Annotated in this window: 54 protein-coding genes (2 of these 54 cut by a window edge); 23 read left to right on the top strand and 31 right to left on the bottom strand. The window is 41.7% G+C overall.

Annotated elements, in window-relative coordinates:
* The 9 genes from H6G14_RS08865 to H6G14_RS08825 form a co-directional block, all read left to right on the top strand.
* On the top strand, positions 1-1,877 hold the 3' portion of the coding sequence (locus H6G14_RS08865) for a phosphodiester glycosidase family protein (protein ID WP_190566936.1). Its footprint begins 124 nt before the window's first position; 1,877 of the gene's 2,001 nt are visible here — the last part of the coding sequence; the start codon falls outside the window, past its left edge; it ends in the stop codon at positions 1,875-1,877.
* 278 nt (positions 1,878-2,155) lie between these two features.
* Complete coding sequence (locus H6G14_RS08860) at positions 2,156-2,578, top strand: phosphomannose isomerase type II C-terminal cupin domain (protein WP_190566934.1); 423 nt, start codon at positions 2,156-2,158, stop codon at positions 2,576-2,578.
* 325 nt (positions 2,579-2,903) lie between these two features.
* A complete protein-coding gene (locus tag H6G14_RS08855) occupies positions 2,904-3,242 on the top strand; it encodes a HesB/IscA family protein (protein ID WP_190566932.1) in 339 nt (112 codons plus the stop codon).
* Between the two features lie 97 nt (positions 3,243-3,339).
* Entirely contained in the window at positions 3,340-3,723 is a 384-nt protein-coding gene (gene rpsL / locus H6G14_RS08850) for a 30S ribosomal protein S12 (RefSeq protein ID WP_006196398.1), read from the top strand.
* Between the two features lie 500 nt (positions 3,724-4,223).
* On the top strand, positions 4,224-4,694 hold the full coding sequence (gene rpsG, locus H6G14_RS08845) for a 30S ribosomal protein S7 (protein ID WP_010998477.1): 471 nt from the start codon (positions 4,224-4,226) through the stop codon (positions 4,692-4,694).
* A 140-nt stretch (positions 4,695-4,834) separates the two neighbouring features.
* On the top strand, positions 4,835-6,913 hold the full coding sequence (gene fusA, locus H6G14_RS08840; RefSeq protein ID WP_190566930.1) for an elongation factor G: 2,079 nt from the start codon (positions 4,835-4,837) through the stop codon (positions 6,911-6,913).
* A 22-nt stretch (positions 6,914-6,935) separates the two neighbouring features.
* Positions 6,936-8,165 carry an elongation factor Tu gene (gene tuf / locus H6G14_RS08835; RefSeq protein ID WP_190566929.1) on the top strand — a complete coding sequence of 410 codons (1,230 nt, stop codon included), beginning with the start codon at positions 6,936-6,938 and terminating at the stop codon, positions 8,163-8,165.
* 255 nt (positions 8,166-8,420) lie between these two features.
* Complete coding sequence (gene rpsJ, locus H6G14_RS08830) at positions 8,421-8,738, top strand: 30S ribosomal protein S10 (RefSeq protein WP_010998474.1); 318 nt, start codon at positions 8,421-8,423, stop codon at positions 8,736-8,738.
* 201 nt (positions 8,739-8,939) lie between these two features.
* Positions 8,940-9,590 (top strand): LON peptidase substrate-binding domain-containing protein, encoded by a 651-nt coding sequence (locus tag H6G14_RS08825; RefSeq protein WP_190566927.1) that lies wholly within the window; start codon positions 8,940-8,942, stop codon positions 9,588-9,590.
* Between the two features lie 40 nt (positions 9,591-9,630).
* Here the strand turns inward: H6G14_RS08825 and pheA are convergent, their stop codons facing one another.
* Positions 9,631-10,503: a prephenate dehydratase gene (gene pheA / locus H6G14_RS08820; RefSeq protein WP_190566924.1), complete on the bottom strand. Its 873-nt coding sequence runs from the start codon at positions 10,501-10,503 to the stop codon at positions 9,631-9,633.
* A gap of 520 nt (positions 10,504-11,023) precedes the next feature.
* Here pheA and H6G14_RS08815 point away from each other — a divergent pair.
* Positions 11,024-11,608 carry a DUF1997 domain-containing protein gene (locus tag H6G14_RS08815; protein ID WP_190566922.1) on the top strand — a complete coding sequence of 195 codons (585 nt, stop codon included), beginning with the start codon at positions 11,024-11,026 and terminating at the stop codon, positions 11,606-11,608.
* Positions 11,609-11,686: 78 nt separating this feature from the next.
* On the opposite strand, the gene H6G14_RS08810 is transcribed toward H6G14_RS08815, so the two are convergent.
* The 4 genes from H6G14_RS08810 to H6G14_RS08795 form a co-directional block, all read right to left on the bottom strand.
* The gene (locus tag H6G14_RS08810; protein WP_190566920.1) at positions 11,687-12,364 is read right to left on the bottom strand and encodes a ribonuclease HII; all 678 of its coding nucleotides are present in this window, start codon (positions 12,362-12,364) and stop codon (positions 11,687-11,689) included.
* A 264-nt stretch (positions 12,365-12,628) separates the two neighbouring features.
* The gene (rne, locus tag H6G14_RS08805; RefSeq protein WP_190566918.1) at positions 12,629-14,692 is read right to left on the bottom strand and encodes a ribonuclease E; all 2,064 of its coding nucleotides are present in this window, start codon (positions 14,690-14,692) and stop codon (positions 12,629-12,631) included.
* Positions 14,693-15,247: 555 nt separating this feature from the next.
* Positions 15,248-17,887, bottom strand: coding sequence for a TIGR03960 family B12-binding radical SAM protein (locus H6G14_RS08800; RefSeq protein ID WP_190566916.1), 2,640 nt, complete (start codon positions 17,885-17,887; stop codon positions 15,248-15,250).
* Positions 17,888-18,037: 150 nt separating this feature from the next.
* Entirely contained in the window at positions 18,038-18,376 is a 339-nt protein-coding gene (locus tag H6G14_RS08795) for an STAS domain-containing protein (protein ID WP_190566914.1), read from the bottom strand.
* Between the two features lie 473 nt (positions 18,377-18,849).
* Here H6G14_RS08795 and H6G14_RS08790 point away from each other — a divergent pair, with 473 nt between their 5' ends.
* Together H6G14_RS08790 and H6G14_RS08785 are read left to right on the top strand one after the other, a co-directional pair.
* A complete protein-coding gene (locus H6G14_RS08790) occupies positions 18,850-19,056 on the top strand; it encodes a hypothetical protein (RefSeq protein WP_190566912.1) in 207 nt (68 codons plus the stop codon).
* A 216-nt stretch (positions 19,057-19,272) separates the two neighbouring features.
* Positions 19,273-20,445: a pyridoxal phosphate-dependent aminotransferase gene (locus H6G14_RS08785; protein WP_190566910.1), complete on the top strand. Its 1,173-nt coding sequence runs from the start codon at positions 19,273-19,275 to the stop codon at positions 20,443-20,445.
* 30 nt (positions 20,446-20,475) lie between these two features.
* Here the strand turns inward: H6G14_RS08785 and H6G14_RS08780 are convergent, their stop codons facing one another.
* On the bottom strand, positions 20,476-20,838 hold the full coding sequence (locus H6G14_RS08780; RefSeq protein WP_190566908.1) for a hypothetical protein: 363 nt from the start codon (positions 20,836-20,838) through the stop codon (positions 20,476-20,478).
* A gap of 266 nt (positions 20,839-21,104) precedes the next feature.
* On the opposite strand from H6G14_RS08780, the gene clpS reads away from it, so the two are divergent.
* Together clpS and H6G14_RS08770 are read left to right on the top strand one after the other, a co-directional pair.
* A complete protein-coding gene (clpS, locus tag H6G14_RS08775; protein WP_190566906.1) occupies positions 21,105-21,386 on the top strand; it encodes an ATP-dependent Clp protease adapter ClpS in 282 nt (93 codons plus the stop codon).
* A gap of 181 nt (positions 21,387-21,567) precedes the next feature.
* The gene (locus H6G14_RS08770; RefSeq protein ID WP_190566904.1) at positions 21,568-22,398 is read left to right on the top strand and encodes a CPBP family intramembrane glutamic endopeptidase; all 831 of its coding nucleotides are present in this window, start codon (positions 21,568-21,570) and stop codon (positions 22,396-22,398) included.
* Positions 22,399-22,411: 13 nt separating this feature from the next.
* Here the strand turns inward: H6G14_RS08770 and H6G14_RS08765 are convergent, their stop codons facing one another.
* From H6G14_RS08765 to H6G14_RS08740, 6 genes are all read right to left on the bottom strand, one after another.
* Positions 22,412-23,308 (bottom strand): beta-1,6-N-acetylglucosaminyltransferase, encoded by an 897-nt coding sequence (locus tag H6G14_RS08765; RefSeq protein WP_190566902.1) that lies wholly within the window; start codon positions 23,306-23,308, stop codon positions 22,412-22,414.
* A gap of 244 nt (positions 23,309-23,552) precedes the next feature.
* Positions 23,553-24,527 carry a malate dehydrogenase gene (gene mdh / locus H6G14_RS08760; protein WP_190566900.1) on the bottom strand — a complete coding sequence of 325 codons (975 nt, stop codon included), beginning with the start codon at positions 24,525-24,527 and terminating at the stop codon, positions 23,553-23,555.
* A gap of 157 nt (positions 24,528-24,684) precedes the next feature.
* Positions 24,685-24,897 (bottom strand): NAD(P)H-quinone oxidoreductase subunit O, encoded by a 213-nt coding sequence (ndhO, locus tag H6G14_RS08755; protein WP_190566898.1) that lies wholly within the window; start codon positions 24,895-24,897, stop codon positions 24,685-24,687.
* 135 nt (positions 24,898-25,032) lie between these two features.
* On the bottom strand, positions 25,033-25,866 hold the full coding sequence (locus H6G14_RS08750) for a DNA-formamidopyrimidine glycosylase (protein WP_190566895.1): 834 nt from the start codon (positions 25,864-25,866) through the stop codon (positions 25,033-25,035).
* Between the two features lie 237 nt (positions 25,867-26,103).
* A complete protein-coding gene (locus H6G14_RS08745) occupies positions 26,104-26,322 on the bottom strand; it encodes a photosystem I reaction center subunit IV (RefSeq protein WP_190566894.1) in 219 nt (72 codons plus the stop codon).
* A gap of 307 nt (positions 26,323-26,629) precedes the next feature.
* On the bottom strand, positions 26,630-27,214 hold the full coding sequence (locus H6G14_RS08740) for a PAP/fibrillin family protein (protein WP_190566892.1): 585 nt from the start codon (positions 27,212-27,214) through the stop codon (positions 26,630-26,632).
* A 244-nt stretch (positions 27,215-27,458) separates the two neighbouring features.
* Here H6G14_RS08740 and H6G14_RS08735 point away from each other — a divergent pair, with 244 nt between their 5' ends.
* The 3 genes from H6G14_RS08735 to H6G14_RS08725 all read left to right on the top strand — a co-directional run bounded on the left by H6G14_RS08735 (position 27,459) and on the right by H6G14_RS08725 (position 29,746).
* Positions 27,459-27,695, top strand: coding sequence for a DUF3134 domain-containing protein (locus tag H6G14_RS08735; protein ID WP_010998455.1), 237 nt, complete (start codon positions 27,459-27,461; stop codon positions 27,693-27,695).
* 78 nt (positions 27,696-27,773) lie between these two features.
* A complete protein-coding gene (gene mraY / locus H6G14_RS08730; protein ID WP_190566890.1) occupies positions 27,774-28,883 on the top strand; it encodes a phospho-N-acetylmuramoyl-pentapeptide-transferase in 1,110 nt (369 codons plus the stop codon).
* A gap of 419 nt (positions 28,884-29,302) precedes the next feature.
* The gene (locus H6G14_RS08725) at positions 29,303-29,746 is read left to right on the top strand and encodes a COG3650 family protein (RefSeq protein WP_190566888.1); all 444 of its coding nucleotides are present in this window, start codon (positions 29,303-29,305) and stop codon (positions 29,744-29,746) included.
* 390 nt (positions 29,747-30,136) lie between these two features.
* Here H6G14_RS08725 and H6G14_RS08720 read toward each other — a convergent pair whose 3' ends face one another.
* A complete protein-coding gene (locus H6G14_RS08720; protein WP_010998451.1) occupies positions 30,137-30,379 on the bottom strand; it encodes a DUF6761 family protein in 243 nt (80 codons plus the stop codon).
* 536 nt (positions 30,380-30,915) lie between these two features.
* Between H6G14_RS08720 and H6G14_RS08715 the strand changes: the two genes are divergently transcribed.
* Positions 30,916-31,686, top strand: a complete 771-nt coding sequence (locus tag H6G14_RS08715) for a response regulator transcription factor (protein WP_010998450.1) — start codon at positions 30,916-30,918, stop codon at positions 31,684-31,686.
* 81 nt (positions 31,687-31,767) lie between these two features.
* Here H6G14_RS08715 and H6G14_RS08710 read toward each other — a convergent pair whose 3' ends face one another.
* The 4 genes from H6G14_RS08710 to H6G14_RS08695 form a co-directional block, all read right to left on the bottom strand.
* The gene (locus tag H6G14_RS08710; protein ID WP_190566886.1) at positions 31,768-32,523 is read right to left on the bottom strand and encodes an ABC transporter ATP-binding protein; all 756 of its coding nucleotides are present in this window, start codon (positions 32,521-32,523) and stop codon (positions 31,768-31,770) included.
* A 77-nt stretch (positions 32,524-32,600) separates the two neighbouring features.
* Positions 32,601-33,155 carry a hypothetical protein gene (locus H6G14_RS08705; RefSeq protein ID WP_190566884.1) on the bottom strand — a complete coding sequence of 185 codons (555 nt, stop codon included), beginning with the start codon at positions 33,153-33,155 and terminating at the stop codon, positions 32,601-32,603.
* A gap of 83 nt (positions 33,156-33,238) precedes the next feature.
* Positions 33,239-33,700, bottom strand: coding sequence for a DUF4079 domain-containing protein (locus H6G14_RS08700; RefSeq protein WP_190566882.1), 462 nt, complete (start codon positions 33,698-33,700; stop codon positions 33,239-33,241).
* 182 nt (positions 33,701-33,882) lie between these two features.
* Positions 33,883-34,257 carry a DUF1830 domain-containing protein gene (locus H6G14_RS08695; protein ID WP_190566880.1) on the bottom strand — a complete coding sequence of 125 codons (375 nt, stop codon included), beginning with the start codon at positions 34,255-34,257 and terminating at the stop codon, positions 33,883-33,885.
* Between the two features lie 519 nt (positions 34,258-34,776).
* On the opposite strand from H6G14_RS08695, the gene H6G14_RS08690 reads away from it, so the two are divergent.
* Complete coding sequence (locus tag H6G14_RS08690) at positions 34,777-36,366, top strand: photosystem II high light acclimation radical SAM protein (protein ID WP_190566878.1); 1,590 nt, start codon at positions 34,777-34,779, stop codon at positions 36,364-36,366.
* 187 nt (positions 36,367-36,553) lie between these two features.
* Here the strand turns inward: H6G14_RS08690 and H6G14_RS34000 are convergent, their stop codons facing one another.
* The 3 genes from H6G14_RS34000 to H6G14_RS08680 form a co-directional block, all read right to left on the bottom strand.
* Positions 36,554-36,679: a hypothetical protein gene (locus H6G14_RS34000; protein WP_277884308.1), complete on the bottom strand. Its 126-nt coding sequence runs from the start codon at positions 36,677-36,679 to the stop codon at positions 36,554-36,556.
* Between the two features lie 226 nt (positions 36,680-36,905).
* Positions 36,906-37,490: a Uma2 family endonuclease gene (locus H6G14_RS08685; RefSeq protein ID WP_190567007.1), complete on the bottom strand. Its 585-nt coding sequence runs from the start codon at positions 37,488-37,490 to the stop codon at positions 36,906-36,908.
* 139 nt (positions 37,491-37,629) lie between these two features.
* On the bottom strand, positions 37,630-38,268 hold the full coding sequence (locus H6G14_RS08680; RefSeq protein ID WP_103136130.1) for a peroxiredoxin: 639 nt from the start codon (positions 38,266-38,268) through the stop codon (positions 37,630-37,632).
* A 369-nt stretch (positions 38,269-38,637) separates the two neighbouring features.
* Between H6G14_RS08680 and H6G14_RS08675 the strand changes: the two genes are divergently transcribed.
* Genes H6G14_RS08675 through H6G14_RS08665 form a run of 3 tightly spaced genes read left to right on the top strand, consistent with a single transcriptional unit; the run spans position 38,638 to position 42,279 of the window.
* Complete coding sequence (locus tag H6G14_RS08675; RefSeq protein WP_190566876.1) at positions 38,638-40,350, top strand: VWA domain-containing protein; 1,713 nt, start codon at positions 38,638-38,640, stop codon at positions 40,348-40,350.
* Positions 40,351-40,409: 59 nt separating this feature from the next.
* A complete protein-coding gene (locus H6G14_RS08670) occupies positions 40,410-41,135 on the top strand; it encodes a hypothetical protein (RefSeq protein WP_190566874.1) in 726 nt (241 codons plus the stop codon).
* Between the two features lie 31 nt (positions 41,136-41,166).
* On the top strand, positions 41,167-42,279 hold the full coding sequence (locus H6G14_RS08665; RefSeq protein ID WP_190566872.1) for a substrate-binding domain-containing protein: 1,113 nt from the start codon (positions 41,167-41,169) through the stop codon (positions 42,277-42,279).
* Between the two features lie 124 nt (positions 42,280-42,403).
* Here the strand turns inward: H6G14_RS08665 and hpsP are convergent, their stop codons facing one another.
* From hpsP to H6G14_RS08625, 8 genes are all read right to left on the bottom strand, one after another.
* A complete protein-coding gene (gene hpsP, locus H6G14_RS08660; RefSeq protein ID WP_190566870.1) occupies positions 42,404-43,576 on the bottom strand; it encodes a hormogonium polysaccharide biosynthesis glycosyltransferase HpsP in 1,173 nt (390 codons plus the stop codon).
* Between the two features lie 69 nt (positions 43,577-43,645).
* Entirely contained in the window at positions 43,646-44,824 is a 1,179-nt protein-coding gene (hpsO, locus tag H6G14_RS08655) for a hormogonium polysaccharide biosynthesis glycosyltransferase HpsO (RefSeq protein WP_190566868.1), read from the bottom strand.
* Positions 44,825-44,882: 58 nt separating this feature from the next.
* Positions 44,883-45,878 carry a hormogonium polysaccharide biosynthesis glycosyltransferase HpsN gene (hpsN, locus tag H6G14_RS08650; RefSeq protein ID WP_190566866.1) on the bottom strand — a complete coding sequence of 332 codons (996 nt, stop codon included), beginning with the start codon at positions 45,876-45,878 and terminating at the stop codon, positions 44,883-44,885.
* Between the two features lie 95 nt (positions 45,879-45,973).
* The gene (hpsL, locus tag H6G14_RS08645; protein ID WP_190566864.1) at positions 45,974-47,635 is read right to left on the bottom strand and encodes a hormogonium polysaccharide biosynthesis protein HpsL; all 1,662 of its coding nucleotides are present in this window, start codon (positions 47,633-47,635) and stop codon (positions 45,974-45,976) included.
* A 165-nt stretch (positions 47,636-47,800) separates the two neighbouring features.
* A complete protein-coding gene (locus H6G14_RS08640; protein ID WP_190566862.1) occupies positions 47,801-49,141 on the bottom strand; it encodes an FAD-binding oxidoreductase in 1,341 nt (446 codons plus the stop codon).
* A gap of 370 nt (positions 49,142-49,511) precedes the next feature.
* Positions 49,512-51,239, bottom strand: a complete 1,728-nt coding sequence (locus tag H6G14_RS08635) for a diflavin flavoprotein (RefSeq protein ID WP_190566860.1) — start codon at positions 51,237-51,239, stop codon at positions 49,512-49,514.
* A gap of 69 nt (positions 51,240-51,308) precedes the next feature.
* The gene (locus H6G14_RS08630) at positions 51,309-51,806 is read right to left on the bottom strand and encodes a phosphate-starvation-inducible PsiE family protein (RefSeq protein WP_190566858.1); all 498 of its coding nucleotides are present in this window, start codon (positions 51,804-51,806) and stop codon (positions 51,309-51,311) included.
* Positions 51,807-52,024: 218 nt separating this feature from the next.
* On the bottom strand, positions 52,025-53,755 hold the full coding sequence (locus H6G14_RS08625) for a diflavin flavoprotein (protein ID WP_190566856.1): 1,731 nt from the start codon (positions 53,753-53,755) through the stop codon (positions 52,025-52,027).
* A 300-nt stretch (positions 53,756-54,055) separates the two neighbouring features.
* On the opposite strand from H6G14_RS08625, the gene H6G14_RS08620 reads away from it, so the two are divergent.
* A complete protein-coding gene (locus H6G14_RS08620) occupies positions 54,056-55,003 on the top strand; it encodes a 1-aminocyclopropane-1-carboxylate deaminase/D-cysteine desulfhydrase (RefSeq protein ID WP_190566854.1) in 948 nt (315 codons plus the stop codon).
* 157 nt (positions 55,004-55,160) lie between these two features.
* Here the strand turns inward: H6G14_RS08620 and H6G14_RS08615 are convergent, their stop codons facing one another.
* The 3 genes in view from H6G14_RS08615 to H6G14_RS08605 are tightly spaced (each overlapping or abutting the next) and all read right to left on the bottom strand, a layout consistent with a single transcriptional unit that may run on beyond the window.
* Positions 55,161-56,174 (bottom strand): ABC transporter ATP-binding protein, encoded by a 1,014-nt coding sequence (locus H6G14_RS08615; protein WP_190566852.1) that lies wholly within the window; start codon positions 56,172-56,174, stop codon positions 55,161-55,163.
* On the bottom strand, positions 56,171-57,256 hold the full coding sequence (locus tag H6G14_RS08610; RefSeq protein WP_190566849.1) for an iron ABC transporter permease: 1,086 nt from the start codon (positions 57,254-57,256) through the stop codon (positions 56,171-56,173). Before H6G14_RS08610 ends, H6G14_RS08615 begins: the two co-directional genes overlap by 4 nt.
* On the bottom strand, positions 57,256-57,671 hold the 3' end of the coding sequence (locus tag H6G14_RS08605; protein ID WP_190566847.1) for an ABC transporter substrate-binding protein. Its footprint extends 802 nt past the window's final position; 416 of the gene's 1,218 nt are visible here — the last part of the coding sequence; its start codon lies off the right edge, out of view; the stop codon is at positions 57,256-57,258. Before H6G14_RS08605 ends, H6G14_RS08610 begins: the two co-directional genes overlap by 1 nt.

Here is a 57,671-nt window from a genome sequence, read left to right as displayed (position 1 = left end):
CCTATGCCACCAGCGCCCAGCAGCCACAAAAAATTGGACAAGTAAATGCACCTCGTCCAACATCGCCTCCATCAGTGAGATTATCTTCAGGTAGCCAAATTTCTCTCAATGGCCGTATCTTACCAGGAGCTTGGTTGCAGCAACCAAGAACAGCAGATCAAATAACAACACTGATTAGTGATGGCGCTCTTAGACAATTGATTGGCGTGGACTTATTAAACAGTAATGACCCATCTAGACAGCCAGTGGTGTGGTTTTCATCAACAACCCAACCAACAGTTTTAACCACTAGGCTTCAGGGCGGCTATCGCTATCTAGACATTACCAATCTTGCCCGAACAGCAGGATGGCAGATTCAATCCCAAGGTAACACATTAGCGATCGCCACTCCCCCAGGGCAAGTAAGAAATATTCGCTCCAGTCAGCGACCAGGAACCCCGATTGTGCCATCGTTGCCCGCAACTCGCATTGTTGTGGACTTAACCCGTCCCACACCTTGGCAAGTCAAACAAGGACAACCAATCAGACCTCCAGTTAACCCCAATACACCAGATGCCAAACCTCCTGCACCCACCCATAGAGAGTGGACAATCGTCCTTGATGGCATCGCTGATACAGGTTTAATTCAACGTTATACACCCCAACCAATAACGCCACCACCTACATCTGCACCAAATTTACTTAAACAATTACCGACACCGGAACCATTAATTACCAAAGTAGAGGTAGTAAATAACCAAACGGTGATGCAGCTAAGTGTTCCCTTAGCTTTGTCTCCTCAGGTTAGCACTATTAATAACCCCGATCGCCTGATTATCGATTTGCGTCCCGACCCCTTGCAACCAAGAGATATTACCTGGGCAACCGGACTGCGCTGGCGACAGCAATTTGTTAATTTAGGTACAAATCGTTTCCCTGTCGTCCTCTTGGAAGTCAACCCCAGGACTGTGGGACTCACCTTAAAACCAATTATCACTAACCCCGATACTTTAGTAGGCACAGCCCCCATATTGCAAACAGCCCAACGCTACCTGGCTGTAGGCGCAATTAACGGAGGATATTTCAACCGCAATAACCGCTATCCCTTGGGGGCAATTCGTCAAAATAGTCAGTGGCTATCTAGTCCTATCTTAAACAGGGGTGCGATCGCCTGGAACGATGCCGGACAATTTTACTTTGGTCGTCTCAGCTTACAAGAGACTTTAGTAACATCCAGTAATTTGCGAGTGCCAATCTTAGCCCTGAACAGTGGCTATGTCCAAAACGGTATCGCTCGTTACACACCAGCCTGGGGCAAGCTGTACACTCCCTTAACTGACAATGAACGGATTGTCATAGTCCAAAACAACAAAATCACCAATCAATTTCCAGGGAATAAAGCGGGTCAAACCAACTTTCCTATCCCTAATAATGGCTACTTACTGACATTACGTGGCAATACCACTATAGTAGTTTCACAACTCCCCGTTGGTACTGATGTGCAGATTACTAGCGCCACTACACCTGGTGAGTTTAACAGTTACCCCCACATCATTGGAGCCGGCCCCTTACTCCTCCAAAATAGTCAAGTCGTCCTCGATGCTAAAAGCGAACAATTCAGTAGCGCCTTTATTGCTGAAAGGGCTGTTCGTAGCGGCATTTGCACCACTGCAAATAATACCTTATTAATTGCCGCAGTCCATAACCGTGCAGGTGGCCCAGGCCCAAACCTAGCAGAACACGCCCAACTGATGAAACTCTTAGGCTGTGTAAACGCCCTCAACCTAGACGGTGGTAGCTCAACTAGTCTTTACCTAAGTGGGCAACTCCTAGACCGCTATCCTAACACCGCCGCCCGCGTCCACAACGGCATCGGGATTTTTCTTGAACCAAAATAGCGGTACAGATAAATAGTAGATAGTTGAAACTCCACATAACTTACCCTAATCTCTACTTTCCCAATTTAAAGCTGAGAATAAGCGGACGTTCTACTTGATGAAGAATTGGTATAAACCGAGAGTTTCAACTAATATTCTGTACCCTACCCAGGTTCACTTTGCTATGTTTAGCAAGGTGCTGCAAAACTCCTAATTTCACGGTTGTAAAATTCCCCTAAATTTTCCATCAATTATTTCAGAAGTAATGATAGTTTGTTTTGTCTGCAAATGAGGTAACTATGGCTCAAACTCAAGAAACCACAACAAAAACTCACGCTTTACCCCTACCTACTACCATTACTAGCCGTAGTGTTGCTGCAACTGAGTTGCGTCCTTGGGGTTCTTTTACAGTACTGGAAGAAGGACGTGGATATAAAATCAAACGGATTGAGGTGAAACCTGGACATCGCCTCAGCCTACAAATGCACCATCACCGGAGTGAACACTGGATTGTTGTCTCTGGTACAGCCAGAGTGGTATGTGGTGAAAAAGAAATCCTTTTAGGTAATAATCAGTCTACCTACGTACCCCAATGTACTGCTCACCGTCTAGAGAATCCTGGCGTAATTCCCTTAGTACTCATTGAAGTACAGAACGGCGAATATTTAGGTGAGGATGATATTATTCGCTACCAAGATGACTACTCTCGCACATCTAATTAAAGATTACTGGCAAACTATCTCAGTTTAATAACTTAACTACTAACTTTTCTCTGTGCCTCCGTGTTTAAAAGCTGTTCCACCACCAAGACACGGAAGCACAGAAAATGAATATTATAGCCATAGCCGGATAGATTAGCACACCAAGTTAAGACGAAACCCAAACAGCATAAGGCTTTTAAATCTGTCAACAGTCAACCGTTAACAACTATAAGATATCATTTGTGAGATTTTTCCCTGCTTTCCTGTCTTTTCGCTGATAAGTAAATTCTTTTGGCAACCCATCTGCAATACTAAGAGATGGTGTCTCCAGTTGCCCAAATTCGTTATGATTCATTTGAGCCAAGCCGCAGCCAGTGAAATCAATCGCTTAAAAGCAAAGCAGCGTTCCGCGTCCTTATTTAGGCTCACTGTTAAACCAGGTGGCTGTTCTGATTGGTTTTACGAGATGTCTTTCGATGAAAAAATCAAAGAAGGCGATCGCATCTTCGACATCAATAATACTCAAGTAGTAATCGATCATGCCAGCTATAATTACATTAATGGTTTAGCCATAGATTATTCAGAGGATCTGATGGGTGGTGCATTTCGCTTCCAAAACCCCCAAGCAATCGTTACCTGTGGCTGTGGTAATTCCTTCTCTACTGCTGCACCATCTAGTGTTTAACGAAATAATATGGAAGTTTGACATAAAACCACAAAAAAAGATATAATCAGGATTTGTTAAAACTTAGACCTACAAGCAGCTTCACGCGCTGTGACTCATGCCAACAATACAGCAATTAATACGCACTGAACGCGAAAAAGCGCGTCAGAAAACTAAGTCCCCTGCTCTGAAGCAATGCCCTCAACGTCGGGGTGTTTGTACCAGAGTCTACACAACTACACCTAAAAAGCCTAACTCGGCTCTACGGAAAGTAGCACGGGTCAGACTTACATCGGGATTTGAAGTTACAGCTTACATCCCAGGAATTGGTCACAACTTACAAGAACACTCAGTTGTAATGATTCGTGGCGGACGGGTGAAGGACTTACCAGGGGTAAGATACCACATCATCCGGGGAACCTTGGATACAGCCGGAGTTAAAGACCGCAAACAAGGTCGTTCCAAATATGGAACTAAGCGCCCGAAAGAAGCGAAAAAATAAACCAGGCGATTAATCGTGTTTGATTGCGATTAGTCGCTTACCCAAAAGCGCCTAATTCAGGCAAAAGAATCAATGCTTGTTCTGAAACAGTGATTGATTCACAGAATATATAATCTGTTTCTGAAAATTTGCTTAAGCTTCTACCGCCAACCTGCACTCAGCGAGCAAGTGTAGGCATGATAAAAAGCAGTGTAAACAACAACAGCATCTAATTATAAATATTTCGATATTAATAATGCTGTTTGTTTGTCTACTAAATCGAATTAGCCATCATGAACTGAGTAAATCAGGATAGATGAAAAAGGCTAGAACAAGAGGTTAGAAACTGGTGTTTACAAACCACTCAGCCCTTGGAACTTTTTCAAATCAGCAAGTCTCCTAAATTGGGTTTGCTACAACCGTAGAGCAAAAAAGCGGAATTATGAGTTGCTCTAGCACTCAGAAAATACGCTGTCTGATAGCATATAATTTCGTTGCCAAATCCGAATTAAAGGTAAAGTATGTCTCGTCGTGGTGTTATTCAAAGGCGGCCAGTCCCGCCTGACTCTGTATATAACAGTCGCCTGGTGAGTATGATCATCCGGCGGATTATGCGTCATGGAAAAAAATCACTAGCTGCGCGCATCGTTTATGATGCGTTGAAAACAATTGAAGAACGCACTGGCAACAATGCTTTAGAAGTTTTTGAAAGAGCAGTGCGGAACGCAACACCTTTAGTAGAAGTAAAAGCCCGCCGTGTCGGTGGTGCAACCTACCAAGTACCGATGGAAGTGCGTACAGAACGTGGTACTACCCTAGCACTACGTTGGCTGGTACAATTTTCTAGAAGTAGACCCGGACGGACAATGGCCAGCAGATTGGCTAATGAGCTACTAGATGCTGCCAATGAAAGCGGGAATGCGATTCGCAAACGGGAAGAAACACACCGGATGGCGGAAGCAAACAAAGCATTTGCACACTATCGTTACTAAGTACAAAAGCGGTATATCGTGCATCAAAAAGCGGTATATCGCGGAATTACCGTACACAAGTCGGTTTTCCCTAAAAGTATAGAATCTTAACAAAGAGTAATATACAAGATATCATGAGGCAAAAACTATAGGAGGTTATTGTGGCACGTACAAACCCGCTAGAGAAAGTACGCAATATCGGTATTGCGGCGCATATAGATGCGGGCAAAACCACGACAACAGAGAGAATATTATTTTACTCTGGAATAATTCATAAAATTGGTGAGGTTCACGAAGGAACTGCTGTAACCGACTGGATGGATCAAGAGCGGGAGCGTGGAATTACCATCACTGCTGCGGCAATTAGTACCAGTTGGAAAGATTATCAAATTAACATTATCGATACTCCAGGTCACGTAGACTTCACAATTGAAGTTGAGCGCTCCATGCGGGTGTTAGATGGTGTAATTGCGGTATTTTGTTCCGTGGGTGGTGTACAACCCCAATCAGAAACTGTGTGGCGGCAAGCAGACCGTTACAAAGTACCTCGGATTGCCTTCATCAACAAGATGGATCGTACAGGAGCGAACTTTTATAGAGTTCATGAGCAAATGCGCGATCGCCTGCGGGCAAATGCTATTGCCATTCAACTACCTATCGGTAGCGAAAACGACTTCAAAGGCATCGTAGACTTGGTGCGGAAGCGTGCCTACATTTACAACAACGACCAAGGTACGGATATCCAGGAAACTGATATCCCAGCAGACTTACAAGATCAAGTCGAAGAGTACTACACCAAGTTGGTGGAAGCCGTCGCAGAAACCGACGATGCTCTGATGACTAAGTACTTCGATGGCGAAGCACTGACAGAGGAAGAAATTCGCTCTGCACTACGTCAAGGTACAATTGCAGGCACTATCGTACCTGTACTTTGTGGTTCGGCCTTTAAAAACAAAGGTGTGCAGTTAATGCTGGATGCAGTGGTAGATTACCTACCTGCACCAACAGAAGTACCACCCATTCAAGGCACACTCGCTAATGGTGATACCGTTGAGCGTCGGGCTGACGACAATGAACCCTTAGCAGCTTTAGCCTTCAAGATTATGGCTGACCCATACGGTCGCCTTACCTTTGTTCGCGTTTATTCAGGCGTTCTGAAAAAAGGTAGCTATGTTTTAAATGCTACCAAGAACAAAAAAGAACGGATTTCCCGTTTAGTTCTTATGAAAGCAGATGACCGGCAAGACGTAGAAGAACTGCGTGCAGGTGACTTGGGGGCTGCTTTAGGATTAAAAGACACCTTAACTGGTGATACTATCACTGATGAAGGCGCACCAGTAATTCTGGAATCCCTATTTATTCCAGAGCCAGTAATCTCGGTAGCGGTTGAACCCAAAACCAAGAACGACATGGATAAGCTATCCAAGGCTCTGCAATCTCTCTCCGAAGAAGATCCGACCTTCCGTGTCAACGTTGACCCAGAAACCAACCAAACTGTAATTGCAGGGATGGGAGAACTTCACCTAGAAATTCTCGTAGACCGGATGTTACGTGAATTCAAAGTGGAAGCCAACGTTGGTGCGCCGCAAGTAGCTTACCGCGAAACGATTCGTAAATCAGTTACTAACGTGGAAGGTAAGTTCATCCGTCAAAGTGGTGGTAAAGGTCAATATGGTCACGTTGTGATCAACTTGGAACCTGGAGAACCAGGTACTGGCTTTGAATTCGTGTCTAAAATTGTCGGTGGTGTAGTACCTAAAGAGTACATAGGCCCTGCCGAGCAAGGTATGAAAGAAAGCTGTGAATCTGGTATTTTAGCTGGATATCCACTAATTGACGTGAAAGCAACGCTAGTTCATGGCTCCTACCACGATGTGGACTCTTCAGAAATGGCTTTCAAAATTGCTGGATCAATGGCGCTGAAAGAAGCTGTGCTTAAAGCCTCACCAGTACTATTAGAGCCTATGATGAAAGTCGAAGTGGAAGTTCCTGAAGACTACATTGGGAACGTCATCGGCGATCTCATCTCCCGTCGGGGGCAGATAGAAAGCCAAAGCACTGAACAGGGACTCGCTAAAGTGGCATCAAAAGTTCCACTGGCGACTATGTTCGGCTACGCCACTGATATCCGGTCGAAAACCCAAGGTCGGGGTATCTTTACGATGGAGTTCAGTCACTACGAAGAGGTGCCTCGCAGCGTAGCTGAAACTATCATTGCAAAAAGCAAAGGGAACGCTTAATTAAAAAAGGAAACGAGTATTCATGGCACGCGCAAAGTTTGAAAGAACGAAACCCCACGTAAATATCGGTACGATTGGCCACGTTGACCACGGTAAAACAACCTTAACGGCAGCAATCACCATGACCTTGGCAGCTCTTGGTCAAGCGGTCGCTAAAGGCTACGACCAAATCGACAATGCACCAGAAGAAAAGGCGCGGGGTATCACCATCAACACAGCCCACGTTGAATATGAGACCGCTAATCGTCACTACGCTCACGTAGACTGTCCTGGTCACGCTGACTACGTGAAGAATATGATCACAGGTGCGGCTCAGATGGATGGAGCAATTCTCGTAGTTGCTGCTACCGACGGCCCTATGCCTCAAACCCGTGAACACATCCTGCTAGCAAAACAGGTCGGCGTTCCTAAGCTCGTAGTCTTCTTAAATAAAGAAGACATGATGGAAGATGCTGAACTACTAGAACTAGTAGAACTGGAATTAAGAGAACTGTTGACAGAGTACGAATTCGATGGTGATGATATTCCCATCGTCAGAGGTTCAGGTTTGCAGGCTCTCGAAGTAATGACCAAGAATCCTAAGACCCAACGCGGAGACAATCCTTGGGTAGACAAAATCTACGAACTGATGGATGCTGTGGATTCTTATATTCCCGACCCAGAGCGGGATATAGATAAACCATTCCTGATGGCGGTAGAAGACGTGTTCTCTATCACTGGTCGTGGTACTGTTGCTACCGGTCGAATCGAACGCGGTAAAGTCAAAGTCGGTGACGTTGTAGAACTAGTAGGTATCAGAGATACCCGCAACACAACCGTTACCGGGATTGAGATGTTCAAAAAGAGTCTCGATGAAGGTATGGCTGGAGACAACGCTGGCGTACTACTTCGTGGTATCCAAAAGGCGGATATTGAACGTGGTATGGTATTAGCCAAACCTGGTTCTATCACTCCTCATACCCAATTTGAAGGCGAAGTTTACGTCCTCACAGAAAAAGAAGGTGGTCGTAAAACTCCCTTCTTCGCTGGCTACCGTCCTCAATTCTATGTGCGGACAACTGATGTAACAGGTACCATTAAAGCCTTTACTTCCGATGAAGGTGAAGCCGTAGAAATGGTGATGCCAGGAGATCGCATCAAAGTCACCGTTGAATTAATCAACCCAATTGCGATTGAGCAAGGGATGCGCTTCGCTATTCGTGAAGGTGGCCGCACCATCGGTGCTGGTGTCGTCTCCAAAATCGTCAAGTAGCACTGTTTTACCCTAATAACTAAGAGCAGAGAAGCTTGCGGCATCTCTGCTCTTTTATCTGAACTTAAATAAGGTACCGGGGACTAAGTACTAGAAAAAGACAAGAAAGACAAACAGTGATTTTTGTCTAAGTGTCCCAGTCCCCAATCCCCAATCCAAGTCAAAAAGCAAAAGTCAAAAGAAAAATCTTTTACCTTTTTACTTTTCTGTCCCCAATCCCCAATCCCCCATTCATCAGAACCTGGAAAATTTAAGATGGCAACTCTACAGCAGCAGAAGATTAGAATCCGTTTACAAGCTTTTGACCGTCGTTTATTAGATACATCTTGCGAGAAGATCGTTGACACAGCTAACCGTACTAACGCTACAGCCATAGGCCCAATTCCCTTACCTACAAAACGGAAGATATACTGCGTGCTGCGATCGCCCCACGTAGATAAGGATTCCCGCGAACATTTTGAAACCCGTACTCACCGCCGGATTATCGATATTTACCAGCCTTCATCTAAAACCATCGATGCGCTGATGAAACTGGATTTACCATCTGGTGTAGACATTGAAGTAAAGCTTTAATTAGTCAGTAGTCAATAGTTATTTGTTCGCCAACGACTAATAGCCCCTAGCAACTGACATTAGTAAAAATATTTACTCTGCCCTGAAAAATTTATTTCAGGGCATTTTATTTAGCCAGAAAACAAATGATAGAATGTAAGGAAAATACGGGAAAAGCAGAGAAAAAGAAATTTTAAAGATTAAATTTATACTCAGGTAAAAATGACATCTTCTTCTAGAATTGCCGTCCGCGAACTACCTCTGTTCCCGTTACCCGAAGTAGTTCTGTTTCCTACCAGACCATTGCCCCTGCATATATTTGAATTCCGCTACCGAATCATGATGAACACGATTTTGGAAAGCGATCGCAGGTTTGGGGTCTTAATGGTCGATCCAGTAAAAGGCACAATAGCAAATGTAGGCTGCTGTGCAGAAATTGTTCACTATCAGCGTCTACCAGATGACCGCATGAAAATGTTGACTCTGGGACAACAAAGATTCCGTGTTTTAGAATACGTGCGGGAAAAACCCTACCGCGTCGGTTTAGTGGAATGGTTAGAAGACCATCCACCCGCGAAGGATTTGCGCCCTTTGGCAACAGATGTAGAGCAACTGCTACGTGATGTTGTTCGTCTTTCAGCTAAAATTACAGAACAAAATATAGAGATTCCTGAAGAATTACCAGATTTACCCACAGAATTATCTTACTGGGTAGCCAGTAACTTATATGGAGTAGCTGGAGAGCAGCAATCATTACTGGAAATGCAGGATACTGCTGCTCGTCTAGAGCGAGAAGCGGAAATTCTAACTACTACTCGCAATCATTTGGCAGCTCGTTCTGTTTTGAAAGATACTTTTAATCCAAAGCTATAAGCTGATGTAGTGAAGTTGAGCAATAAAGCAGGAATCAATACTATTGATTGTTAGCCGAAAGTACACTGTAACTACCAAAAATTTTTAATACTTCTGTGTAAGTATTTAATTCAGCCAAAGCAGATTGCATCTGTGGTGTATTGACATCAGCTTCCAAATCAATAAAAAATAAATATTCGCCCAGCGATCGCTTTGTTGGACGAGACTCAATTCGACTCAAGTTAATATCCAAGTGGGCAAAAATTTGCAGTATTCTGAGCAATGTACCAGGTACGTTGGCAGGCACGCTAAAAGCAATAGAAGTGTGAGTGAGTTTTTGTAACGGCAATCGGTGCGTCATATCAGATTCTGCCTGACTGATTACCCAAAAACGAGTACAGTTTTCTGGATAGTCGTTGATACAACTAGCTAGTATGGGCAAATTATAAAGTTCAGCAGCTCTACTAGAAGCGATCGCACCTATTGCCAAATCATACTCTAGTTTTTCCAGCGCCTCAGTTGTTGAATTACTAGGAATCAGTTGCACATTAGGAAGAAACTCTCTTAGCCACCCTTGACACTGGGCTAGGGCTTGGGGATGAGAATAAACAGTTTTTATCTCATCTAAACTATTTGCACAAGAAATTAAAGCATGAGCAATAGGCAATACTAAAGCTGACTGAATTTGCAAACTATCTAGCTGCCACATGGTATCCATTGTCATAGTGACGCTGCCTTCAATAGAATTTTCTACAGGCACAACAGCTAATTGAGTTTCTCCTTGAGCTAGAGCTTGGAGCGATTGAGCGATGCTGGAATAGGGGTGTAGACTAGCTTCGATTCCAGTATTGTGAGTTAGCCATTTGCCATAAAAAATAGTAGCTTGTTCTGCATAAGTACCAGGTGGCCCTAAATGAGCAACAGATAATTTCATTGTGTTTTTGCCCATAGTTATATATTTAGTGTATAGACTTTATCATAAGTACAAATATAGGACTCATATTTGATTTCTGAAAAACCAAATTGGCTAGAAGCTTGCCATACAAATGTTTGTTTCTCAGTATACTTAGCAAGATTCAAGTATGATTCCTATAGAATATTACTATCAACAAGTGACTATGAACCAAAAATAGAGCCATTGTCTAGGTTGTGGGGGTGCATCGTCGCCATATCATATCTAAATAAATACGTGAACTAATATCAAAACTGTAGATTAAATTCGGTAATATCTAGGTCAAATGTATCTTTATTGAGAATAAAATGAGCTATAATCTATATACTTACGAATCGTAAGTGCTTTTGATTTAAGCATCCCATAATAGTAGAAAAAACTATAAATGCATCTAACTCAGCCTATCAACTATTTTGATTAGATATTTTTTTCTACAATAAGATCTATCGACTCATAAACTAATTAATAATAAAAATATTAAAACAATTACTTTTCGTAACTCATGGCTACCAAGTTCACTGCCTCACAATCGGTAGAAATTGCTGTAACAAAGCAGCCTATCCCTATTCAGCACTACTTGCGTCAGCCCCAACGTCTAGTTAATGCTTTGGTAGATCAAAACCGTATTCAGCAACTTTCTGAGGAAGTATTTCGGCTGAAAATGCGCCCCTTAAATTTCATGTCTTTGAGTATTCAACCTACTGTGGATATGAGAGTTTGGGCAGAATCGAACGGAACGATTTACTTGCGCTCAGTAGGTTGCGAAATTCTGGGTTTTGAGTACATTAATCAGCGCTTCTCCCTCAATCTAAGAGGGTACTTGTCACCATATCAATTAAATAGTGCCACTCGCCTAGAAGGCAGGGCTGATTTACAAGTGCAGGTAGATTTACCACCTCCTTTTTCTCTAACACCCAAGCCAATTTTAGAAACTACTGGTAATGGTTTGCTTAAAAGTGTCCTAATGACCGTAAAACAAAGATTGTTGCACCAACTATTAGTTGACTATCGTCAGTGGGTAATTTCTCAAACCCAAGAACAAGCCTTAGCTAATAATTCTCAACTGCCAATTTTTAATGTAGAGTAGTGGGTCAGTTGTCTGTAGCAAAAAACAACTGCTATTCTTTCTCTGTTAGAAGCAAAGAACGTTTTCATTCCCGATCAACTAGTCAAGTGATATTTGACAAGGGCGGAATGACTGACGGTGTAAGGGTGAAGCCCCGTGTTGTTCCAGGGCTAACAAATGCTTTTTGCTACCATAGCCCTTGTTACTCTTTAAGTCATACATTGGATATTTGGTTGCTAGACGCTGTATCAAATCGTCACGCCAAACTTTAGCCATGATGCTGGCGGCGGCAATATGGAGCGATCGCTCATCTCCCTTCACAATAGTTTGTTGTAAAATTGGCAAGTCTTGCACTGATTGATTACCATCTACCAAACAGAGTATGGGCTGTAATTTTAGCTTTTTTACAGACCGTCTCATGGCTAACAGTGTTGCCTGCAAAATATTAATTCTGTCAATTTCAGCTGTTGTTGCATAACCAATTCTCCAGTCTATAGCTAGCGTAGAAATTTGCTGTGCTAGCTGAACTCTACGAGAATGAGATAGTTTTTTGCTGTCTTTGATCTCGGCTGTCATCAGCTGAGGAAAAGCGCTAACTGGTAGTATGACAGAGGCTGCCACTACAGGCCCAAAGAGAGCGCCCCGCCCTACTTCATCAACTCCTGCTACCAAACCGGAAATATTCGACCAATCAGGGGACGACTCCAGCCAACCGGTTGGGTTTAGGGATATTGGCAACCTTAGATTATCAGTAGTTTGCTTCTTCTTTAGCATCATCAAAACTTACACCAATGGAAAATATCTAGCGGTTTGGCTGGTATCTTCCCATGAAAACAAACTCAACAATATACTATGTATGGTTAAACCCTTAGAAAACTCAGAGAATAGTAGCGCGTCTAATATCATCTGGTGCATAAATATCTTCGCTATTTCTGTACCTCTATAGTTTATTGATGCACTATGGATAGACGCGCTAATATGCAGTTAAAAAATGTCTGAAACTCTAGCTTAAATCTGTGGTTCTGCTTTACAGAATTAGTCTTAACTATCCTCCCCCGTATCTGTGTCGGCGGCGGAAGAACGACGACGACGGCGACGGCTAGCAGTGCTAGCGGCATTCACTTCAGATTCTTCCGTAGTTTCTGTTAACTTTATTGGTTCAGTTGCAGTTACCGGCACAGACTTAGATTCCAACTTTACTTTTGGTGTACTCACTTCAACACTTGGTGTTGCTTTGACCACAGGCTCCGCAGTTATTTCAGTGGGTATAGTTGGTGTTTGTCCCGGTTGAACAATGTTAATAATGACGGATTTAGGGTTTTTTACCTCCTGCTCTAATTTAATTAGTGGAGAAATCCCCATGAGAGCAAAAATATCTTGTTCTTCTGGGGTCATTTCTACAGTCTTAATCTCCGGTGGTTCCACCACCGGTTTAACTGGCTCTGTTTTAATGACTTTAGTCCTTTCCGCTCTTTCAATCCAGCCAGATTTTCCCAGGTTGGGGGTGGGTAACTCTGGTGGAGCGCTTAATTCTACATCTCCATCAAGGTCTAAATCTGACTCATTGATAAAAGCTAGTGGGTTAGCAGTAATTCTTTGTTCATCTTTGCCATTTGTACCATTGATGCCAATCCGACTGCGACGGGTACGGGCGCGACGTTTATTATTATCGTTCAGTTCTTGATAGCTAGGATGATTAATTAAATTTAAAGCACCCAAGTCAGAGTCGTTTTCAAATGCTTCGCCAAATCCATCGTAGGTTTCTCGCGGTTCGCTGATGCGTGCAGTTGGTAAACGAGGCTCTCGTGTAGGCAGAGATACAAAACGTTCGGGAATTTCTGCTGCTGGAGTGGGTAAGCGGTTCTCAGTTTCTCCGGGTAAGCGGACTGTATGTCCTAAACCACCGCAGGCTGGGCAAGTGTCACCAAACAATTCATAAATATTTTGACCTTGCCGTTTGCGAGTCAGTTCTACTAAACCTAGCTCTGTGAGTTGGGCAATTTGCGGACGAGCTTTGTCTGCTCGCAGGGCTTTATTAAAGTGTTCCAGAACTTGTAATTGGTCACGCCGCGATTCCATATCAATGAAATCAACGACGATGACCCCAGCGATATTCCGCAGACGTAGCTGGCGAGCAATCTCTGTTGCGGCCTCACAGTTAGTCCACAAAACGGTTTCTCTGGCTGTAGCCGATCGCGTAAAGGAACCAGAGTTAACATCTATTACAGTTAACGCTTCTGTTGGTTCAATAATGATATAGCCGCCAGAAGGAAGGTCTACTCTTGGTTTGAGAGCTTCTCGAATTGCGGCGTTAATCCGGAAATATTCTAAAATTGGGGAGCGATCGCGGTGATGGTCAATCAACAATCCTTGTGGTGTCTGACCGCCACTCCAGTTCTGTAAATACTGCTTGACTCGCTTCAAACCAGTACTAGAATCGACGACAATCCGATTTACATCCGCACCGTACATATCACGTAATACGCGCTGGATAAAATCATCGTCCCGATTCAGGAGTGCTGGCGCACGGGTTGACTGTGCCTCTTGTTGAATGGCTTCCCATTGCTTTTGCAGTACTTCTAAATCTTCGATAATTGCTTCTTCTGGTTTGCCTTCCGCTTCTGTACGCACCAGCAAACCCATACCGGCGGGTTTAATTAAAATTGCTAATGCCCGTAAACGGTTACGTTCACTTTCACTCTTAATCCGCCTCGATAAATTTACACCCCTACCATAGGGCATCAGTACCACATAACGGCCGGGTAAAGTGATATTACCTGTGAGCCGTGGGCCTTTTGTTCCTGTCGGCTCTTTCATTACCTGCACCAAAACTTTTTGTTGTGGTGCTAATAATTCCGTAATTGCTGCTGCTGTTCTTTTAAGTCGTAAAGGGCCTAAGTCAGTTACATGAATAAAACCATTACGTTCTGGATCTCCGATGTTGACAAAAGCTGCATCAATACCTGGTAATACATTTTCTACTACACCTAAGTAGATATCACCGATTTGATGATGGCCTGTGGCTACAACGAGTTCTTGTATTTGGTCTTCCGAAAATACAGCAGCGATTTGATGCTGCTCCGCGATAATAATTTGTTTTGGCATTCAATTTCCTCAAAAATCGGCAGCGTCAACAGGCTTGGAGGTTTGTTATCCCTCTCGCCCCTGCCAGCCTCCAAAGACACTGCTGGTAATAAAAATTGTGAAGTTGAGCTTCAAAATAAAAAGCTATTGACTGGGGAATTGCGTCGATACGCCTGATTATTCCAGAACGGCTGCATATTGTCTAAGCAAATAAATCAACCGTCCGTGGTTGATTTCTGATGTGATACCTTCACCATCTAGGGATTAGGCATTCAGCAGTTGTTTTAAAAGCATGGTGGTAGAGAAGCGACGGAGCCTGCTGTTAATCACTAGTTCACACGATAGCAATAAAGAGAGTGTTCTTTAATCTGCCTTAGTTTCTCTCGGACAAAATCCTAGACTTTGCACTCTAATACCTTTAATTTCGCTCCCTGATGATCAGGGTAATAGTGAACTAGATTCTTCTATGCAGCGCCAGAAAATTTCTCTTCAGCCTATTCTAACGCAACCTTGCTAAAAATCAATTCCCACGATGTACCACAGTAGAGTAACTACTAGCAAGTTACCCTTCAGAGATTATACCGCTAAAATTAGCTGATTGCGATGGATGTGTAGAAGATGAAATTCTTCTTTACCCGCTACTACTTCTAGCATAGATAAGGTTTGTTCGGGACGCAACAACACACCATCAGGGCGACAGCTACCCACATAACGCAAAACTGCTGTAGGTTCAGTTGCGCTCGCATGGGTTTTAACTAATTCCAACTCAAACAAACGTGAGCGCAGATTTACTAAATGGCTTTTCCCAGATTTGGTTGTCTGTTCGGACAAAATTTCGTCTTTTGCCAAAATCATATCAATCCAGTTTTGCCATTGTGTAGCATTGACCTCCCTGGAGGCTGCCACAGTAATTACATATTCTGCCCTATCTAATACTTGGTTTGCAGATGGGGATTTTAAATCTATCTGTTCTACACCATAGATTGGTATATCTGGTGGCAGTTCATCAACTAGTTTTTGCAGAAAAACATCTGTGTCTACTAATTGAGTTAATTCAAAATCCACAATTTCACCACTACTAGTAGCTCCCAAGGCTAAGGCACTAGCTGCAACAATCCGGGGATTAGGATGAAATCCTCCAGTATAAGCAACTGGTAGACTTGCTCTTCTGACGACTCGATCTAATAGACGCATTAAATCCAAATGGCTGACTAAAGCCATGTCACCTTGTTTGCCGAACCAAACTCGTAGTCGTTGGGACTTTGTGGTGTTGGGAACAAACTCACCGGCAAATTCGGGAATTGGCGGCGGTTCGATCACTATGTTGTGACCAAAGTCAGTGCCACAAACACCGCAGTGAGAACAACCTTCAAATGAACAGTCCGGAACAATTGCAGCTTCTAGAGCGCGTTGTAAGTCCTCTTTGAGCCACTTTTTGTCGATTCCTGTATCTATATGATCCCAGGGTAGGGGGGAATCTAGGGAGTGGAGAGGTAAGTTTGATTTTCCTTCATCTCCCTCATTTCCTCTACTTTCTGGGTCTTCTGTGTAAAACAGATTCCACTCACCATTTTCTACTAGGCGGTATTTCCAATCTAGACCGGCTTGAGCGATCGCATTTCCCCAGGCTGCAAAAGCTTTATCTAGACCTTCATACCAGGAGTCCATGCCTGCACCTAATTCCCAGGCTCTACGCACTACTTTACCTAAAGAGCGATCGCCTCTACCGATAAAGTCCTCCATTGCGGAGATGCGGACATCGGTGAAGTTTATCTTCACTCCCCGTAGCTGGCGGAATGCTTGCCGCAACAAGGATTGCTTGCGTTTAAATTCCGCAGTCGCCACAGAGTGCCATTGAAATGGTGTATGGGGTTTGGGTGTGAAATTAGAAATTGTAATGTTGAAGTTGAGAGGTCTTCTGCCTCTTTCCCTACATTCTCTCTGTAGCCAACTTACCGTTTCTGCAATCCCGAAAACGTCTGCATCGGTTTCTCCCGGTAAGCCAATCATGAAATACAACTTGATTTTATCCCAACCTTGTTCCCAGGCTGTTTTGACACCTCTTAATAATTCTTCGTTGGTTAAACCCTTGTTGACAATATCCCGCATTCTTTGGGTTCCGGCTTCTGGAGCAAAGGTTAATCCGCCTTGCCGTGTACCACCCAGGATGTTAGCAATATTTTCATCAAATCTATCTACTCTTTGGCTGGGGAGGGATAAGGAAATATTTTCATTTTTTAACCGATTTTTAATTTCCATCCCCACTGCCGGTAGAGACAAATAATCAGAACAACTCAGGGATAACAAAGAAAACTCACTATAGCCAGTTGCCCGCATCCCCTGCTCGATTGCGTCCACTACTTTTTCTGGTTCTACATCTCTGGCAGGTCGGGTTAGCATTCCCGGTTGACAGAAGCGACAGCCGCGAGTGCATCCACGGCGAATCTCTATTGTCAAGCGATCGTGTACAGTTTCTACGTATGGTACTAGCCCAATAGAATAAGCGGGTATGGGAGTAGCCACTCGCCGCAAAATTCGTTTTGGTACATCTGGACGTAGAGGCTGAACTGACCCCCTATCCGTCATCTGATAAAACTGCGGCACGTACACGCCTGGTATTTGCGCCAAATCGAGGAGTAGATTTTCTCTACTCAATCCGGCTTGTTTACCTTCTTCTAATACCAAACCAATTTCGCTTAGGAGTTCTTCACCATCTCCTAAGGCGAAAAAGTCGAAGAAGTCGGCGTATGGTTCCGGGTTTGATGTTGCTGTTTGTCCACCAGCAAAAATCAGAGGGTAATTGCTTTGTGAGCGTTCTTGCCAAGTGAGAGGAATCCCTGCCAAGTCCAACATTTCCAAAATGTTGGTGGCTCCTAATTCATAACTAAGACTAAAACCTAAAATATCGAATTCACTTAGCGATCGCTTAGATTCGACAGCAAATAAGGGTGTGTTTGTGGCCCTGAGTTTTGCTGCTAAGTCTGTCCCTGGTAGGTAAGCGCGATCGCATAACTGTCTTGGTTGGGCATTCAAGATGTTATACAAAATGATATGCCCTAAGTTAGATGCTCCGACCTCATAGACTTCCGGGTAGGTTAACACCCAGCGTATGACGGCGGTATTCCAAGGTTTGTGTACTGCCAGACGCTCGTTACCCAAGTAACGCGCTGGTTTTAAGATATCCGGTGTGATTAAACTTTCAAATGCAACAGTCACTGTGCTAACTTCGAGCTACTTTGATTACAGCTACTCACCTCCAACATTAGCATTGATTAGCTCTTTCAACAGGTTTTGGGGTAGCAACTTAGAACTCCGTTACACTAGGTGCCGCTAAACCAGTTTATTTGTTAATATTTATTGACTGTTTTAATATAGTTGCCTTACTACCAACTCTGCTTCGTGTTCAAAGATTTCAAAAATTTCATTGAGTTGGGTTAACTCAAAAATAATCCTGATTGCTGGAGAAACAGAGTAAAGCTGAAAAGCCTTACCCAGGTTCTGAGCTATTTTCAGTGCAGATACTAGAGCCATCAGTCCAGAACTGTCTAAGGATTCTACATCCGCTAAATCAACCCACAAGCCTGAGATATCCTTTTTTGCCAGTGTTTTGGTTAAGTCTTGTTCAAATTCTAAAGCATTAGTCGCATTCAGGCAGCCATGAGGACGGATTACCTGAATTTTCGGACACTTCAGTACTGCTTGCATATGAGATCCTAATTAGAGTTACTGAATTGTGGAGCTTGAATTTATTTGAACATAAACTTTTTGCCTTGGCATCGACCATACGTCCTAACTCTCTTTGCTGAATCTTTATGTTTGTTCCAGGTCTGTTTAAAGATTGTCATAACTTACTAGGGAAATGTGTTCATATATACTTTTTTTTCATGGGGGTTCCAAAAAAATCAACAATAGTAAGGATGCCCAAAAAAAGCAATCATTGAAAGTTGTGCTACGAAAGTTGATTTATTCGTAGATGCTACCTATGGAGACATATTTTGAGCAGCGATTTAAATTGTGAAATCGTTGTAAATCTTTATGTCAAAGCGTGAGTTAAATCAGGAAAGTTCTACTTAGTTTAATTGTGATCTAAATCACTCAAACAGCCATGACCGGATCACATTTTATACTTAATCATATCTTGGATAATTTAGTATCACCGAAATTTGGTTCATACACCTATGAAAACTAGATATGCAATTCGGCAGTTGGTAGAAAAAGCACTGGACATTAAAAAATTGACTCCAGAGATAGAAAACGAGATTAATTTTGAGTTGACTGCAATGGGTCACATCTCTGATGTTGACTACGAAGCCCTAGAATTATTGATGGCAGAGATGGATGCTGGTCGTGTTCAGTTAGTTCCTAGTCTAGGGTTAGGATATTAGATGTACTCATTACCTTGTTGTTTTTTCTCTAAAAAAATAATTACGCAATAATTAGTAACACCAAGTTAGAAAAATTTACATAATTGGCAACCACAAAAGTCGCCGTCACAGTCAAATTGTCATAGCGAATAAACAAAGGGCTACCGTGATTTAGCTACCTAGTGTGGCGTAAACTGTGCTAAAGAGCATCCACTTTTGCATTAGTTACAAGTTGCCATGCAGTTTGCTAAACGTTTAGAAAAAATTCCTCCTTATTTGTTTGCTGAAATTAACCGTAAACGGGAAGCACTGATTGCCCAAGGAGTTGACATTATTAATATAGGAGTAGGTGATCCTGATAAGCCAACTCCCGCTCATATTCTCCAGGCGATGCGTGAGGCAATTGATGATGCTTCTAACCATAATTATCCGCCTTACGAGGGTACGCAAGAGTTTCGAGAAGCAGCCGTGAAGTGGATGGAACGCCGGTTTGGGGTGACGGGTTTGAACTCCAATACAGAAGTTGTTTCTTCTATTGGTTCAAAAGAAGCCATACATAATACTTTTTTAGCTTTTGTGGAAGCAGGAGATTACACATTAATACCAGACCCTGGTTATCCCGTGTATAGAACTTCCACAATTTTTGCCGGGGGCGAACCTTTTACCATGCCTCTAAAAGCGGAAAATAAATTTTTGCCCGATTTGGATTTAATTCCTGAAGAAGTAGCCCGTAAAGCCAAAATGTTGTGGATTAATTATCCCAATAATCCTACTGGATCAATAGCGACACTAAAGTTTTTTGAAGAATTAGTAGCTTTTTGTCAGCAGTACAATATTTTGTTGTGCCATGATCATGCTTATTCAGAAATGGCGTACGATGGCTACAAACCACCCAGTGTCCTACAAATTCCAGGTGCAAAGGATATCGCCATTGAATTTCACAGTCTATCTAAGTCGTACAATATGACAGGCTGGAGGATTGGATTTGCGGTTGGTAATGCCTATGCCATTAAGGGCTTGAGTCAAGTCAAGACAAACGTTGATTCTGGTGTATTTAAAGCAATTCAAAAAGCAGCGATCGCAGCTTACAGCACAGATGAAGTAGAACTACAAGCTGTGATGTCAGTTTACCAAAATCGTCGTGACATTATTGTTAAAGGATTGCAATCTTTAGGATGGCCTATCGAACCACCAAAAGCTACTCTTTATGTTTGGGTTCCTGTACCGTCTGGATATACCTCAACTGAATTTACTGCTTTGCTGCTAGATAAATGCGGTATCGTCGTTCCCCCAGGGGTTGGTTATGGCGCGTCAGGTGAAGGTTATTTTAGAATTGCCCTCACCATCTGTGAAGAACGTTTATATGCGGCGATTCAACGGATGCAGGATGCGGGAATTAGATATTCTTAAGTCAATGGTCGTTAGTTTTTTCCTGGCTCTCTATTCTCCACTTGCCACTCCCTCCTGATACGCTTGCCAAAGTTGTTGAATAAATTGATGGAGTTGCTGCTTGGCTAGTGAGTCTGTTTCTGATTTTGGTTCTTTGAGCAAAACTTGACTCAGGAGGGTAATAACTTCTGTATCTAGGGCGTGTCGAAACAGGTTGATAGGCCAAAGCAAGTCAGACCCATCTCGCAAATCGGTTATTATTGGCAGTTCGGAAGTATAGGTTACTAGCAGTAGGGGACGAACCCAGCATAACTGGCGGGAAACGACAACTTGAATCACTTCTGCATACAGATTTTTGTCGCCATGCTCTAAAGACACAATTTGTCCTGGTTGAAAGTTGAGACTTATGTCCATAATCATTTAGGGCGACGGCAAGGATAAATTTGCAGGTTTCTTCTCCTTTTATTCTAAAAGTGAAAGTAGGATATTATGATGAAAATATGCTGTAGAACTACTGCTATATGCTCGGCAACACCATTTTGCCGAAACAAAGTATTGGCAAGAAAGTCTTTCATGACATAAAATTTTAATGAAAATGCTATAAAATGAGCAAATAACTGTTAAGCGATCGCTTAACAGAAACTGTATTGTAGTAACTCCAAAAACCAAGAGCAAAAGCTGTGTCAGTCGAAACCATTGAGAAGCGTTCCACATCCCGCAAGCTAGCGCCTCGGTATCGCGTTTTGCTCCATAACGACGACCACAACTCTATGGAGTACGTGGTGCAAGTACTAATCACCACCGTGCCGAGCCTCACCCAGCCTCAAGCTGTGAGCATCATGATGGAAGCCCATACTAATGGGTTAGCCTTAGTTATTACCTGCGCCCAAGAACACGCAGAATTTTACTGCGAAACCCTCAAAAATCACGGTCTTAGCAGCACAATAGAACCCGATGAATAATCGGTAAATCGTCATAAAGCGGGGCTAGGTAAAATTATCAGTTAGCTCAATTCCTCGCGGGTTTTAGAGGAATAAAATTCACGCCCCCACAATCAATAATGAATATTGCCAACGGCAAAGTAGGGATTACTAATGATGATGTCATCAGTCATAATCTGGAGTGCTGACTGATAAACTTCATATGAAAAACAGACTTGCTCTTTTAGCCCAGCGTCCAGCCCCAATTAGGCTGGGCTATTTTATACTCGCTTTATTATGTTTATGGCTACCCTTGGCTGCACCAATTTACTTATTAGTGCGTGATACTAATTTAGCAAGTATCTTGACAATGGTATTGTTATATGCAGAGTTTATTTTTCTGCTTCGACTGTGGGGTATTAATGTCTATCAGCAACCGCAAATACTTCAACAGTATGGTTTAGAATTCACGCGGCGTAACGGTGTAGAGATGGTGTGTGGTTTGGGAATGGGGTTGATTAACATTCTGATTTTATTCACCATTGAAGGTTTTTTGGGCTGGCTAAAATGGCAACAACCAACAATTTTATTACTCAAGATAGTTTTAGAAGGCTTTTTCGTCGGTTTGGGTGTGGGATTTGCTGAAGAACTGTTATTTCGTGGATGGTTGCTGGATGAGTTGCAAAGAGATTACAGTCCACCCTTGGTATTGTGGATAGATGCAGTTACATTTGCATCACTACATTTTATTAAACCAATAGAAGTCATTATTCATACACTACCTCAATTTCCAGCTTTGGTCTTGTTAGGGCTAACGCAGGTATGGGGTAAATGCTGGCGTAGGGGACGTTTGGGTTTACCAATTGGGTTGCATGGTGGTTTAGTATGGGGATACTACATTATTAATGTAGGAGGATTAATTCAATATTCAGGTGAAGTTCCTGACTGGGTAACTGGAGTGAATAACAATCCCTTACAAGGAATAATGGGGGTTGTGTTTATGGGTGTACTAGCATTGTGGATGCAAAAGCAAAGCCAGAAAGTACTTCAATAATTAGCCATTTCATTCAAGCAATATAATCATCTATAAACTTAATCACTTCTTCTGAGTTAGTGGCAAATTTCCTCGCAAAAAGTACTTCACCGTACCCACCTATGTTATGGTTGTAAATTGCGTCCATACCTTGAAAATTTTGCACTATTTCTATAGTGATATATTCTGGGTGCGCTGAATCACTCCACTTTGTAAAAGTAAGATTTGGTTTAACTTTTGTTATAAAATCGGAATTAGCTAATATTGTATGAAAGAATGATTCATCAGGAATTAGCGCAGTTCGGAAGAACTTTAATATTTCTGGGTTTCTAGCAATGAAATTCAATATATAGCTGCAAGCATCACCAGATAAAGCCCACCATTGGCTACCAGCATATGGTTTTAACTCACCTAAAGCTTTTTTATAGTTACGTCGCCAATGGAATAAATCGTTAATAACACAATTGATTATCCTCCTAAATACACGTAAAAATATATTTTTAGAGGAAAAGCTAATTCGATATTGATACAGTCTATTTAAATTTTTGGAGGCTTGTTCATTAGGTATTTCAACTAAATTTATAAACTCTGAACCTTTATTTTTTGCAAAAAAATATTTAATATACTGTGCATTCTTAAGAGGATAATCACTGCCACTAATTAATATTAAGTAATCAAATATTTGTGTATCTAAAGCAGTTTTCATTAAATCTATAGTAGCTTTCACCATAGAAAATTCGCCCCAGAATATGTTACTTCTTTCTGGAATAAAAGTAACTTTATTACTGCTAATCGTAGCCTGAAAAGGTAATATATCGCTCTTGTTATCTACGTGTACGAAAAAATGAACATTTGAAGTATCAAGAGAATTAATCAGTTTTTGTAAATGCTTAGGGTTGTTGTGTGCTAATATGAGATACGCTAAATTCATCGTCAATGTATCAACTATAGAAATAATTTTTATATTTATCAATCTACTTTGTGTTTTGCATATCTACGTGATTTAAGGAAATATATATTGCAAAAATCATTTATTCTCCCAATAAATTTAGTTTCATAAAACTAATAACATATCAATACTTATAAAAGATATATCTCAGGTAAGATACTCTTAGCTCATCAAGAAATATGAGTAATGAATATACTCATCAAGTAACGCTCAAAATTTATTGATATCAGCTATGCTGATTAGAATGCAATCGCTCAATATGTTTCCGCACCGATTGAGCAGAAATTTGTAAAGCTTCTCGTTCACTATCACTAAGATTTAATTCCAGTACACTCTCAATTCCATTTAATCCCAGGCGACAAGGAACACCAATCACTACATCTTTTAAACCATATTCGCCTTGCAGATATACAGACACAGGTAACAAGCGCGACTGATTCAATAAAATTGATTCCACCATCAAACTTGTCGCTGATGCAGGTGCAAAAAATGCGCCACCAGTCTGCATCAGTTCCACAATTTCCGCACCACCATTACGGGTTCTCTCCACCAACCTTTCTATTGTGGCTGCATCCAACAATTCTGTAATCGGGATACCGTTAACTGTGGCGTAACGAGATAGGGGAACCATCAAATCCCCGTGGCTACCCAATACCATCGCTTTGACATCCGCAGGTAATACCCCTAATTCCAAGGCGATGAAAGTTTCAAATCTTGCCGAGTCTAACACCCCAGCCATACCCATGATGCGGTTACGGGGTAAACCTGTGGCTTCCCAAGCTAAATAGGTCATCACGTCCAAAGGATTGGTGACTACGATAAAAATAGCATGGGGAGAGTAGGCGATCGCTTGCTTTGCCGCTTCAACAACAATTTTGGCGTTAGTTTTCAACAAATCATCCCGACTCATCCCTGGCTTGCGGGGAAATCCGGCTGTGATGACAGCGATTTGCGAACCAGAGGTATCAGCATAATTATTTGTACCGATAATCTGACGATTATGCAATTCAATACCCCTAGCTTCTAATAAATCTAGTGCCAATCCTTGAGGCATACCCTCAACAATATCTAATAGCACCACATCTGCTAGATTTTTCTCAGCAATACGTTGAGCTAAAGTGCTACCAACCCTACCAGCACCAATAATGGCGACACGAGGTAGACGATGCAAAATTGGGGGGGAGTCTGGAGAAGAAGACATAGTTCGAGTAGAATTGCATCCTTACACCACCCACATTAACAACTTAGATGAATTCGTAACTCGTAATTCGCAAATTGTAATTTGTCATGGAGTGAATTGGCTGGAAGCAAGGAAACTCAACATTAGTTAGCTAAAGTCTCTTCCCCTACTCCCCGCGTTAAAACGATTCAATTTGATCCAAACGTAACCAGATATTTGGCGTTGGTACTTGTCCAAACATTACCAGCGCGTAATCACCTTTGATATCTACGACTTCACCCTTAGTTTCAAACAAGTAAGCAGGAAAGCGAGTATCGCTGGCTTTCGCTTCTACACTATTTTCAAGTTTCTCGCGGATAGCGCGAACCATCTCGCCTTTTTTAATTGCCATAAAATAAATCCCCTCTATTTTTTCAATCGGCTCATAGAGGATTTTAGCTTGCAGCTGAGTACAAAAGTTCAACTTACCTGGAGTGCGACAGGTATCAATACTTTCAATGGAAACAATTATTTTCTCCCTACACCCCTAAACTTGACACTGGCGACAAAAATGGCTGGATCTTCCACCTAATTTGATACGCTGAATTACATCACCACAAACTTTACATGGTTCCCCTGCACGGTTGTACACCCAGGCGACACCACCATAATTACCATTCACCCCTTTGACATTGAGGAAATTACTAAAAGTCGTACCACCAGCCTCAATACTGGTTTCTAAAACTTGAATAATCGCCGTCCTCAAAAGCTCAATTTGCTTTAACTGCACGTTTGTACATAGAGTTTCTGGTAACACACCACTTTTAAACAATGCTTCGTCAGCATAGATGTTACCTAATCCTGCAACAACCGACTGGTCTAATAGTGCTGTTTTGATGGGACGGCGACGATTATGCAACTTATTTGCTAAGTACTCAACAGTAAATTCAGGTGAAAAGGGATCTACAGCAAGTTTGGCTAAACCAGTAATCACGCCTTCTACAGCCATTCCCGATGGAACCCACCACATTTGACCAAAAGTTCGCTGGTCAACAAACCGCAATTCCCGTTGATCCTCGAAAAAAATTCTTACCCGCGTGTGCTTGTGTAAAGGCTCATTTTGGTTTAACCACAGCAATTGACCAGTCATCCTCAGATGCACACCTAGCCAAGCGGCGGAAGTAGTGGAAGCAAGGAGATATTTACCGCGACGATGCCAAGCGCTAATAGAACTCCCGGTAATTCCATTAACAAAATCACCAACAGAAAAAGGGTGAGCGATGGTGCGATGAAGCAACACATCTCCACCCGTAATTTTTCGGTTCAGGGTTAGTTGGTTTAAACCCCGCCGCACTGTTTCAACTTCAGGCAATTCAGGCATTTAAGCTGATTGAGCAAGCTATGGGAATACTTTTTGGAAATCAAAAACGAGAAAGAATATAGACACTCTAAATCTTTGTTGCACTACTCAGGAGAATCCGTAAATATCCGCATGGCGGTTGGTATACGGTAGAGTAGGCTGATGTGAAGAATGAAAAATTATAATTTCATACTTCGTATCTATAATTTTACCCTTCCCCCATCATCCCATTAAATAATCCCTTTGAGGCTTGGCTGCTTATTTTTTATTAGCAGGCTTGGCTTTAGGTGCTTCCACCTCTATCAATTCATCTACCGCAAAGTTGTTGGTGTTGATGCCAGAGTAGTTTACCTTATCAAAGCGGACAATTACTGGGTATTTGATGCCACTTTGGTCAACAGAAGCTACAGTTCCGACATCTTGGAACCAGTAGGATTCTGGGCGGAGAATACGTACTTTAGAACCACGTTGAACCATGAGTATCTTCCCTTTTAGTTATCAATTGCCAATATATAGGGCTATTTGATTTCACTCTACATCTTGAAGGTCGTCACTAGAGGCTTTGTTAAGTTATTTGTCTGATTGGTTAGTTGTCAGCTGTCAGTTATCAGTTGCTCATAGTCAATAGTCATCGGTTTTTCTCGATTTTTGCCTCTAGTGTCAATCTCTTCCTTTAGCCACTGTTCCCTTACCCATCTCAGCCTTAAGATGGGGGTCAGACCCTCCTTGACAAAGGTTAAATGATCGCGTAACTTCGTTCGCAAACACATTTTTAAGAAAAAACTTATGTTTTGCTTAAAACAAACACGCTACCCTCGTTACCCCTGCCAATGCGTAAATCGTTATCTATGTAGGTGATATCTAACCATCCCTGCTGTGTATCACTTTTGATAGGTACATCTAGGGCAGTGAATTTTTTACCAGCTTCGATTTGTTGGATAAAATCCCCTGGGGAAGTGTACCCGATTAATCGTTGTAAACCAACGATGGAACGTTGAAATTTAACTTGGACACGCCGTTCGGAAACTGGCTCAAATTTGGCAGCTACGCTAACTAATCCTTCGAGATAAGGTAAGCCATAAATCTCTGCTATGTTGTAAACGCTGGTAGTTTCTACCCGAATACACTGATAAATTTGTCCAAGTTTATATACAGGTACGCGATCTAAGTTTAAAAGAGCTTTACTGGTGGTGTATAGTAGTCGCCAATTACCTTCTAGCAGATTGGCATTTTCTACTGGACGCGGTGTAGGATTGAGGTCTTCTAATGTAGCGATCGCTGCTAAGATAGCTTGTTTCTGCTGTTCACTGGCTAATAAACCGCGATTAGTCCCGGCGATCGCATCTAATAAAGCTGTTTTTTTCAACATCACATTCCTTTAAAAAGCATCACCATTAAACTCACATTAAATTGATATTAATGTCCTATGTATGGAGCAGGAAAAATAACTAAGAATCTATTCCCAATTAGTTTATCTTTATTAAATAAATTATTTTGGTCAGCTTGCGGATTTATCAATCCAATAGTTGAAGAAATAACTAAATTATCCCGTCTCAAGTGATAGACTGCTTAATGTCTAGTTACATAAGTCTTTTTGCTCATTAGATATCGATATGTTGAATTCTCCTTTACGTGAAGAACCTCGTAACCAGCGTGCGGCTGTCATCCCTCTAAAGCAAGAATCTTCCCTATTAGATTGGTTGCAAGCCAACGGTCGTCTGATTTCCCGCGACGTTCATGAACCAGATTTTTCCGATGAAGAAGAAGAAATATCAGAGTTCCTGGGTGGAGAAGACGGCATCGATTACCTTGATGATGATGATGACGATATCACCATAGACGAAGATTAGTCTTTTGAGACTGGGACTCTGTTATATATAGTCCCTATAATTCAGTTTTATTAAAGTGTGGAGTGAAGGGAAACTTTTGTGGACGCTAAATTATCGCCTAATCAAGGATTAAATATTTCTGGTATTGGTCTAGCTTCTTCCTTAGCCGCCGGGCTAGGCATAGTAGCTTTAACTTTGGATTGGATAGCAAACAGAAATCCCTGGCAAGGTACATCGCTGACCTTGCCCCTGTTGCTATGTACTATTGCTTCAGCTATTGCAGGTTACTTTGTCGTACCACTACTGCAAGCATTGAAAACTGGGCAAATCATCCGTGAAGATGGCCCTCAAGCCCACTTGAAAAAAGCCGGCACACCCACAATGGGGGGGATATTTTTCATCCCTGTTGCCGTGGTAGGTGCTTGTGTACTGTCTAACTTTGCGATAGAAGTACTTGCTGTCTCTGCTCTCACCCTCAGCTATGGGCTAATTGGTTGGATTGACGATTGGCAAATTCTGCGCCGTAAGTCCAATAAGGGTATCTCCCCCCGGATGAAATTGGCTTTGCAAATCGGTTTTGCAGCAGCCTTTTGTTTATGGTTAATGTTTAATCAACCTGCTAATATTACGAGTATTGCTTTACCCTGGGTAAGCTTTGCCCTACCTTTGGGATTTTTATTCTGGCCTTTGGCTGGCTTTGTCCTCGTGGCAGAGAGTAATGCAACTAATTTAACTGATGGTATTGATGGATTAGCCGGAGGAACTGTAGCGATCGCCCTACTCGCATTAGGTGCTATAGTTGCCCCAACATCCCCCGCATTAATGGTTTTCTGTGCAGCTTTAAGCGGCAGTTGCTTAGGTTTCTTAGCTCACAACCGCAACCCAGCTAGGGTGTTCATGGGTGATACAGGTTCCCTAGCACTAGGAGGTGCTTTAGCTGCTGTAGCTTTACTAACTAACAGTTTGGTAGCCCTGTTTATCCTCAGTGGCATCTTCTTCGTTGAAACCCTTTCTGTAATGGCACAGGTAAGCTATTACAAAGCCACCAAAGGCCCCGACGGTAAAGGCAAGCGCCTCTTGAAAATGGCTCCTCTGCACCACCATTTAGAATTATCAGGCTGGTCAGAATTACAGGTAGTTAGCTCATTTTACGTGATAGCTGCCATCTTAGCTGCCATCTGTCTGGCGATCGCCTCCGGTAGAGCATAGCTCATTACATCGCCCCATTCTGAATATCTCACAAAATTAATCATCAACGAGAAATAGCCTTCTGCATCTACAGGGGGTTATTTTTTGTTATTTGCGGATTTTGGGCTTTCCGCATTACCTTATAAATTTGTACGTCTGAGTAGACGGGGCATAGTCCAATACAGTTCAGTTAGCGTTAAAAAACTGATTTGGTGTAGGTTGGGTTGAGGAACGTAGGCGCAGCCTTCTCGTAGAGTAACCCAACATTCTTGCCACTTTGTTGGGTTTCGCTATCGCTCTACCCAACCTACTATTCTTCTTAACTGAACCGTATTGGGGCATCATCACTCTCAAAATCCTGAATATTCAGGCGGAAAATATATTGTTAATGTTGTAGTTAAAAAAGCACGAAACTAACTAATAAATTTAATTAGAAAGCCATGAAAATACAAATTTTGTCTACATTCTTAGCTGGAATTACTACTATTTTAATGTTGAGTGATACTAGCAGTGCTAACAGCAAAAGAGAAGACATTAATGTTAATAATAATTCCTTGGTTTCTCAGGCTACCAATCGAGGTACTAGTGAAGAATTGATGGTCAGTGGTACAGAACCGTTTTGGGGTGTAACAATTAGCCGCAAAGGAATAATTTACTCTACCCCTGAATCTAGTCAAAAGTTTCCTTATATTGCCCCTTCCACAGCATCAGGAAGACCAGCAGATTTAGTCAGAGTTTATCGTTTGCGAGGGCGTAACAGCACCAATACCCTGGTAATCAGAAAAGGTTCTTGTAGTGATGGTATGTCTGACATCAACTACCCTTACTCAGCAGTATACATTGCAGGTAATACTGTTTTGGAAGGTTGTGCTAGAGCTAAATAAATCCCTTCTAAAAATTAGAAAAAGTAGGATTTACGCTTAATACTCTTTCATAAAAGTTGGGTATGGGGCATAGGAATAGTCCAAAGATATTTTCCCAAAGGTATCAGATTAGACATTATGGAAAATTAGCCAATTTCCCATTTCCTACGCCCTATGCTCCTGTAATTTTGGATTGGCAATTCTAGATGTTCAATTAAAAATCCAAAATTCAAACTCTTTTTCGCCCAATTCTCATGATTGGAAATCCCTAAATAACTGAGGGGCTGATATCCATGAGTAAAGTATTTCCCCGAATTCCCGCCATTGTGGCTCTTGACCATTACAGATAATATGCTAAGATCATCTGCGTGCGTTGAGCTACAGGTACTATTATTTGCTCTTTGGCGGGGTTTAGTAATAGTCTGGTTGTGGCTGTGTTTTCACAAAGTTTGACACATCGTACAAGTAGCGACTAGCTTCCTCCTCTAAACGATGAATCAGATAAGGCTCAATGACGTTACTGTGTCGCAGCGCGGCTAAATACCCGTCCAAATACATCCGCATTTCATCCGTGCGATAACCGCGATTCCACAAATCGACGAAGGCGTCGGTAATTCGTTGGTAATAGCGGATGGTTTGTGTGTCTTGGAGCATAACTGCTGATTTATGTCTTTGGAATGAGAATTGTAAATGATTCAGGCTGAAATGTGAAGGGTGATTTCTGCTTCAATTTCAGATGCAATTCTTTTTTGTCACTTTTGATAGTTACTCCAGCAGCTACAATACAGTTAGATTTTATTCCAGAAAACTTGCAATTACGTTAAGTCGTTAGGCTATTTTTATACTTTCAGTTGTAGTGAACAGCTTGAGCAGAGGAAAAGTGGTCGAATTAACTAAATTACAAGCGAATTTAGCCAAAAATTAACGCTGTGTATTCTTTTGCTGATGACGTTGAGGTACATTGTTTGGCTCTAAATGTAAGTCATTTAGCTAAAAGAACTTTTAATAACTATAACAAAAATTTAACAATATTATCAACTTCGCTCTGGACAAGGCATAAACTCAACATTTTGCCAACATAGGTTATAAAAAAACGTAAAGGTAATTGTGGCTAGAGTAACAAAGACTACAAAACCTTGGGCATGGGCTTGTTACTTTGAAATTCATCGACGCTAAGGGGTCTTGCCGCCGTGGGTTCGGTTTGTATTGAAATCGTTGAGGGGAATCCCCATCTGAGGTCGTTGCTGGGTTGGCACTTGCAACAGTTGGAGTACCGTGTGCATCAAGCCGCCAGCATATATCAAGCAAGGGAAGCCTTTTTGAGCCATCAGCCAACTCTAGTCATTCTGGATGCTGATTTGCCAGATGGTGACGGTATTGAATTTTGCCGTTGGCTGCATCGTCAGCAACAACCGCTAATTCTCATGTTATCTGCTCGGACTAATGAGGCTGATATCGTTGCCGGGTTGAAAGCGGGAGCTGATGATTACTTGAGCAAACCATTTGGGATGCAGGAGTTTTTGGCTAGGGTAGAGGCATTAATCCGCCGCAAGCGCACACCTACTGCTCCTGCTTATTTGGATTATGGTACTTTGCAAATCGATTTAGTCCAGCGCCGTGTACGATTCCAAGGGGAGTTTATCGACCTGACTCCACAGGAATTTAGTTTGTTGTACGTTTTGGCGCAAGCTGGTGGAGTACCTTTGAGCCGATCAGAGTTGCTACGTCGTGCGTGGCCTGACGCTATCGACAATCCGCGTACCATTGACACTCATGTTCTATCGTTACGTAAAAAAGTAGAACTTGATCCCCGCCAACCTAGCCTCATTCAGACTATCCGCAATGTTGGATACAGATTTAACATGGAAATTTTGAATGCTAATCCTCCACAAACACAAGCAAAGTTAACAAAAGAAAGATTTAGCAACCAACGCTCAACACTAAGTGGGCAGAGGGTGTAAGGGAGGCAGGGAAGTAGAGGAGCAGGGGAAGCAAAGGAGAATAACTAATGACCATTGACTAATGACCATTGACCATTGACATTAGTTCCATTCTTCATTGGCTTGGTTTTCGGCGTGCATCAACCTCTTTTGCAAGTCAATCCAGTCGATGTTAGAAGCTGTTTGATTTACCAATAAACGTCCTTGCTGTAAATACAAAAGCCGATTACAAAACATCTGATTGAAGTCTAGCTGACTGTTTACCATCACGATTGTTGTGGGATGAGTTTGAGTTAGCTGAGTTAAAACTTGGATAAGATGGGAGGCTATACCAATATCTAGATGAGAGGTTGGCTCGTCTAACAGGAGAATTTTCGGTTGAATGGCTAAAGCACGAGCGATCGCTACGAGTTGTCTCTGTCCAGTCGAAAGTTGTACCTCAGTGCGTCCTAACCAATCACTAGGGATTTGCAGCTGTTCTGTCCAATGACTAACTCGCTGTTGAATAGTCTCTTTGGGCAAACCGCGCAAAACTAAAGGGTAAGCTAAGGCTTGCTGGACTGTCATCCCCAGCAACTTTGGCTCTTGTAATACCAGGGTTACTATCTGGCGTAATTGGATGACGGGAATTTGCTCATATTCTTGATTTTCTAAAAAAATTTTGCCGCTATTGGGTTCACTAAGTCGGTTAATGAGGCGTAGTAGAGACGTTTTGCCAGCACCGGAGGAACCAATAATTGCTAGGCGATCGCCAGAGTTAATCTCAAAAGAGATATCCTGCAATATTTGGTGGCCCTGGAGTTGGGTTTTTAGCTTGGCAAACAGATTAACTTGTTCTAGCCGTAGTTGGGCTGTCATCGGGAGTATAGGGGTGTAAGGTGTGGGGGTATTGGGGAGAAGTTTTTTACCCAGTCCCTAATCCCCGGTTCCTAATCTTAGATGGCTATAGCTGTGGCGATCGCCCAAGCATCGATTAAAAGTAGTAATAGTGTAAATCCTAATAAAATTAAATACATCCACGGTTGTGCTAAAGGGCGAACATCTGTGGTGTCTATACCTGTTTTGCTTTGGACAATGTTCACCAGACGGGCAAATCCGGCTACGCGCATGGGTAGTAAATAAGCTTTTCCATCTTGACTGAGAAAATAATAAACCAGCCCTCCTTGCCCTGTGGAGCGGGGTTTAATTTGTTTTACTTCTTTCCAAGGTAAAGACCAACCTTTACGGAAGAATTTGGGAACCCAGACTGGATATGTTACCTGTATTCCTTGGTCATCTACAACTACTCGTTCAGTCAACACCGCATACAAGCCAACAAAACCAATGCTAATTCCCACCCATAACAAAGTCGGTGGTGTAGGTGCGTTTGTCGCCTCTGCTAAGAAAGGTAAGGGGACTGTGAGCGCTATGTATAGACTGAGTAAGGTAATCCGAATTAGGGGAGATAGGCGGAAAACAGTAGTTGAATTATCGACTAAATTTGCTGTCACGGCTCAATTAGGCTTATAGGCTTTTAAATTTAGTCTAACCGGGATAGTGAGAGTAGGGGGTGGTAGCCGGTGGCTGAATATGTTCATGGTAGATACTTTTGTACTACACTCCAACCAGTGAGTGATACCCAAGCGAAACCTAAAAACAAAATAGTATTTAAAGTGATGTGTAACGGTCTAGCCCAAGCTTTCCCGAACCTAATCTGTGTCGCACTAAAGGCAGATAGTAAAACTAATCCCACGACAATTAATCCAGCCCACAGGTGTGAAGAGTGACCTAAAGAGCCAAAGTGTCCCAAAGTGCCGATAATTCCGATCGCCAGCAGTAACAGCACTAAACTGACCATGCTGACACCCATAATCACGTGCAGCGTTACCCATTGTGAACGACCCCCAGCAAACATCATAAAACTAGGAACTGTGAGCGAATTTCTTATCCGCCACATCCAAAACCCTGTGGTTGCTAGCAGCACATAAGCCAATAGCGATAATCCCATCGACCACGCAGCTATTTTCCACAGCCAAATAAATGAAGGTAGGTGCATAAAATATTTATTGTAGATGGGAGTGGGACTTTTAAGAGGCTGGGGGCAGGGGAAGCAGGGGGGCAGGGAGCAGGGGGAGCAGGGGAGTAGAGTAAAACTACTGACAACTGACAATTGACAATTAACTAAACAAAAAAGCTGCTGAATTCAGCAGCTTTTAATATTTGACTAAAATTATTTTCTTATTCAACGGATGCTAGACCAGCAACTGTTAAAGGTTTTGTATTATTTGTCTGCGCTACGGATTTTGTACTAATAGGGTCTGTCCCTAAGGAATCTGTATTAAATTCATTGCTGCTAGGTTCGCTCATAATCAGGCGATCGCACGGAATGGTGTCAGACAAAATTGCACTTGCCATCATACCTGTATGAATCTCCATTTGCCCTTCGATGGGAGCTTCAAACACGAGGCGTTGTCCAGGGAAAACCACCCTTTCAAAGTACCAATTGGGAATATTGGTGATGCGAGCGACCTGGATTTTGCTCGTGGCATTAACGTAGCAGCAGAGAACTTTTCCTGATTGCTCTGGTGGTAGAGGATCTAATATTTGAGCCATAACTGCTGAGGAGCTTGTCGCCACAATTTTACATTACACCTGCAAAGTTAACACTGGCTGATCCCAATATGTTGTAACTCCGACTACCAACTGAAATTTTCTACGCTATTTATATCTAAAGATATGTTCAAGTTATGGAATTTATATAAAAAAAATTATTGCCCATAAAATTATACAGTAATAAATATTTTTTCTCAATTTATGACCTATTAAATTCATAATCAATACCATTGAATCATCGTTATTCCAGCGCCGCAATGAAACCTCTAATAGAAAATTTTCAGTTTCAACCTTCTTAGGGCTTAACTATAGGGATCATCGCTTAAGGAATGAACTCAGTGTTATGGTAAAGATATATGAAATTTTTCTTCATAAAGCCAATCTATATTATTTCCATGCCAGGAAAATCTGCTTATCAAGAATCTGCTTAAATGTCAAGCAGGCTTGTAATAGGCAAGTCAGACTAAAACACACTTGGCATATTGACTATTTTTTCAACTCTCCTCAACAGACGGCAAGATGGAAGTTAAAACACCGATGATGGAAAATCGAATTCTCTATGTTCGCCTTCCTTGTAACCCCATCTTTCCTATTGGGGTTGTTTACTTGAGCGATCATGTCCACAAAATGTTTCCCGATATCGAACAACGAATTTTTGATTTGGGAACAGTTCCACCTTTAGATTATGCCTCTGCCTTGGATCGTTGTATCGACGAATTCCAGCCCACCCTATTGGTATTTTCTTGGAGGGATATTCAAATTTATGCCCCAGTGGGTGGACGTGGTGGCAACCCTCTGCAAAACGCTTTTGAATTTTACTACGCTAAAAATCCCCTCATTAAATTACGTGGGGCTTTAGGTGGTTTACGCATCTTCATTGCCTACTATGTCGAGTTGTGGCGTAACCTGGGATTAATTAAACGTGGCTTAAAACGTGCTGCCAAATATCACCCTGATGCCCGTGTGGTTGTGGGTGGTGGTGCTGTTAGCGTATTTTACGAACAACTGGGTAAAAGCCTACCCAATGGCACAATTATTTCTGTGGGTGAAGGGGAAACTTTACTCGAAAAATTCTTAAGTGGCAAAGAGTTTCGGGATGAACGCTGTTATGTAGTGGGAGAAGCGAAGCCACGCCAACGTTTAATCCACGAACAACCCACCCCATTGGAAAAAAGCGCCTGTAACTACGACTATATCGAAACTATCTGGCCGGAGTTTAACTATTACCTGCAAGAACAAGACTTTTATATCGGTGTCCAAACCAAACGCGGTTGTCCTCACAACTGTTGTTACTGTGTGTACACCGTAGTGGAAGGTAAACAGGTACGTATTAACCCAGCTGATGAAGTCGTGGCAGAAATACGGCAATTGTATAATCGCGGCATTCGCAATTTCTGGTTTACAGATGCCCAATTCATTCCTGCACGAAAATTCATTGATGATGCTGTGGAACTGTTACAGAAAATTATTGATTCTGGTATGACAGATATCCACTGGGCAGCATACATCAGAGCCGACAACCTCACACCAGAATTGTGTGAGTTGATGGCAAAAACTGGGATGAACTATTTTGAAATTGGAATTACCAGTGGTTCTCAAGAACTCGTGCGAAAAATGCGGATGGGTTATAACTTGCGGACTGTCTTGCAAAACTGCCGTGACTTAAAAGCGGCTGGGTTTAATGATATGGTTTCTGTCAATTATTCCTTTAACGTGATTGACGAACGTCCTGAAACCATCCGTCAAACCATTGCCTACCACCGCGAATTGGAAAAAATCTTCGGTGCTGATAAAGTCGAACCAGCTATTTTCTTTATTGGTTTGCAACCCCATACCCATTTAGAAGAATATGCTTTTAAAGAAGGTGTCCTCAAACCAGGGTACAATCCCATGAGTTTGATGCCTTGGACAGCCAAAAAACTCTTGTGGAACCCCGAACCTCTTGGTTCATTCTTTGGGGAAGTTTGTTTGCAAGCTTGGCGACAAAACCCCAATGATTTCGGACGAGAAGTCATGAAAATTCTTGAGGAAAGATTAGGTTGTGCGGATTTGGAAGCAGCACTTTCAGCACCAATTGAGACGAAAGATAAACAATTAGTGGGGGTTTGATTTAGCAGAATTCGGTGGGGGCTTGAACCCCACTACTGTTAGTTCTAAGTTGCCCTTACATCAGCTGGCTAATATCCAAGTTTTTGAGGTCAAAAAACATACTCAACTTGGTAGACTTCGATTTCTCAAAGACCCTCTATTTTTTACTTCCAGTGTTTTCCTGAATTTGACTGAGTGAGTTTCTGTATTAGCAATGGATGTTTGTGCCTGCTTGTTTGTAAATCGACTTGACGGCGATTTTGGCAGGGCGATCGCATTTTGCATCAACTTCACGAAAAGCTGTAGCGGATGATATGATGCAAATATTTGGCAAATTCTTGAGGCAATTCTGTTACTTTTATAGCTGTTGACGGTTGACTGTTGTCTGTTGACAGATTTGAAAGCCTTTTATTGTCAGTTTTTTATCTTAGCTTGATGTCCTAATCTATCTGGCTCTGGCTATAAATGATAAATCCTCTCTAGCAATTGTTTATATTGCTTGTAATCTCACAAAACTTATAAAAAGAGGGGTATAGGGGTATAAAGAGTTTTCTGGATAATTACCAAATTTTAGACATCTTCAGGGTAAATCCGGGTAAATTTGGGTCTGCACTCACTACATCAGGGTTTTCTAAACATTCTTCTGATTGACCAGGACGATAAATATAAACTTGGCGATGTTTGCGGTCAATCAAAAAACCTAACTGTACCCCTGGCTCTTGCATATATTCTGCCATTTTATCTTTTAGGGGTTGGATATTATCACTAGGCGATCGCAGTTCAATGACAAAATCAGGACAAATGGGAGCGAATTTCTGTTGTTGTTCCGATGATAAAGCATTCCACCGCTCTAATTTCATCCAGGAAGCATCTGGAGAGCGTTTTGCACCCGTGGATAATGTAAAGCCTGTACTGGAGTCAAAACAAATACCTGTACCATCTTTTTCTGACCACACCCATAACTGTCCGAATATATTACCTCCTCGATACCCTGTCTCTGAACCAGTAGGTGGCATAATTGATATTTCTCCAAATTGATTCATTTCAATTCGTAAATCTCGATTTACTTGACAGAAATCAAAGAATTGTTCATCTGTCATTTGCATTGATGGCGGCATTTGGATCACAAGGGAAGATGACAGCATCATAGTTCAACATCTGACTTTATTTTCCATTTTTACGTAAATACAAAAAAACGCAAAGCTTTATCTTTGCGTCTTGTAAACAAATTGACTTAAAAATTTAACTACTCAATATTGAGTATTTATTTTCACTCAGCACTCATTACTTATTAGGCTGAGGAGTCATCCGTAAGTAGGGTTTAATTTCTTGGTAGCCTTTGGGGAATTTCTCTTTCAATACTTCTGGGTCTTTGAGAGAAGGTACAATTACACAATCATCACCATCTTTCCAGTCGGCTGGGGTAGCAACGCTGTAGTTATCGGTGAGTTGTAGTGAATCGATTACCCGCAACAGTTCATCAAAGTTGCGTCCGGTGCTGGGGGGGTAGGTGAAGGAAAGACGCAGTTTTTTGTTGGGATCAATCACAAATACGGAACGTACTGTGACGGCTGCGTTGGCGTTGGGGTGAATCATGTCGTAAAGGTCGGAAACTTTACGATCTGCGTCTGCCAAAATGGGGTAGTTGAGTGTGGTGCTTTGAGTTTCTTCAATGTCGCCTACCCAGCCATTGTGAGATTCTACATCATCAACGCTGAGGGCGATCGCTTTCACGTTACGCTTGTCAAATTCTGGTTTGAGTTTGGCAACTGTACCTAATTCAGTTGTACAAACTGGTGTATAGTCAGCAGGGTGAGAAAACAGCACAACCCAGCTATCACCAGCCCATGTGTAAAAATCTATGTCGCCATGTGTAGACGCTTGTGTAAAGTTGGGTACTGTATCACCAAGACGGAGAGCCATATAAGATTCCCTGTAGTTAAGTAAGGCTTATGTATTTTACCGTGTTGTCATTACACAACATCGGTTTCCCCATCGGCTTTTAGTGCTTTGTAACAAAAATTTTAACTTTTTCGCAGCTAAAAGTCTATTTCAGATAAGGAACGATAACTCACGGTTTTTGATTATTGCACAAATGGGATGTATTTGTTTTTTCTGCACAATGAAAAAAATAATTTGATACCTTTTCTGGAATTGTCTGTGTAGAGTTTGTGGTTTGTAGAGGAATGTAATCATCTAAAGTCAGTGATGTTTGATACTCATTTGACTTTTACAAAACATAAGTAAAAATTAAAGCAGTTTTTTCCCCATTCCCCATTCCCTCATAAATACATGATTTTCAAAGGGTCTTGGTCAATTAAGCGTTTGACAGCAGCCTTTGGTGTACTGTTACTAACCGCTTGTAATGGTAATACCAACTCTGATGATAATTTTACGGGTTTGAAAGTTAAACTTCTGGTGGGTAGTGCATTGGGTGATTTTTGTACCCAAGCCGCAAAAAATTTTAATGCGACTCAGCCGAAATTAGATAATGGGACAGCATTTCGGGTAAGTTGTGAAGCGCAGGGTAGCGGTGATGTAGTCACCCAGGTAGTTAATTCTGCTACTCAATTGAAAAATGGTACTTTATCAGCAGATGCGCCGGAATTACCCACGATTATTTCTTTGGATGGGGATATATATCATAGTCAGCTAATTTACCGCATTAACCAATTGTATCCAGGGCAAAATTATATTCCAGAAATTACCGATGCCGAGTTAATAGCGAACACACCAATGGTATTTATGGCGCAGCCAGATGTGGCCGAGGGTTTGAGGAAGGTAGCTGACCCTTATCAAGCTTTGGTGACTGCGAAAACGCACAAAGATATCGACTCAAGCGCACCAGCTTTAACTGTTAACTATGTCCACACTGCGCCGACTCGTTCTAATTCTGGGTTACAAACCTTGGTCGCTCAATATGTCAGTGTATCGGGTAAACGTCCAGAGGAGTTGACTGTTGCTGATGTGCAGAGGTTTCAGCCGCAAATTCAGCAAATTCAAAGTAAGATTACTCGCTACGGGGTTTCTACTAATTCTCTCGCCCAAGCGATGGTGAAAAATGGGCCATTTTGGGCTTCTGTGGGTTCTGTGTATGAGTCTAGTGTAATTACGGCTAATTCTGGCTTGCAATCAGGACAGCAGCGTTATCAGGCAGTTTATCCTAAGACAACTTTTACTTCTAATATGCGGGCAATTGTGCCGAATGCGCCTTGGGTGAGTGCTGATGAGAAGGCTGGTGCAGAAAAGTTTATCACTTATTGGCGATCGCCTGATACTCAAAAAATTGCCACAGATTTAGGTCTGCGTCCAGGAACCCCAGGAGTAGCGTTAGGTGCAAAGTTTTCTCCTGAGTTTGGTGTGGTAGCACAGGCTAAGTATGATTCTCTGCGTCCACCAAAACCAAAGGTGGTAGATGCAATGTTGAAATCTTGGCAGGAGGCTTCTAAAAAACCATCGTTAGTGGTGGTGGTAGTGGATTCTTCCGGGTCGATGGAGGGTAACAAGTTACCAGCCGTACAAAATACTTTGCAAAATTATATTAAGAATTTGGGCAAAAAAGAACAAATTGCTCTAGTCGATTTTGATTCAGAAATTAGAGAGCCTGTCTTAGTAGATGGTACTCCCCAAGGACGCGATCGCGGTGTGCAGTTCATTAGTGGTCTTAGAGCTGATGGCAGTACAAGATTATATGATGCTGCTATTGAGGCGCGGAATTGGTTACAAAAAAATCGTCGTGAAGGAGCGATTAATGCAGTTTTAATATTAACTGATGGGGAAGATTCTGGTTCACAAATATCCTTGGATGATCTATCAACGGAGTTACAAAAAAGTGGTTTTTCTACTGACCAGAGAATCGGCTTTTTTACCGTTGGTTATGGTAAGGAAGGTGAGTTTAATCCTGATGCTTTGAAGAAGATTGCTGAGTTGAATGGAGGTTATTATTCTAAAGGTGATCCGGAGACAATTTCGCGGTTGATGGCAGATTTACAGGTGGAGTTTTAAACGCGGAGGGGCGCTGAGGTAGGCGCGGAGTTACTCGGAGTGTTTTTGAGGTTGATTTTATGTTCAAGTTAGTAAACCCGTTGTATTATCCGGTGGCTGTGTTGGTTGGGGGTGTGAGTTTATTTGTGGGCGTGCGTTTGGGAAGCTTGCCTAGTCCAGTTATGTTACCTGTGGCGGCGGGTATTACTATGGCTGGGGCTAGTTTTTTAAAATCCCGTGAGTCGCCATCTTTAACATTAGATAATCCAGAGTTGGAAAGAGAAATAAATTCTGTGAAAATGTCAGCTTTAGTATTGGCAAATCAAGCAAATGACTTGCGTTTAGAGGCTAAGAAATTGCTAACAGATTCTTTTCAAATCGAACTTTTGGCAGGTTTGCAAACGAATTGCGATCGCGCTGTGGAACTTCCAGGTAAAATTGATACTCTGGTATGGAATATCAACGGTGATAATTCTCTACTTTCAGTTGAATCACTCCAGAAACAATTGCAGGAAGTTAAACAAAAACTGCCATCTAGTTCCGGTGTCGCTAAACAACATTGGCAGCAACTTGCAGATAGCCTACAACGTAATATCAAATTAGCTAAAGAAGGTGAAGATACTCGCCTTGCTAGAATCATTAATATTTCTACTTTAATTCAAGATGTGGCTGGTTTATTGCAGCGATTGCAAACAAAAATTCGTACCTCAGATTTACATGATTCTGAGCAAATTAATGGCATGATATTACTAAGTGATGAGCTTAGTAGTCTATCAGAAAATCTGGAATTGTTAGTTCGTAAATAAGATTAAATAACCGGGATGAAAAAGTAACTTTATGGCTACTCAAAAGTCAAAGTCTTCCCAAGTTTATACATCAGCCGGAATTATTGCTGCATCATTAATTTTAACTTATACCCCTATTCCTGGGTTACAGCAAACTGTCATTATTATTAGTGGTACAGAATTACAGGAACCATTACAACAGCTAGCAGCAAAATTTGAGCAGGAAAATCCAGATATTCAATTAGAACTAAAGTTTCAAGGTTCCCAAGATATGGTTAACAAATTTGTTGACCAAAAAAATGATTTTCAACCTACCGTTTTAATTCCTGCTAATGGAGAAATTTTAACAGAATTAAGCGATCGCCTGCGTGCCACTAACAATACTGCCCCATTTTACGACTCTCCCCGACCCATCGCCAAAACCATATTAGTAGGTATTGCTTGGCCTGAACGTGGCAAAGTCCTGTTTCCTGATGGACGCTTTCAATGGCAAAAAGTTGAACAAGCGATGCTAGCTAGTAACTGGGAAAAAATCGGTGGTAATAAGGATTGGGGTAGCTTTGATTTTGTCACCACAGACCCCACCCGTTCTAACAGTGGTCAGGTAACTTTAAATCTGTGGACAAAATCAAAATTAGGTACACAGGTAAATAGCAATAGTTTCAATAATCCATCTGTGCAGTCGTTGTTTGGTTTAGTGAAAAAATCCGTTTATCAGCCACCACGGTCTACAGATATTCTCTTGCAAGAATTTATTACCAGAGGCCCCAATGACGCTGATGTAGCTACAGTCTATGAAAGTGTCGCCCTTTATCGTTGGCAACAGTCAAGTACGAATAACGGTAGACCTTATCAAATATATTATTTAAACCCATCCATTGAATCCACAGCCACAGCCGCAATTGTTCGCCGAGATGTTGACTCAGGAACTGCGAATGCAGCCAAGAAGTTTCTCGACTTTGTGACGCAACCAGCACAACAAGCAATATTAGTTGAGTATGGTTTCCGTCCGGTGAATAATGCTGTTGATTTAAAATCTGTGCCTCAAAGTCCTTGGAATCAAAATATTCCCGGTGCTGAAGTGAAACCAACGGTGGAAACACTACCGCCTCCCACGGCTGAGATGATTACAGAAATGCAACGATTATGGGAAAGGGCGAATTAATTGGTCATTGGTCATTAGTCATTGGTCATTAGTCATTAGTCAACAGTCCATAGTTATTCTTCTTTGCTCCCCCTTCTCCCCTGTAACCCTGCTCCTCTGCACCCCTGCTTCCTCTGCACCCTACTCAAGTTTTAATAATCGTTTGGTAGGCTTGGATCATTTGCTGGGCGATCGCATCCCAGCTAAAATTTTGTAAGGCGTAATTTTGGGCGTTTAGTCCTCGGCGTTGGCATTCTTGGGGATTTTGCAATGCTTGTTGTAATAGTTCTACTAGTGATTCTACCTCTGTTGTCCCCACCCAGCCTGATTCACTATCTCGCACCTGTTGCCAAATATGCACTTGGTCGGAAATAATGACCGGTACACCTGCTACCATTGCTTCAGCGACCGCAATACCAAAGTTTTCGTAGTATGAAGGTAGGACAAATAAATCAGCTGCTTGTAGTAAACTAGCTTTTAACTCACCAGTGACAAACCCTGTAATAGTAGTGTGCGATCGCAGTGATGAGTGAGTAATTTGGTCTTTTATTTGCTGTTCATAGTCTGGGTCTTGGGGGTTTGTTCCCGCTAAGACAAAATGAAAGTTATTCCCAATCGCTAATAGCTTCTCTAACGCAGGGATTAATAAATTTAATCCTTTTTTTGGGTCAATCCGCGACATAAATAATATTAACGGTATATTCTCTGGAATCCCCAACTGATTAATTAAAGCATTGTCTGATTTTTTCTGTGGGGGGATAACGCCCAACGGAATCACTAAATCGCGCGTAGCTACTCCAAATCTAGCTGACACTTTCGCTTCTTGTTCACTAGTGAAATGAATTGCTGCTGCACCAGCTAAATTACGCCGTTCGATAATTTCTACATATAGCTTTTTCAATTGCTTTTTCTTCTGTAAATCAGCCGGGTCAAGAGTACCTAAAGGGCGCAAAATATAGGGTAACTTTTGTTGGCGACATATAGTAGCTGCCGCACTACTCACAGGAGAAAATAAAGCATGGATATGGGCAATATCATACTCATGGGCGTGAATTTTTAACCAATTGAGTAAGTCTAAAGAAAATTTATAACGTCGAAACGGAGAACAGCGAAAATATATTATTTCATAACCATCTTGTTTTATAGGAACATTCAAAGGCACATCTAAAGGTTTTTGACCACTATCACCATTGCTATCAGTGGTAATGATTGTAACTTCTGCACCTGCTTTTACTAACGCTGGTGATAGTCCCAATACCATTTGACTAGGGCCGCCATAAATCAAAGAAATAGATGGGACAATTTGTAAAATTTTCATTAGTTGACAGTTGTCAGTTGTTAGTTCTTAGTTGTCAGTTGCCAATGACCATTGACTATTGACTATTGACTATTGACCATTGACCAATTCTTGATAAAACTCAAATTGCTCTTTTGCTAAAGCTTTATTGGTATATTTAACCATAGCTTTTTGATAACCTCTTGCACCCAGTTCTTTAGTTAAATCTGGTTGTTCAATAAGTTGCAATAAGCAATTAGCCAATGCTTGAACATCGCCTTCAGGGAAGACTAAACCAGCATCCCCGATGACATGGGGTATTTCGCCGGAATCAGAACCAATTACGGGAACTTGACAAGCCATCGCCTCAATTAACACATGACCGAATTGTTCTTTCCACCCAACAGAAGTTAAGGTTTTAAAGTTATAAGTCGTTTCTGAGGGTAAAACTAAAGTACTCATTAAATTAATATAGTTGGCAACTTCATTATGAGGGACACTTTCTATAAGAATCACCCTATCTTGGATATGATTTTCTGCGGCAATTTTAATCAACTCTTCTTGTAAGGTGCCACGGCCTAATAATAGTAACTTCCAAGTTTTATCTAGAGGTAATTTAGTTAATGCTTGCAAGAGTGTGAGCAAACCCTTTTCTGGCACAAATCGCCCCACGAAGCCAATCACAAATTCACCGGATTTGATGCCTAACTTAGCCGCTAATTCTGGTTGTGCTTGAGGTGTAAATAAAGTTTCATCTACACCTAATTGAGGCATAACTTTAATTTTTCCTTGATATCCCCGTTGTCGTAAAACCTCAGCGCCATCTTGATTACCAGAAATAATGCCGTGGCTGTTGTTAAGGTTATATTTTTCTAATAAAGCAATGGGTAATTTTAACTCGTAAGGTAGATTCCACCAAGTAAAAAAGATATTTTTTGCCTTTAGATTTAATAATTGATTCAAGGCAATCATTTGAGTGTATGCAAGACTCCTAGAACCTTGTTCTACTTGAATAACTTGGGGGCGAAATTGCCTTAGTAAGGATATTAAATCAGCCCCAAAAGTCAGTAGACCTTGATGATTTTGACTAAAGTTAGAAACAGGAACTATCTTAAAAGTACCTTCATCACGGTACTGGGTTTCAATAATTTTATTTTGAACGCCACCAGGTTTCCAGGTTTTAGGAACTACAACTGTGACTTCAATCCCCGGTTCTAATTGAGATAAAGCCCTTAGTTTTTCACAGTTAAGGTCTACAATATAAGTATGACTGGCAACTAAAATTTTCATAAGTATTTGTTAGTTGTTAGTTGTCAGTTGTCAGTTGTCAGTTGTCATTTACTAATGACTAATGATCATTGACTACTGATTGTTTATCCAGACGGCTGTAAATTTGACCATCATTCCAATTTGATTGAATAACACTCCCTAAGGCTCTGAAAAAACCTAAGATATAGAATATGCCACGGGTAATAATTTTGATCGGAGAACCGCTTTTGTGACAAGGGGGACGACCAAGGACGTGACAATCAAATAAACGGGCGTATAGGCGTAAAGCTTGGCTAAAATTGAGATTTTTCAATCCTAAGAGGAAATGATTGTGATAGAAAGTGAATTGATATTGGAGCGATCGCATACTAATATCATGACAACCCCCTGTTTCTTCCCCTAAGTGGATTAAATCTGCCTCTGGGTCATACCAAATTTTATACCCTGTCTGCCGCAACCTTAAACAAAAATCTGACTCCTCACGGACTGCACTACCGCGAAATCTTTCATCAAACCTGAGTCCATACTTAGTAAAAATCTCTCGACGAAAAGACATATTACAACCCCTAGCGGTCAATACTTGCTGGGGCTTGATTGTATGTACTAGGTCAATATGATACCAAGCGACTCCTGGATCCATCGCTTCAGGTGGGAGATATTCAATCTCTAAATTTCCCCCAGAATCACCTAATTTCATTCTGTCAAATACCCTGCCCGCTACAGCACCTACATCGGGATTTTGTACGTAATTTTTTGCATGGGCTGCTAAAAATCCGGGCTTCAATTTGACATCATCATCAATAAATAAAACTATTTCTCCAGAGGCTCGCCTTATAGCATAATTACGTGCGCCTGGTAAACTAGCCCAATCTAGACGAAACCACTTAACTTTACCTGCTGCGGCTACTTCTTCTAAGTAAGTTTCGATTTCTGGTTTGTGTTTTGGCGACTGGTCTACTACCAAAACTTCATAATTGGGATAATCCTGATTTAAGACATCGATAATGCTATCCCTGAGGATTTCCTCTCGCCCATAGGTTGGTATGACTACGCTAATTAAAGGCAAATTACCCATAACGAATTTCTACCTGGTTTAAATTTGTTGGCTTAGACAATAGTCTGCCATAAACAACCTTGTGATATTTATCTCCCATCTACTGAGAGTGTAGTCTATAAAAGTTTTAATTGTGGACGCTTTTTCTTGTTTTTTTGTTTAGGGTCAGCATTTTCCTTTTCCTGTTTGTCTATAACAGGCAATTTAAACAATATACCGGCGAAAAACCAGTAATATACAGCTACTGGGTCAACGTCTAAAGGATAGTAGTAAGTGTTATAGCTAATAAACAATATAAACACCCACATAGCAGCCGCATAAGTACGTAAATTACGGTCTTTGATTGAGCGATAGGCTTTGTGACCAGCAATTGTTATGGCAGTCACTAATGCTAAGAAACCAAACGTACCCGCGAAACCGACTTCGTACAGGAGTTTAGGGTAATAAGTCTCGATCAACCGAGTTGAACCCAAAGTACGAGCGGAGTTAGTAGCTCGACCCAGACCATTACCTAGAGGATTACCTGTACTTCTCAAGGTGTCTTCAAATTGCTGGACAATAAATTCCTGGGGCGGTGATGCTTCCCAACGACTTGCCAAACTATTGACCCGTTCTTCTACAACCGCCGGGTTACTAGCCATAGCGATCGCCAATAGAGCCGCTAGACCTGCACCAATAGGAATAAAGCGTTTCAGGTTACCGATTTGACCTGTAAGTACGAGCAGAATGACAAAACAGACGGGTACTAAAACCAAAGCAATTCTTTGTCCAGAGACAACTGCATTGATAAATACAGTCGCCATAGAACCTAAACTAATGAACCGCCAAATGATGGAAGGATCAGAAAAACCTGTGGCGAAAGCCAGAAAAGTACTAGAAATTAAAAACCATGCCCACTGCCAAGGAGCTACAAAGGTTCCTGGCAGTCTAATCATGCCCTGGCTAGGACTGTATACTAAAGAACCACCAATATAACAACGTGCTTCTAATGTTGCTCTAAATAAAGCATTTCCTTCAGCATATCTAGTACCTTCACATACACCTGTTAATAGCAAAAGATACTGCACTATACCTAGAGCGCCACATATCAAAATCAGGCTGACTTGTAAGCGTGATATGAACAAAAAGTCCTTTTTATCTTTCATTAAGTAGTAAACACAACCCATCAGAGGTAAATAGCCTAAAAGCACTTTTAGCCCCAAAAGACCCATACCTAAAGGTATTTCAGTGCTGGCTTGTTTTAATGGGCCAAGATCAGGAGGGTTGAACTGTTGTGCGCCATTGACAAAAAGCAGTGTCAAAAGACACAAACCTAATAGAATAAATAAGGGTGTTCTAATCGCTGGGGGAACAATTAAAGGTAATTTTTGCTTACGGCAAGCTTGCCAAATGGCAATTAGGGCTGGAAAGTAGAACGCATCTTTTGCTAATTGCAGAATTGGACTGTTACCGATGTAGTAAGTGATAGTACCACCAGCTGGGACGTATATTAAGAACGCGATAAGTCCCACACGAGGATATTTGTAGCAAAGGGACATGATAATAATCCCTAAGACAAGGGGAACAGCTGTCTGAATTCCAGCTACTAAAAACACAGCCAGTCCGACAAAAAGGCTAATAAAGGTAACAGTACTCAGTGTGCTAATGAGTTCCTTTCGTGCTTGGGCCGCTTTGCGTTTTTGGGCTAGTCGTTCTTTGATGCTCAGGCTCGGAGTTTCTGCCTGTGAATCCTGCACCGACTTTTTAGAACCCTTGGTTTTTGATTTTAATACTGTCATAGAGGCATTTTATTCTATCGCCTAGACTTTATCATTTTGTGCAATTGCGCTGAGAGAGATGGTGGAAGTCATTGACAGCGCACTGACTCGCCATTTAACTACTAAAGCACTGACACAATTTCCCTTTTTTAATGAATGAAGATTCTTAAAAATAACTTTATGAATTTATGAAAATTGCAATACTTTACTTTTGCCAGGATTCATTAAGCCGTAGGGGTCAACAATTTCCTTAAATTTTAACTGCTCAGGGTCAATAACTTTCCTGCCGCCGTCTTCAATAATATATGTGTGGGGATTGGCAATAAATACGCCTTTAGCTTCGTGGTAGCGGATAATTTCATTTAGGCGTTCTTCTGTGGAGTAGCGTACAAGTTGTAAAGCCGCAGGTACTACCACACCATTAACGCGAATAAATTCTAAATGAACCATTACTTCATCACCAAAGTAATGATGTAGATCCGCGACTAATTCCAAGCCTTTATCCGCAGGAATAATGCTTTGTAAATATGTAAGGGAAGTGTCTACATTCCGGGCGTGTAAAGTAGTGTGATTCCAAGTAAATTCAGCTAGATTTAATCCTTTACCTGCTTCTTGGGCTGGTTTTTGGTAGGTGATTTGTCCGCTATATTGCTGGACTAACCCAGGTAACGATTCTAAACTGGGTTCGGCAACTATCAGAAAAGCTGGGTGAGTATCTTTAGGGATGTATGGCTGTAGCGGGTGGAAGTATTGAGGAATTGGTGATGCAAAGATAGTGACGAGCTTTTTAATCATGCCATCAGCATTAGCTAAAGTTTGTCCAAACTTGGCTGCTGTGATGAAGTCGTCGAAGGTGACGATTACTTCAGCCCAAGGATAGGCAGGCCCCAGAGGAATTTCTACTTGTGTGATAATGCCGTTAATTCCCCAAGCATGGTTTACCTTCTGCACATCGTCGCCACGTAACTCAATGACACGGGGTTCTGTTTCTAAGGTGACAACTCGCAATCCTAAAAGATTACCGCGATCGCCTAATAAACCATATTGCACTGAACCAATACCACCGCTACCACCTGCAATAAATCCCCCAATTGTAGCCGTACGATAGGTAGAAGGTGCCATCCGCATTTCCCAGCCAATTTCTCGTGCTTTTTTATCTAAGGCTGCTAATTTCACCCCAGCTTCTACCCTAGCTACACCTGGTTTTACCCACAGGATTTCTTGTAATTTCGTCATGTCTAAAATGACACCTCCATGCAGAGGTACGCACTGCCCATAGTTTCCAGTTCCCGCGCCTCTGACAGTTACAGGTACGCGATGTTCTGCACAAATAGCAGCAACTTTGATGACTTCTTGTTCATTGGCGGGGCGGACTACAATATCACCAACTTTGCCTGCTAGTTTCGGGACAAGTACGGGGCTAAAGGTATGGTAGTCCTGGGATAATTTTGCTACTTGATTGGGTTCAGTGATAGTTTCAATACCTTCTAGGGAGTTAATGAGGACATCCAAGTTTTTGATCGTCATCAGTTTAGATCCTTTTTTTAACGCAGAGTGACGCAAAGGTTGGAGCAAAGGTGCGCGGAGAGTTATGACTTGGCGTGCTTGTGCGTTGGAAAATTTTAATTCCCATTTGTCACAGTACTATCATGCCACTTAACTTAATATAAAAACTTACGTAGCCTAACGCACCTTGTTATGTGGCGGTGCGTTAGGCGCTTAAAATATAATTCTGTTGTAAAACCTTTCAGACAAGATTTCTTTATTCTCAGGATTTACGCAACTGGCACAATGGTAGGGTGCGTCAGATGTGGAAAATTCCTGAATTTGTACGAAATTATTGAGTCTGACGCACCCTACAGTTAGTTTGATTATGAGACTTGCATAAGCCCTAATTCTAATGACTACCTGATTTGCGATGTTCAACGGCGGTTACACCGTCATTAGCTAACACTTCTCCTTTATCTACCACAGCATAAATTAACAGTCTGTCGCCGCATTCAAGTTGATTTTTGACAGTACATTCCAGGTAAGCTAGTGCTTCGGTGAGAACTAAACAACCATTATCAGCAGTTTTGGTTTCTAGATTCGCAAAGGGATTATCGCCTAATGTACTTTGACGGGAAAAATAGCGTCGGACATTTCTGCCTTCTTTGAGGATATTCAAGACAAATTGATCACCAATATGACTCATTAAATCTGCATTCTGTTCTTGAGCGATCGCCATCATAATTCCTGGTGTATTAAAGGTTGCTTGAGATACCCAAGAAGTTAAGATACCTTTGTGGCTTTCTTGGTCACGGGTTGTCACTACACATAGTGAACCAATAATTCTGCCTACTGCTTGTTCAGTACGGTCTATTTTGGCTTCGGGAATTACTTGGCGAGGAGTACGTAATTTTTTGTTTTTCTTTAAAGTTTGGGCAAAAGTTGCACCTGCGGCTTGACACTGTTGCAGAATTTCTGGGGTAGGACTAAAGCGGACTCGAATGGTGTCAAAGCCTAAACGGTAATTGGCATCTTTGAGCTTACTTTCAATTAAATCTATGGCTTCGCCACTCCAGCCGTAGGAACCAAACACCCCAGCTAACTTAGTTTTTGCCGCCGTTGAGAGGACTATACCTAAGGCTGTTTGAATTTGTGTTGGTGCATGACCGCCTAAGGTGGGGGAACCGATAATTATGCCATCACAAGCTTCCACAATGCGGGTAATTTCTGCCGTATCTGCAAGTTCACAGTTGACGGATTGGACATTAACATCGTTTTGCACCAAACCTTGAGCGATCGCATTCGCTAAAATGCCAGTATTGCCATAAGCGGAAGTATAAAGCAGCGCCACACTTAAGTCTTGAGATTTCTGTCCTTGACACCATTGACGGTAATCATAAGTAAAACGACTAAGGCTATAACGCACCACCGGGCCATGACCAGGCGCATAACATCTAGCCCCCAGCATGACTACTTTATCTAAAGCTGCTTCAACTTGTTTGGCTTGGGGTGCGTGGAGACAGTCAAAGTAATAATGGCGTTCCGCGTCTAATTTTTTCCAGTCTTCATCCAATAAAGTATCTTCGCAGATATGAGCGCCAAAAAACTTGTCTGTGTAGAGAATCTTCGTGGCTGAGTCGTAGGTAAACAAACCATCCGGCCAACGGGGAGTAGGCGCGGTGACAAATGTGAGTTGATGTCCTTGTCCTAAGTCGAGAATATCTTCAAAGCGTACCGCTTGAATGCGAGATTCCCATTCAGGAAAAGCCGTTTTCAAGGCGTTAGCCGCAGGACGAGAACAAATTAAAGTAGCTTGTGGTGCTTTGGAGAGTAATTCTTGTAGGGTAACTCGGCGGTTGGGGTTGACATGACCGAGAATGATGTAATCCAGAGTGGTGAAATCGAGATATTGAGCTAGTTGTTCTAAGTAAATTGCCGTAAAAGATTCACCAGGAGGGTCAATTAAGGCTTTTTTATCAGCTTGGATAAGATAGGAATTTGCCGTAGTTCCCCGTTGGCGGGAATACTCAACTTCAAATTTTAAACGCTCCCAAGTGCGCGATCGCAAAATCAGTGTATGTTCACCAATATCCGCTACTTGTACATCTCTGGGACGGCTGGAAGTTGCAATAGTCATATTTAATTCTCCTTTAAAGATTGGTGGGTGATTAGATACCCGACTTATTGAATGAAGTCGGGTATCTAGCTAATCTCGTCCGTTTACCTGCATTTTTTGATAGCGCTTGGCTATTTGTTGTTCTGGATCAATCCCTTCAAACGTGGGTGGTAGCCAAACTCGCAGAACCAGCAATATTCCCAAAACTAATAAAAAGGCACAAGTTGCTAAAACTTGACTCCAATTAGTTTCTAGTACACCTTTAACAATGACTTCTCGCAACGCGGAGACAATAGAAACTTCTACCGCCACACCTATAGATATGCGTTGTTCTTGGAGGTAGATAATCAGCAGTCGGAATAACTCGACTAAAATCAGCAGAAACAAAATATCGGCAGTGACAACATGGAAATCTAAAGGTGGAAGCAGGGAAAGGAACATATCCCACACCTGAATAGCCATGAAGCTAAATAAACCGATACATAAGGAAATCACAATCACATCTTGAATCAATTCTAAGGTGCGGACAATCCGACCCCGATTGATTTCGTACACGGAAATTGGGCTATCTTCTACAGGTTTGTACATGGGATTGGGGAGAAAAAAGTAAAAAGTAAAAAGTAAAAAGGTAAAAGATTTTTTCTTTTTACTTTTGCTTTGGATTGGAGATTGGGGGCTGGGGATTGGGGATTGGGGATTGGGGACTAGGGATTGGGGATTGGGTACTGAGAATTTCTACCCCTGCCTCCCCTGCTCCCCCTGCCTCCCCTGCTCTCAATCTCTATTCCTCAGTCCCCAGTGCTTAATTAGTAATGATTACCAACTTTGCGATGATGAACGGCTGTCATGGCATGGACGTTGGCAACTCTGCCGACTTGAACAATGCTGTAGATAATCCAATGGTCGCCACAGTCCATACGGCTGGTGATTTCGCATTCTGTGTAAGCTAGGGATTCTGCAAGAATGGGGGAACCGTCGGTGGCTGGGTAGGTTTTGATGCCTGCAAAGCGGTCTGCACCAGGGGCAAAGCGTTTGAGGAAATGTTTCATCAATCCTTGATAGTTATCTTCTTCCAGAACATTCAAAACAAAGCGATCGCCTACCTGCATTAAGGATTCAATGGCGCGTTCTTTGGAGACGGCAATGGCTACTCCCAAAGGATTGAGGCTAGCTTGTGTCACCCATGAGGCGAACATGGCACCTTGAATTTCTCCTTTTTTGGTAGTGATGATGTATAAGCCGGTGCTAATCCGTCCTAAAGCTTTCTCTAAGTCAGTATTGATGGATTTGATTTGTTTGATGGTGCGATCGCGTGTTAACCATTGCCCTATATCTGTACCAGCTTCTTCACAAAGTTGTTCTGTAGTTTGTGTGGGAGCTTCTTTAATTAAAATTGGGGGGAAAGCTTCAACTAATCCCAATTCTTGAAACTTATTTCGTAAGGGAAAAACAGGTTCATCTTCTCCTCCACCAGACTCTAATAAGCCTATGGCCTGTTTATGATGTACAGCCGCCAAAATAGTATTTAAAGCTGCTTGGGCTGTCAGTGAATATTGTGATGGCATGGCGATGACTAAGCCAGATGCTTGAGTAACTAATTCTCTTACTTCTTGTAGTTCAGCAGTATTTAAGTCCATTAATTCTACCGCCACACCTGTTTTAGTACATCCATGCCCCAGAATATGTACTAAATGTTCACTATAGCCATAATCTTCAGCATAAAACAAAGCAACTAATGTCTCTGTTTTAGCTTGTTCTAAACTCCAGTTTTTATACCTGCCTAACCATTCGCTAATATGCACTTGTAGTAGAGGCCCGTGTCCTGTAGCTACTGTTTTAATTGCTAAGTTTTCAATGCGTTTTAAAGCTGCTAATACAGACCGTGCATTCGGCCCCATCAGACAATCATAGTAATATTTAAAATCTTCTTCAATGGCGAAGAAATTTTCATCATAAGTCTGATCATCGCAATAGTGCATCCCAAACACATCACAGGTGTAGAGAATTCCTGTTTTGTGGTCATAGGTCAAAATCGTATCTGGCCAATGTAAATTAGGTGCAGAGACGAATTCCAAGCTGTGACCATTACCTAAATCTAAGCGTTCTCCACTTTTCACCTGTAGGGATTTGAATGGTTGGTGAACCATATTTTCTAAAAATTGAATTGCGACTTTAGCCCCAACAATAGTGATATTAGGAGCTAATTGCAAAATATCTTTCACTAAGCCGCTATGGTCTGGCTCTGTGTGACTAATAATCAAATATTCGATTTGATTTGGGTCGATTAATCCGCCAACTATCTCTAGATAGAGTTTCTCAAATTTGCGGTGTGAGGTGTCAACTAAAGCAATTTTTTCACCTTGAATTAAGAAAGAGTTATATGTAGTGCCGTTACGTAAGCCAAATTCAATATCGAAACGTTCTCGATCCCAATCGAGACAGCGAATAGCAGTTGTTTCAGCCCCAATTTCCACAGTTTGCACTGTCAAACGTCCTATGTTGGCATTAGCTTGTGTATCTTCGGTGAGTGCAACCATAGGTTTTCTCCCAAGAAATTATGATTAAGTGTTAAATATTCTTCTTCTTATATTGAACTGAGAATCCTATTTGGTAAAATGCCAATTTCTGAAGCTATTTATTAGTAAAATTTATTATTCACTGAAATTGCATTAGCATTGAAAATAATCAATGTTAATCATTGATAAGCTAATGCGCGCCTAAATTGCATAACTACTAACAAGGGCTGTTAACTGTGAACGGTAAACAGTCAACAAACCTTACGATGGATTATGCAACTTAAAAGCACAATACCTTATCACTCTCCCTAGAATTCATCGATGTCATTGACCTTTGTTCCTCCTCCAGTACAAAAAATCAATAGTGAGATTGCTAATAACGCTGGCGTAGAAATTAATGTATTACGCCTTGATTTAATGCACCCGTGGGTAAACGGTAACAAATGGTACAAGCTGAAATACAATCTCTTAGAAGCTAAGGAGAAAGGTTATACAAAATTACTCACCTTTGGTGGTGCATATTCTAATCACATCTTTGCTACCGCCGCAGCAGGTAATCTTTTAGGATTCCAGACTATTGGTGTAATTCGTGGGGAAGAAACCTTACCCTTAAATCCCACGCTAAGTTTTGCAACGCAACAAGGCATGCAGCTTGTCTATGTGAACAGGGAAACCTATGGACAACGAAACAGCACCACATTACACGCAGACTTAAGGAAACGCTTTGGTGAGGTATTTATCATTCCTGAAGGTGGTAGTAATTTGAATGGTGTGCGCGGTTGTTTAGAAATAATAAGTGCGACAACACAAGTATTTGATATTGTGTGTGTAGCTTGTGGTACAGCTACTACCTTAGCAGGTATTGCTTTGTCACTGGAACCGAAGCAACGCGTGATCGGTTTTCCTGTCTTAAAAAATGGGGGTTTTCTAGCAGAGGAAATTACTCAGTTTATGAATAATTATGTCGCGGCGGGGTTGCCCATTTCATCTAGTTCTCCTGCATCTTGGGAATTAGTTTGCGATTACCATTTTGGCGGTTATGCCAAGGTGAAAGATGACCTCATACTCTTCAGCCACCAGTTTACCCAAAGCTATGGCGTACCCCTTGATTACGTGTATACCGCGAAAATGTTTTACGGTGTCATGGACTTGTTAAAGCAAAGATATTTTACAAAAGGCGATGGTCTCCGACCGACCATAGGTCATCGCATCTTAATGATTCACACGGGTGGTTTACAAGGAAATGTCGGGATGAGTGAACGATTGTAATGGTTTTTAGCACGTTGGGTATATCACAGGAATATTCGGGACTAAACCAGATAATGGTCTTACACAGCGTCTCTCGATTTGCACCGTTTATCTCCCCGTAAGGAGAACCCGCGCAGCCGTTTTCAGAAATCAAACCGGATTCCCATAGCAGCGATCGCTATAATAAATTTAAATATTTAATTACATCGTACAGTGAATTATAAATATTTACACTCCGGCTGTTAGTAATTTTCCACAATAATTGTTTTTGATTCGATATTAGTTCTATTAAAATTGATAAGTCATTTTTACTTTTAATAACTTGAAATCCTGCACGTTTTAAAGCCCGAATAGTCCACATCGAAGCAATACCATCCTCGACAATATGAACTTCTCCCCTGACTGGTGTATGTAAATTAAACTCACCAGAAAATATATCAAATTCCACACCTTCACTGCGGAAAGTATTAGCAAAAGCACCACTTAACACCAAATCTTCCGGCGCACCAACCTGTAAAATGCCCTCAGATGTTAATAACCAAACTTGGTCAGCCAGCCGCAAAGCTAAATCTAAATCGTGAGTAGAAAGTAAAATTGCTTGCTGAGTTTCCCTTGCTAACTGACGCAACAATTGCATAATTTCCACCCGTCGTGGTAAATCTAAAAATGCAGTGGGTTCATCCAATAACATCACCATCGGCGACTGCGCCAAAGCACGCGCAATCATAATTTTTTGACGTTCACCATCACTCAATTCCCTAACTTGACGCGCAGCTAAATGTAACGCACCTACAGATTTTATCGCCCAATGTATAATCGCTTCATCTTCCGGCGTTAATTTTCCCCACCAGTCAGTATAAGGATGTCGTCCCAAACTCACCAGAGTATAGGCTGATAACATACCCACATCCACCCTTTCCGTCAACACCAAACTCAACCGCTTGGCTAAATCCGACGGTGCTAACTTATAGATATCATCACCCAAAAGCCGCACCTCACCCGCAATAGGTGATTGCATTCCGGCAAGCGATCGCAGTAATGTAGACTTACCCGCACCATTCGGGCCAAGTAAACACACCAATTCCCCAGCTTCCAGACATACGGAAATATCCCTCGCCACACACCGTACATTTTTGCTGGATGTTTGATAACCGATAGTCAAATTTTGAGTTGTTAAAATTGGATTACTCATGACGGGAAAGATTTTTGGGAATTACGCCGCAGAATTACCCAAGTGACAACAGGAGTTCCAATCAAAGCCGTAATCGCATTTAAAGGTAAAACCATCTGACTCACCGCCATTTGGGAAAATAAATCAGCCACCAAAGCTAATATTCCCCCCATAATCATCACCCCAGGGATTAAAATCCGATGATCAGAAGTCATAAACAGACTGCGACACAGATGAGGAATAGCCACACCCAAAAATGCGATCGGCCCGCAAAAAGCCGTAATTCCACCTGCTAAAATAGAAGCACTACTAATAATAGAAAACCTAGCTTTCTCCACAGTTAAACCCAAACTCCGCGCGTAAGCTTCCCCCAACAACAGCGCATTTAAAGATTTCGATTGCAACACCGCCACCAATAAACTGCAAACTATCACCGGAATCAACACAATTAACTGTTTCCAAGTCACCCCAGCGAAGCTACCAAAAGTCCACATAATATAACTTTGAATTCGTTCTTTAGAACTAAATTGCAACAAAATACTCACAATTGCACTCGTAGCGTAACCAAACAATAAACCTAAAATTAGCAGCGTCATCGTCTCTTGTACTCGACGCGCCACCACTAACATTAAACCCAAAACCGCAGCCGCACCAAGGCTAGCAGCTATCACCAACCCAAAATCAGTAATAATTCCCAAATCATTTAATAAAGTCGGTGTCGCCACATTTGCAGTTAACACCACCAAAGCTACACCCAAACTCGCACCAGAACTAATTCCTAACACAAAAGGCCCCGCCAAGGGATTTTTAAACAGAGTTTGCATTTGCAAACCACTCACACCCAAAGCCGCACCCGCTAAAGTTGCAGTCAACGCTTTCGGAAGTCTAAATTTCAGAATAATATTTGCCCAAGTCGCTTTTTCAGGTTCTTGTCCCAGTAAAATACTGATAACTTCCTGAATCGGAATCGAGACAGAACCTAAAGCCAAATCCAGCAAAAATGCAACAATAAACCCGATAATTAACAGCAAAAATACTAAAGTTCTGATAGAAGTAGATTTAAAGAGTATTAATAGGTTAGACGGCAAATATTTAAGTAACATTATTTGCTAAATTTACGATAATAAAACAATTGATGCTTCGGTAATATTTCAGGATGCAGGATTTTAATTAAATCTGCAAGCACAATATCAGGGTTACTAATTCCCCCTTCCCAGTAATCATTACCACCATTCGCATTCACACGCCCATTGTTATTATAAAGATTGCCTGTTTTCACCGCTTGAAAATCAGCATAGCGATTATCTTCTGAGATTAAATCCTTGACACTTTGCCAAGCTTGGCTAAAATTCAACCAATAATCAGCATTAGACGCACGTTCTAAAACCACTTCAAAAGAAAGTGGTAAACTACCAGTAGATTTATCATCACTCCAAAGATAATTTCCTCCAGCATCAGCGAGATATTTAGCAACATAACTATTACCAGCCGGCATAAACCAAGTACCTTTAAAGTTAA

This window comes from Nostoc parmelioides FACHB-3921, assembly GCF_014696625.1.
GTDB classification, from domain to species: domain Bacteria; phylum Cyanobacteriota; class Cyanobacteriia; order Cyanobacteriales; family Nostocaceae; genus Trichormus; species Trichormus parmelioides.
This window is presented reverse-complemented; position numbering and strand designations above follow the sequence as displayed.

Bases quoted from the DNA above. Each gene is read 5' to 3' on its own strand.
- H6G14_RS08860 (WP_190566934.1), top strand. From the start codon at position 2,156: ATGGCTCAAACTCAAGAAACCACAACAAAAACTCACGCTTTACCCCTA.
- H6G14_RS08855 (WP_190566932.1), top strand. From the start codon at position 2,904: ATGATTCATTTGAGCCAAGCCGCAGCCAGTGAAATCAATCGCTTAAAA.
- rpsL (WP_006196398.1), top strand. From the start codon at position 3,340: ATGCCAACAATACAGCAATTAATACGCACTGAACGCGAAAAAGCGCGT.
- rpsG (WP_010998477.1), top strand. From the start codon at position 4,224: ATGTCTCGTCGTGGTGTTATTCAAAGGCGGCCAGTCCCGCCTGACTCT.
- tuf (WP_190566929.1), top strand. From the start codon at position 6,936: ATGGCACGCGCAAAGTTTGAAAGAACGAAACCCCACGTAAATATCGGT.
- rpsJ (WP_010998474.1), top strand. From the start codon at position 8,421: ATGGCAACTCTACAGCAGCAGAAGATTAGAATCCGTTTACAAGCTTTT.
- H6G14_RS08825 (WP_190566927.1), top strand. From the start codon at position 8,940: ATGACATCTTCTTCTAGAATTGCCGTCCGCGAACTACCTCTGTTCCCG.
- pheA (WP_190566924.1), bottom strand. From the start codon at position 10,503: ATGAAATTATCTGTTGCTCATTTAGGGCCACCTGGTACTTATGCAGAA.
- H6G14_RS08815 (WP_190566922.1), top strand. From the start codon at position 11,024: ATGGCTACCAAGTTCACTGCCTCACAATCGGTAGAAATTGCTGTAACA.
- H6G14_RS08810 (WP_190566920.1), bottom strand. From the start codon at position 12,364: ATGATGCTAAAGAAGAAGCAAACTACTGATAATCTAAGGTTGCCAATA.
- rne (WP_190566918.1), bottom strand. From the start codon at position 14,692: ATGCCAAAACAAATTATTATCGCGGAGCAGCATCAAATCGCTGCTGTA.
- H6G14_RS08795 (WP_190566914.1), bottom strand. From the start codon at position 18,376: ATGCAAGCAGTACTGAAGTGTCCGAAAATTCAGGTAATCCGTCCTCAT.
- H6G14_RS08790 (WP_190566912.1), top strand. From the start codon at position 18,850: ATGAAAACTAGATATGCAATTCGGCAGTTGGTAGAAAAAGCACTGGAC.
- H6G14_RS08785 (WP_190566910.1), top strand. From the start codon at position 19,273: ATGCAGTTTGCTAAACGTTTAGAAAAAATTCCTCCTTATTTGTTTGCT.
- H6G14_RS08780 (WP_190566908.1), bottom strand. From the start codon at position 20,838: ATGGACATAAGTCTCAACTTTCAACCAGGACAAATTGTGTCTTTAGAG.
- H6G14_RS08770 (WP_190566904.1), top strand. From the start codon at position 21,568: ATGAAAAACAGACTTGCTCTTTTAGCCCAGCGTCCAGCCCCAATTAGG.
- H6G14_RS08765 (WP_190566902.1), bottom strand. From the start codon at position 23,308: ATGAATTTAGCGTATCTCATATTAGCACACAACAACCCTAAGCATTTA.
- mdh (WP_190566900.1), bottom strand. From the start codon at position 24,527: ATGTCTTCTTCTCCAGACTCCCCCCCAATTTTGCATCGTCTACCTCGT.
- ndhO (WP_190566898.1), bottom strand. From the start codon at position 24,897: ATGGCAATTAAAAAAGGCGAGATGGTTCGCGCTATCCGCGAGAAACTT.
- H6G14_RS08750 (WP_190566895.1), bottom strand. From the start codon at position 25,866: ATGCCTGAATTGCCTGAAGTTGAAACAGTGCGGCGGGGTTTAAACCAA.
- H6G14_RS08745 (WP_190566894.1), bottom strand. From the start codon at position 26,322: ATGGTTCAACGTGGTTCTAAAGTACGTATTCTCCGCCCAGAATCCTAC.
- H6G14_RS08740 (WP_190566892.1), bottom strand. From the start codon at position 27,214: ATGTTGAAAAAAACAGCTTTATTAGATGCGATCGCCGGGACTAATCGC.
- H6G14_RS08735 (WP_010998455.1), top strand. From the start codon at position 27,459: ATGTTGAATTCTCCTTTACGTGAAGAACCTCGTAACCAGCGTGCGGCT.
- H6G14_RS08725 (WP_190566888.1), top strand. From the start codon at position 29,303: ATGAAAATACAAATTTTGTCTACATTCTTAGCTGGAATTACTACTATT.
- H6G14_RS08720 (WP_010998451.1), bottom strand. From the start codon at position 30,379: ATGCTCCAAGACACACAAACCATCCGCTATTACCAACGAATTACCGAC.
- H6G14_RS08710 (WP_190566886.1), bottom strand. From the start codon at position 32,523: ATGACAGCCCAACTACGGCTAGAACAAGTTAATCTGTTTGCCAAGCTA.
- H6G14_RS08700 (WP_190566882.1), bottom strand. From the start codon at position 33,700: ATGCACCTACCTTCATTTATTTGGCTGTGGAAAATAGCTGCGTGGTCG.
- H6G14_RS08695 (WP_190566880.1), bottom strand. From the start codon at position 34,257: ATGGCTCAAATATTAGATCCTCTACCACCAGAGCAATCAGGAAAAGTT.
- H6G14_RS08690 (WP_190566878.1), top strand. From the start codon at position 34,777: ATGGAAGTTAAAACACCGATGATGGAAAATCGAATTCTCTATGTTCGC.
- H6G14_RS08685 (WP_190567007.1), bottom strand. From the start codon at position 37,490: ATGCTGTCATCTTCCCTTGTGATCCAAATGCCGCCATCAATGCAAATG.
- H6G14_RS08680 (WP_103136130.1), bottom strand. From the start codon at position 38,268: ATGGCTCTCCGTCTTGGTGATACAGTACCCAACTTTACACAAGCGTCT.
- H6G14_RS08675 (WP_190566876.1), top strand. From the start codon at position 38,638: ATGATTTTCAAAGGGTCTTGGTCAATTAAGCGTTTGACAGCAGCCTTT.
- H6G14_RS08670 (WP_190566874.1), top strand. From the start codon at position 40,410: ATGTTCAAGTTAGTAAACCCGTTGTATTATCCGGTGGCTGTGTTGGTT.
- H6G14_RS08665 (WP_190566872.1), top strand. From the start codon at position 41,167: ATGGCTACTCAAAAGTCAAAGTCTTCCCAAGTTTATACATCAGCCGGA.
- hpsP (WP_190566870.1), bottom strand. From the start codon at position 43,576: ATGAAAATTTTACAAATTGTCCCATCTATTTCTTTGATTTATGGCGGC.
- hpsO (WP_190566868.1), bottom strand. From the start codon at position 44,824: ATGAAAATTTTAGTTGCCAGTCATACTTATATTGTAGACCTTAACTGT.
- hpsN (WP_190566866.1), bottom strand. From the start codon at position 45,878: ATGGGTAATTTGCCTTTAATTAGCGTAGTCATACCAACCTATGGGCGA.
- hpsL (WP_190566864.1), bottom strand. From the start codon at position 47,635: ATGACAGTATTAAAATCAAAAACCAAGGGTTCTAAAAAGTCGGTGCAG.
- H6G14_RS08640 (WP_190566862.1), bottom strand. From the start codon at position 49,141: ATGACGATCAAAAACTTGGATGTCCTCATTAACTCCCTAGAAGGTATT.
- H6G14_RS08635 (WP_190566860.1), bottom strand. From the start codon at position 51,239: ATGACTATTGCAACTTCCAGCCGTCCCAGAGATGTACAAGTAGCGGAT.
- H6G14_RS08630 (WP_190566858.1), bottom strand. From the start codon at position 51,806: ATGTACAAACCTGTAGAAGATAGCCCAATTTCCGTGTACGAAATCAAT.
- H6G14_RS08625 (WP_190566856.1), bottom strand. From the start codon at position 53,755: ATGGTTGCACTCACCGAAGATACACAAGCTAATGCCAACATAGGACGT.
- H6G14_RS08620 (WP_190566854.1), top strand. From the start codon at position 54,056: ATGTCATTGACCTTTGTTCCTCCTCCAGTACAAAAAATCAATAGTGAG.
- H6G14_RS08615 (WP_190566852.1), bottom strand. From the start codon at position 56,174: ATGAGTAATCCAATTTTAACAACTCAAAATTTGACTATCGGTTATCAA.
- H6G14_RS08610 (WP_190566849.1), bottom strand. From the start codon at position 57,256: ATGTTACTTAAATATTTGCCGTCTAACCTATTAATACTCTTTAAATCT.